The sequence below is a fragment of the Pseudaestuariivita atlantica genome (genome assembly GCF_001205715.1).
Taxonomy (GTDB): Bacteria; Pseudomonadota; Alphaproteobacteria; order Rhodobacterales; family Rhodobacteraceae; genus Pseudaestuariivita; species Pseudaestuariivita atlantica.
In genome coordinates this window covers 1-52,500 of sequence record NZ_AQQZ01000002.1, presented here as the reverse complement: position 1 = coordinate 52,500, position 52,500 = coordinate 1, and the positions used below count along the sequence as shown (strand labels likewise).

Sequence of the window (52,500 nt, the reverse complement as noted above, 5' to 3'; positions counted from 1 at the left end):
TCCCCGCGAACCGCCGCAGCGGCGTGATGCACAGCGTCGCGATGAACAGCTGCAGCCCCAACAGGCCCATCTGCTGTTCCATCGCCTTGACCGGGTCGATGCCCAGGCCCCCTGTCAGCCCGGCATAGAACAGCCAGACCGGCGGCACGACCGCCAATGCATAAACAAGCCAGGTCGGCACGCGGCGCGCACCCGAGTTCACCACAGCGATCAAGACAGGGCCTCCACTCTGACAGGGCACCGCGCAAAGGCGCGGATCGTGTTGTTCATCGCGATCTCGGGCGTGCCGTCCAGGTGCCAGCGCGCCACCCTCCGCACCATCGCGGTCAGCAGCGCAACCATCTCGGCCCGCGCAAGGTGCATGCCCATGCAGGCATGTACGCCGTGCCCGAACCCAAGATGCTTGCGCACGGGCCGCGTCACGTCGAACCGGTCCGGATCGGCAAAGACCGCCGCATCCCGGTTGCCCGACGCATATACAAGGAACACCCGGTCGCTTTCGGCCATCCGCGCGCCGGCCAGTTCGGTATCCTGCGCCACGTAGCGAGAGAACCCGCGGATCGGTGTCACAAGCCGCACGATCTCTTCCACCGCGTTCGGGATCAGGCCCGGATTGTCCCGCAGGGCCTGCCATTGGTCGGGATGCTCCGCGAAATACAGCGCCGCGAACCCCGACGCCGAAATCGTCGTATCGAGCGACGGGTTGATATAGTCGCGCAAAAGCTGCGCCGCTTCCGCCGGGGTGAACCCCTGCTCGGGCGCAAGCTCGAACACCCGGCTCGCCAGTCCGCCCGCCTTCAGCGCCTCGGGCCGCAGGTGCTCCTTCAGGAAAGCCTGCAACTGTTTCATTTCGGGCAGCGCTTCGCGCGAGCGTGCGTTGAACCCGTCGAACAGGTTGAACGTGGCCGATGCCCAACGCAGCAGGTCGGCCTTGTCCGCGCCGGTCAGCCCGATCAGGTCGGTCACGATGGTCAGCGGCAGCACCTCGGCAAAATCATGGACCGCGTCGAACCGGCCCTTCGCCACAAGATCCTCGGCCAGCGCCTCTGCCGTTTCGGTGATCGCGTCCTGCAACGGGGCAAGGTTGCGCGGCATGATGGGGCGCGACGTGATCGACCGTGTCCGGTGATGCCGCGCGCCGTCTGAGTGCAGCGTCGAGCCAATCAGCATCGCGTTGACCTCGTCCGACAGCGACAGGCCCTTTCCGCTTATGAACGTCCCGGCATCGCGCGCCGCTTCGCAGATGGGCGCATGATGCGTCACCGCCCACATCTTCTGCGGCGCCACCCAGACAACCGGACCCATCTCGCGCATCCGTGCGTAACGCGGGATGGGATCGCGCAGGAAGTCATCGCCATAGAAGTCCTCGTCCCACACCGGGATAACGGACTTCTCTGTCTCCATGACGTCGCTCACGCTCTCCATCCCGGCGCCTGCTCAACCAGCCGTCGCGCCGGTCAATAGGACTTCGAAAGGTCCATGCCCTCGTACAAGGAGGCAACCTCTTCCTCGTACCCGTTGAACATCAGCGTCGGCTTGCGCTTGGCGAAAAGGCCCGACCCGATCACGCGTTCCGTCGCCTGGCTCCACCGGGGATGGTCCACGTTGGGGTTCACGTTCGAATAGAAGCCGTATTCACGCCCGTTCGCCTTGTTCCACGAGGTCGGCGGCTCCTTGTCGACCAAAGAGATGCGCACGATCGACTTGATCGACTTGAACCCGTATTTCCACGGCACCACCAGACGCATCGGCGCTCCGTTCTGATTGGGGATCGGCTTGCCGTAGATGCCGGTCGCCATGATCGTCAGCGGATGCATCGCCTCGTCCAGCCGCAGCCCCTCGACATAGGGCCAGTCCAGCACCGGATAGGCGAGGCCGGGCATCTGGTCGGGCCGGTTCGCCGTCTGGAACGCCACATGGGTCGCTCCGTCCTGCACGCCCGCCATCTCCAGCAGGTCGGCCAGCTCGAACCCGTTCCACGGGATCACCATCGACCACGCCTCGACGCAGCGGAAGCGATAGATCCGCTCCTCCACCGTCATCTTCGCGAGGATGTCGTCGAACTTGTAGGTGCCGGGATTGTCGACCATGCCGTCGATCACGACTTCCCAGTCCTCGGTAATCAGGCTGTCGGCATAGCGCGCCGGGTCTTCCTTGCGCGTCCCGAACTCGTAGTAATTGTTGTATTGCGTGATTTCTTCCCAGGTGTTCGGCTCCAGCGCGTCCGCCTCGGCGCGCGCCGCGCCGGGCAACGCCGCCGCCAGACCCAACCCCGCGACACCCGCCATCAATTGCCGGCGGTTCAGATAGGCCGCCTCGGGCGTCACGTCATTCCATGTCAGGTCGTTGGTCCAGCGCTGTGCCATCTCGGTCTCCGTTTCAGGTCATCCCAGTCACGCAGGGATGTGCCGTTGGGTTTCACATGAAAAGGGGCCGCCGGTCACGACAAACCAGACCGGATCACGGACTTGTTTAATCCAGTTGAACGTCGTGCAACCGGTCCATGGCCACGCTGGTGCCGTTTTCCTGCACCACGCGCACGTGTTCGGGGCGCAGCCTGCGCGGTTCGGACACGCCGACCGAATGCGCGATCATCTCGACCTCCTTGACCAGTTGCCTTGCGAACTGCGCCACGCGGTCCTTCTTCACCTTGGGCACCAGCCCCTTCTGGAACCGCTCGTTATGGGTGGTGATCCCGGTCGGGCAGGTGTTGCGGTTGCACCTCAGGGCCTGGATGCAGCCCAGCGAGAACATGAAGCCCCGCGCCGAGACGCAGAAATCCGCGCCCGTCGCCAGGGCCCAGGCCACGTCGCCCGGCACCATCATCTTGGCGCTCGCAATGATGCGGATGCGGTCCTTCAACCCCGCCCGGTTGCGCAGGCCGACAACGATGGGCAGCGCCTCGCGGATGGTGAGGCCCACAAGGTCCATCAACGGCATCGGCGCCGCGCCCGTGCCGCCCTCGCCCCCGTCCACCGTGATGAAGTCGGGCGCGCGGTCCGGGCCCTGCGCCACGATCTCGTCGAACAAGGGTGCCACGCCCCGTGCCGACCCGACCACCAGCTTCACGCCCACGGGCTTGCCGGTGATGTCCCGCACGCGGTTGACGAAATCGAGAAGGCTCGCCGGGCTGTCGATCTCGGGATGCCGGTTGGGAGAGATGCTGTCCGTACCCTTCTCGATCCCGCGCACCTTGGCGATCTCGTCGGTGACCTTGGCCGCGGGCAGGATGCCGCCCTTGCCGGGTTTGGCCCCCTGCGCCAGCTTGATCTCGAACATGCGCACATTGTCATGGGCTGCCACGTCCCGCAGCTTGTCCTCGTCCAGCGCGCCATCCTCGGTCCGCACCCCGTATTTCGCCGTGCCGATCTGGAAGACGACGTCACACCCGCCTTCGAGGTGGTATTCCGACAAGCCCCCCTCGCCCGTGTTCATCCAGATTCCCGCCTGCGCCGCGCCGCGCGACAAGGCCTGCACCGCCGGTTTCGAAATCGAGCCATAGGACATGCCCGAGATGTTGAAGAAGGACGGCGCCGCATAGGGCACCCGCGCCCCCGCCCCGATCACCATCGGCTCGGTCGAGGCATCGGCGCTGTCGAGATGCGGAAAGGCGGCGTTGACGAACAGCGGCGTTCCGGGGACCGAAATGTTGCGCGTCGATCCAAACGGCAGCGTGTTGCCCTCCCCTTTCGAGGCGCGCTCCACCCAGTCGCGCTGCGCCCGGTTGAACGGCAGCTCCTCGCGATCCATGGCAAAGAAATACTGGCGAAAGAACTCCCCCAGTTTCGTGAAGAGGTGCCGGAACCGGCCCACCACCGGGTAGTTGCGCCGCACCGCGTCGGCCGTCTGCATCCGGTCGATGGCGAACAGGACGGCCAGCGCCAGCAGCGCAAGCCCCAGAACCCAGACGAACAGCACCGCCGCCGTGTCCAGCACATTCATCGCAAAATCCATCGCTTCCTCGCACTCCTCGCCAGCGCCGGCCGGGGCGGGCCGGAATATCAACAATCCGGGGCGCAACGCATGAACTGTTGCCAATGTTTCACCGGTTCTCTCCCTTGTTCACACGTATGCCGGGAAAGCGCCACGGTTTGGCCACATTCTGTTAGGCGCCACGGCCCTTCGCCCGTAGATTCCTCTTATTAACTAATTCAGCGACTCGCGTCCGGCTGGGGTGGCCGGCGTGGTTTCGAAAGGATCTTGGCATGCCTATTCAATTGGGAACGATCGGCAACGACACGATCATCGGCACGGACAACAGCGATCACTACAATCTGCTGGACGGGAACGACTTCTTCGTCGGACTCAACGGCGGTGACTATGCGCTGGGTCTCGACGGCAACGACACGCTGCTTGGCGGGGCGGGCGGGGATGAATTGCTGGGCGGCGACGGCAACGACAGCCTGCAGGGCGATTCCGGCAACGACTCCCTCTTCGGCGAGAATGACAGCGACTACATCCAGGGCGGCAGCGGCAACGACCTCGCCGTGGGCGGCAACCATGACGACACGGTTGAAGGCGGGTCCGGCAGCGACGAACTTTATGGCAATGACGCCGAAGACCTCGTCGACGGCGGCACGGGCAACGATTACATCAACGGCGGCGCCAACGACGACACCCTGATCGGCGGCGCGGGCTTCGATACGCTTGTGGGCGAAGACGGTGCCGACATCGTCCTGTTCGAGGATTTCGACATCAACCGCGACCTGATGGTCGATTTCGAGGACGGCATCGACCGCATCGATGTCAGCCTGCTCGGCATCTGGGGGTTCAACGACATCCTCCTGACCGGCCCCGACGGCGCGCTGACCGTCCACCTTCTGCAGAACGGGGCCATGGGTGGTGATAGCATCACGCTTCTGGGGATGACCCGCGCGCAACTGGACGTGTCAGACTTCATCTTCGCCCCTCCGCCCGACCCGACGGCGGCGACGCAGGGCGGCGATGCGATCCCCGGTACCGATGGCGATGACGTGATCGACGGCCTCGGCGGCTCGGACTCGATCAACGGCAAGGCCGGCGATGACGACATCCAGGGCGGCTCGGGACGCGACACCATCGACGGTGGCGCCGGGGCCGACACGATCATGGGCGGCTCGGGCCGCGATTTCATCTTCGGCGGCACCGGAAACGACCTGCTGTTCGGCAATGCCAGCAGCGACCAGATCACCGGCGGCATCGGCGACGACACGGTGGATGGCGGAACCGGCAACGACTCCGTTTACGGCCAGTCCGGCAACGACTTCATTATGGGCGGTATCGGCGACGACTTCCTGTTCGGGCAATCGGGCGCGGACGATGTCCGGGGCGGCACCGGCAACGACAGCGTGTCGGGCGGCACCGGCGACGACACCGTGCGCGGCGGCCTGGGCGACGACACCGTCGACGGCGGTACCGGCAATGACGAGGTGCGCGGCGGCTATGGCAACGACGTGCTTCTGGGATCGGGCGGCAGCGACGTCTTGATGGCCGACCTTGGCGATGACATGGCCGACGGCGGCGCCGACGACGACACCGTGATGGGCGGCGACGGCAACGACACCCTGTCAGGCGGCGACGGCAATGACCTTGTCCGCGGCGGCGACGACGATGACAGCCTTTCTGGCAATGCCGGCGACGACATGCTGAATGGCGGCATCGGAGCCGACACGATCATCGGCGGGGCCGGAAACGACCTTCTTGCGGGCGAGGCCGGAAGCGATCTGTTCGTCTTCGACGAAACCGCCGGCAATGACACCGTGACGGACTACGACATCTTCGTCGACACGATGGAAATCACCGGCACCACGTTCGTCTCCATCAGCATCTCGGCAGACATGGTTCGGATCTGGCACAGCGGCGGTATAATTGACCTTGATGATGTCGTGATCACCAGCATCGCGGATTACAACACGTTCCTCAACTCGCTCGACATCACCTTCGCCTGACCCGCGCAACCGGGAACCCGCCGCCCCGCAATCCGGGCTTTTGAAACGCGGCGGGTTCTGTCACATCTCGGGTCATGGCCGACATATCGCAGACCGCAGACACCCGAACCGCCCTCGTCACCGGTGCCGCGCGCGGCATCGGCCTCGCGACGGCCAAGCTGTTGCAGGCGCGCGGCTGGAACGTCGCGCTGCTCGACCGGGACAGGGACGAACTCGACACCGCCTGCGCCGACCTGCCCCCGGACCGGACACTCGCGCTTTGCCACGACATCTCCGACCCACAGGCCGCGCCCCTTTTCCTGCGCGCCATCGCGGACCGGTTCGGACGGCTCGACGCGCTGGTGAACAATGCCGGCGTCGCCGATTTCGGGCCCATAGAAGAGACCGACTTCACCCGCTGGCGGCGCGTGATGGACACCAACCTCGACGGCACGTTCCTGACGACACAGGCCGCGATCCCGGCCCTGCGCGCCACGCGCGGCGCCATCGTCAACATCGCCTCGATCAGCGGGCTGCGCGCATCCACCCTGCGGGTCGCCTACGGCACGTCCAAGGCCGCCGTCATCGCGCTGACCCAGCAGCAGGCGGTCGAACTGGGCGAATACGGGATCCGCGCCAACGCCGTCTGCCCCGGCCCGGTCCGCACCAAGCTCGCCATGGCCGTGCACACGCCCGACATCATCGCCGCCTACCACGACGCGATCCCGCTCAACCGCTACGGCAGCGAGGAGGAGATCGCCGCGCTGATCGCGTTCCTCTGCTCGGACGATGCGTCCTACATCACCGGCCAGTGCATCGCCGCCGATGGCGGGTTCGAGGCGACGGGCATCGGCCTTCCCGCCCTAAGGGACTGACATCGCCATCACGATCCGTCACGCAGTCGTGACTGGCCCGCGCGAACCACCGCGGCTTAGCGCGCGCCGGTGTGCCGTCCATGTTCCGAACCGCCGCATCGGCGGGAATCCCCGGCAAAACCAATCGCCTGCACGGCCCGTAGCAAGAGCGATGTCACCAAGCGGCATCGCGAAACCTCACCTGATCCAAGCGACCAGAAAGGACCACTCATGTTCCGCCGTACTTTCCTTGCACTGACCACCGCAACCGCCCTCGCCGCCCCGGCCTTCGCCGACGGCCACTCGAAAGACATCGTCGACACCGCCGTCGCTGCGGGCACGTTCACCACGCTCGTCGCCGCCGTCGATGCCGCCGGGCTGGTGGAGACGCTGAAGGGCGATGGCCCCTTCACCGTCTTCGCCCCCACCGATGACGCCTTCGCCGCCCTGCCCGCGGGCACGGTGGAAACGCTCCTGATGCCGGAGAACCGCGAACAGCTGGTGGCGATCCTCACCTACCACGTCGTGCCGGGCAAGGTGATGTCCACCGACCTGTCGGACGGCATGACCGCCGCCACCGTGCAGGGTGGCGAGATCACCGTCGACCTGTCGAACGGCGTCATGGTCAACGACGCCACCGTCGTCGCCGCGGATATCGAGGCCTCGAACGGCGTGATCCACGTCATCGACAAGGTGATCCTGCCCGCGTCGTAAGGCGGCAGGACGGCGGGAGGGCCGACGCACCGGCCCTCCCCCATGCCGTCACAGCCGCCGCGCGATCAGCAGGATCACCGGCACCGTGACGAGGTACATCAGGACACCGTACACTCCCGACGGCAGCGAGTAGGGGCCGATGACCGCGCCGCTCACCAACGCGCCCACGGCGATGCCCAGCGTCCCGTTCTGGATGCCGCACTCGATGGAAATGGCCTTGGCCTCTCCGCCCGTCAGACCGGCAGCGCGCGCCAGCAGGAACCCCAGCGGCAGCATCACGATCAACAGCCCGATCAGCACCGCGCCCAGATCCGGCATCGACCCGATAAACACCGACCAGTTGGCGGCAAGCGCCGCAATCACGATCAGCGCGAACAGCACCGTTGCCGCGCGGACCAGCCACGGCTCGGCCCGTCCCGCAGCGCCCGGCGCGAACAGCCGCAGCGCCATGCCCAGCAGAACCGGCACCGTGGTGATCGCGAACATCTGCAGGCCCAGCCCAAGCACCGTCACCTCGGTCAGCGCCGACCCCTCGAAATAGCCCAGCGCCCAGACCACGATCAGCGGCACCGTGATGACCGACAAGAGCGACACGATGGCCGTCAGCGACACCGACAGCGCCACCGTGCCCCCGGCCAGCCGTGTCAGGATGTTCGACGTCGTCCCGCCCGGACAGGCGGCAAGGATCATCACGCCCACGGCCAGCGCCGGATCGGTCGGAAAGATCGTCAGCAAGGCAAACGCCACCAGCGGCAGCACCACGACCTGCGCCAGCAGGCCCACGGCAAACGCCCTGGGCGCCTGCGCCACCCGCACGAAATCCGCGCCCGTCAGCCCCGTGCCCAGCGCGAACATGATGAAAGCGATGGCCAGCGGCAGGCCCACGCTCAACAGTAAGTCCATGATAGTCCCTCCCCTTGCGGCGACCTTGCGCCATCCACCCGGCCGGGACAAAGAAAAAACGCCCCGAGCCGTGGCTCGGGGCGTTCCGTTTCACATGTGTCGCGCCTTAGTGGACAACCGCATCTTCCGGCGGCATCCGGTTCGAGCTTGCGACCCGGTCACCGATGATCAGGCCATCGGCACCTGCCGACACCTCGATCTCTGCGCCATCCATGATGTCGCCGGCAAGGATCATCTCCGCCAGCGGGTCCTGCAGGGACCGCTGGATCACCCGCTTCAGCGGACGCGCGCCAAAGACCGGGTCATAGCCTTCATCGGCCAGCCACGTCTTGGCTGCCTCGTCCAGCTCCAGCGTGATCTTCCGCGACGCCAGCCGCTTCAGGAGACGCTTCAACTGAATCTCCACGATCCCGTCCATGTCCTCGCGCGACAGACGGTCAAAGATGATCGTCTCGTCCAGACGGTTCAGGAACTCGGGCCGGAAATGCGCCCGCACCGCGTCCATCACGTCCCGCCGTGCCTGCGAGGCATCTGCGCCATCGGGCAACTGGCTCAGCGCCTGCGCTCCAAGGTTCGACGTCAGCACGATCAGCGTCTGCTTGAAATCCACGGTGCGGCCCTGACCATCGGTCAGCACACCGTCATCCAGAACCTGCAACAGCACGTTGAACACGTCCGGGTGCGCCTTCTCGACCTCGTCGAACAGCACCACCTGGTACGGACGGCGCCGCACGGCCTCGGTCAGCACACCACCTTCGTCGTAGCCGACATACCCCGGAGGCGCCCCGATCAGGCGTGCCACGGAGTGCTTCTCCATGAACTCGCTCATGTCGATCCGCACCATCGCGCTGTCGTCGTCGAACAGGAAGTCCGCGACCGCCTTGGTCAACTCGGTCTTGCCGACGCCGGTCGGGCCAAGGAACAGGAACGACCCCAGCGGGCGGTTCTCGTCGTTCAGACCAGCCCGCGCCCGGCGCACCGCGTTCGACACGGCCCGCACGGCACTGTCCTGACCGATCACGCGGCCATGCAGTTCCTCTTCCATGCGGAGCAGTTTCTCGCGCTCGCCTTCCAGCATTTTCGAGGTCGGGATACCCGTCCACCGTTCGACCACCGCGGCGATCTGTTCCGGGCGCACGGCCTCTTCGACCATCTTCCCGTCATCGCCCTCGGCCTCGGCCAACTGCTTTTCCAGACCGGGGATCACGCCGTAAGACAGCTCACCGGCCTTCGCCAGGTTACCTTCCCGCTTGGCGATCTCCAGCTCGGCCCGCGCACGGTCCAGCTGTTCCTTCAACTCCTGGGACGAGGCCAGCCGATCCCGTTCTGCCTGCCATTGCGCCGTCATCTCGGACGACCGCTCCTGCAGGTCACCCAGCTCTTTCTCCAGCTTGGCCAGACGGTCCTTCGACGCGTCGTCGTCTTCCTTCTTCAGCGCCTCGGCCTCGATCTGCAACTGCAGGATCTGGCGATCAAGCGCGTCCAGTTCCTCGGGCTTGCTGTCCACTTCCATCCTCAGGCGCGAGGCGGCCTCGTCCATCAGGTCGATGGCCTTGTCCGGCAGGAAACGGTCGGTGATGTAGCGATGCGACAGGGTCGCCGCCGCGACCAGCGCGCTGTCGGAAATGCGCACACCGTGGTGAAGCTCGTACTTCTCCTTGATGCCGCGCAGGATGCTGACGGTGTCTTCGACCGTCGGCTCCTCGACCATGACCGGCTGGAACCGGCGGGCAAGGGCCGCGTCCTTCTCGACGTGCTTGCGATACTCGTCGAGCGTCGTCGCACCGACACAGTGCAACTCACCCCGCGCCAAGGCAGGCTTCAACAGGTTCGACGCGTCCATCGCGCCGTCCGTCTTGCCCGCGCCGACCAGCGTGTGCATCTCGTCGATGAACAGGATGATTTCACCCGCGGCCTCGGTCACCTCGGTCAGAACCGCCTTCAGCCGTTCCTCGAACTCACCGCGATATTTCGCACCGGCGATCAGCGCACCCATGTCGAGCGCCAGCAGGCGCTTGTTGCGCAAGGACTCCGGCACGTCGCCGTTCACGATGCGCAGGGCAAGGCCCTCGGCAATCGCGGTCTTACCCACGCCGGGCTCACCGATCAGGACCGGGTTGTTCTTGGTCCTGCGCGACAGCACCTGCATCGAGCGGCGGATCTCGTCATCCCGCCCGATGATCGGGTCGATCTTGCCCTGTTCGGCGGCCTCGGTCAGGTCACGCGCGTACTTCTTCAGCGCGTCATAGCCTTCCTCGGCACTCGCCGTGTCGGCGGTGCGGCCCTTGCGGATGTCGTTGATCGCGGCGTTCAGCTTTTGCGCCGTGACGGCTCCCGCCTCCAGCGATTGCTTGGCACCCGACTTGACCATCGCCAGCGCCATCAGGATGCGCTCCACGGGCACGAAACTGTCCCCAGCCTTCTTGGCCAGCGCCTCGGCCTCGGCCAGAACCTTGCCGGTCGCGCTGTCCATGTAGACCTGGCCATCGCCCGACACCTTGGGCAGCTTGCCCAGCGCCAGGTCGTTGGCTTCCACGACACGCGCCGCCGATCCGCCCGCGCGGGCGATCAGGTTGGCCGCCAGACCCTGCTCGTCATCCATCAATGCTTTCAGAAGATGCTCGGGCACCAACCGCTGGTGATCCTCGCGCATCGCAATGGTCTGTGCGGCCTGAATGAAACCGCGCGACCGTTCGGTGAACTTCTCCAAGTTCATCGCATCTCTCCTTTTCACAAGCGCCCCTGTGTGCAGGTGCCCGACATCGCGGCACACCCATTCCGGGCCTCGTCGTGAAATCTGGGGATGCGCGCGCCGCCAATCAACCCCGCCCGCGCCATATGAGCGCCTTCATCGGCTCTTAACCCGGCACGGGCCAAGGTGTGTGATAGGACTTAGTAGAGGGCGTAAAGATGCTGATCACCGACATTACCGTAATCGACAACTCCAACACGGCGGACGTCATGGGCCACGTGGCCATCACGACCGAACAGGGTGTCAGCTATTTCGAATGTCACGCAATGGGACAGGGCGATGCCGCGCCGCAGGCACGGCACGACATGCTGGTCAGCGCGGCGCTTGACCAGATGCAACGCCTGCCCACGAACCGCCGCGAAAAGCTAACGATCCAGCTCGGACCGTCGCTCGCCGCGTGACGGGCTGCCGGGTCAGTTCGACCCGGTCGTGACCATCCCGGTTTCCGCGTCGATCGAACCCGCTCCGGGGGCGGTGTTGGCCTCGTCAGGCTGCTTTCTGCTTTGGGTTTCGCGCGACGGGCCCTCGTTCCCCGTTACGGTGTCGAGGTCGGTCGCATCCGCGCTGCCGACGATCACGTCGCCTTCGTCGATCACCCGCGGCGCGGCGCCCTGCGCCGGTCCGGCAAGGCCGTCCGGAACGCTGCCCGCGCCCGTGGGCCGCTGCACCATGCCGGCTTCCTCTTCGTGACCGATCGCGCTCTGCACCGTCGAGCCTTCGGAAAACAGCAGCGTGGCACCAACTCCCACGACGGCGACAACCGCCGCCGCGATGGCAATCGGCACGAAACCCGACATCGGGCGGTTCGGGACGTTAGACGTGGTCTGGGTCATGAAACTCTCCATCCTTTAGCCACCTGAACGCCTGCGCGCCCGCTCCGTTCCGGCCCTTGACGCGCCGACCGCGGAAAGGCACCAGCATCTCCAGACCAAAGGAGAGCCCCATGTCGGATGACCGCCTCATCGTAGCCCTCGACGTTCCGAACGCGCTGGCCGGCCTTGAACTGGCGGGCCAGCTCGGCGACGCGGTGTCGTTCTACAAGATCGGCCTGGGCATGCTGACCGGTGGCGGGCTGGCGCTCGCGAACGAGCTCAAGGACGAGCACGGCAAACGCATCTTCCTCGACATGAAACTGTTCGACATCGGTGCCACGGTCGAGGCGGCGGTACGCGGACTGGCGCAATTCGACCTCGATTTCCTCACCGTGCATGGCGACCCGCACGTCGTCCGCGCCGCGCGCGAAGGCGCGGGCGGGTCGGGCATGAAGATCCTCGCCGTGACGATCCTCACCTCGCTCGATCGCGACGACCTCGACGCCTCGATGCTCGTCTCCGGCACGCCCGGCCAACTGGTGGTCGACCGCGCCGCCCGCGCGTTCGAGGCGGGCGCCGACGGCGTCATCTGCTCCCCGAACGAGGCCGCCGCCGTGCGCGCCCTCGGCGAAGCGGAGGGGCGCCTGATCGTGACGCCGGGTGTGCGCCCGGCCGGCAGCGACGCGGGCGACCAGAAACGCATCGCCACACCGGCGCAGGCCATCGCGGCAGGGGCCGACCACGTCGTCGTCGGCCGACCGGTCCACCACGCGCCCGACCCCCGCGCGGCAGCCGAAGCCATCGTCGCCGAATTGCGGTCCGCGCAAGCCGTCCGGCCCAATTCCTGATCCGCAATGCCCTGCAATCGTTAACTTTTTCGATCAGTATCTGGTGCATACCCGCGGCCAGACACCGATATATTGTAAAAAGTCACGAAAAGTTTGGTCATCTCGGGAACTTTTTTAACCCTCTCCCCGTTTATATCCACAATGGGCCTCCCCACATAAAGGGAAGCCCACCATGGGCGAGGAGCAGTACCATGACCAAACAAGCCACGCTGAGCGACGTGATCTACAACGCCGCCGAGCAAGCCTTCGAAGCCGTCGTGACGATCCAATCCGTGCGCGGCCCGTTGCGCTATGCGGCAAGCTATCACGCGCCGATGACCACCGAATTCGAACAAGCCGCGTCCGGCCTCATCGACCGCGCCGAACGCATGCACAAGCTGAACCGCGGGATGCGCGCCGTTTCCGCGCGCCGCCTCGCGCTGCCGCCGATGGCGCGCCCCCGCGCCGGACGGACGCGCGCGCCGCGCTGGCTCGACCGTTTCCTGTCTCACGCCCACGCGGCCTGAGGCATCCCCCATCCCGCGTGTCTGCCTAACACGCGGTGACGGCGGACAGGGCCGGGGCTGACATCAGCGACCCCACCCGGCTTTCCGCCAACCGCCAGAGATCGTTTCTGTCTGTCTTGCCGATCTCTGCCCCAACTCCCGGGACCGCCTCGTGCGCGTCCCGGGTTTTTACTTGGTGACCCCCGTCAAGGAACGCCGCCGGTCACGACGTCAAGGAAATGCGGGCCGGGCAGCACGCCCTTGGCATCCGCCGCCAACTCCCCTGCGACCACCATGTCCGTCAGAACTGCGTCAACCGTGACCTGCATCTCCTCGGTCTCTTGCCCAAGCAATGCCGCGACCTGCGCCGCCAGCCCCTCTAGGCCCAAGGCGCCGGGTGCCGCCCGGCGCACCAGTTCGCGGATCCACTGCCGCACAAGATGGCCCCGGACCGTCGCATCATCCCCCACGTCCACACCCAGCACGTCGCGCGCATAGAGCACAAGCGACGGCACCGCGTCCGAATGGCGGACGTAATCCTCGGGCATCATCAATCCCCAGGCCTGCCCCTCGTCACCCAGCCTGATCTCGTTCGCGCGGCCTGCGGGCAGCCGCGCTGCATACATGACGACCGCCACGCCCAGCCGCCCCGTCCGCGTCTCCTGCACAAGATCTTCGGGCCGCAGGCGCAGCCCGATCTCTTCCCGCGTCTCCCGGATGACCGTGTCCGCCGCGCTTTCCCCCGGATCACGGCCCCCTCCCGGCCAGTCGAGGGTGCCGGGCCACGTCACGTCCATCCGCGCGTCGCGGCGCATCACGACCAGCGCCTCGCCTACGAACAGCGCGACCTTCGCCCCGTCGAACTTCCCGGAAAACGCCATGGGCTTTGCCCCTCTGCCGCGCTATCTTGGCAGCACCCTAGCCGCCGCCTGCCACGATGCCCAGCCTCTGCCGCGCCTGCCTCGCAACCACGTCCGACACGCCCACGCGCTGCCCCTCATGCCGCAGCCCGCGGATGCTGTCGCACCCCGAACTCTTCGATTTGTCCATCGCCCACATGGATTGCGACGCCTTCTATGCCTCGGTCGAAAAGCGCGACAATCCCGAACTGGCCGACAAGCCGGTGATCATCGGCGGCGGGCGCCGCGGGGTGGTGTCGACCGCCTGCTACGTCGCGCGCATCCGGGGCGTGCGGTCTGCCATGCCCATGTTCCAGGCGCTGCAGAAATGCCCCGAGGCGGTGATCATCAAGCCCCGGATGGAGGAATACGCCAAGGCCTCCCGCGCGATCCGCGCCATGATGGAGGAACTGACCCCCGACATCGAACCGCTGTCGCTGGACGAGGCGTTTCTCGACCTCACCGGCACCGCCCGCCTGCACGGCGCGCCACCTGCCGTGATGCTCGCCCGGCTGGTCAAGCGGATGAGCGACGAGCTGGGCCTGACCGGGTCGATCGGGCTCAGCCACAACAAGTTTCTCGCCAAGGTCGCTTCCGACCTCGACAAGCCGCGCGGGTTTTCGGTGATCGGCAAGGCCGAAACGGATGCCTTCCTGCGCGACAGGCCGGTCAGCCTGATCTGGGGCGTCGGGCAGGTCACGCGCGACGCGCTGGGTCAGGCCGGCATCCGCACCTTCGCCGACCTTTTGCGCTGGAACCGGGCGGATTTGTCGGCGCGGTTCGGGTCGATGGGGGATCGGCTCTGGCACCTCGCGCGCGGACAGGACCGGCGGCGCGTCTCGGCCCATGCGCCGGTCAAGTCGATCTCGAACGAGACGACCTTTCACGAGGACACCTCCGACTGGCACGTGCTGGACGGTCATCTGTGGCGCATGTGCGAAAAGGTGGCCGACCGTGCCAAGGCCAAGGGGATCGCCGGGCGGGTGGTCGTGCTGAAACTGAAGCGGCGGGATTTCTCACTGATTTCCCGGCGCCAGTCCCTGCGTGACCCGACACAGCTGGCCGATACGCTCTACCGCACCGCGCGCGGCCTGTTCGACCAGGTGGGCGACGAAGGGCCTTACCGCCTGCTCGGAGCCGGGCTCAGCGACCTCGTGCCCGAGGCGCGCGCCGACCTGACGCCGGATCTGCTCGACCCCGAGGCCAACCAGCGCGCCCGCGCCGAACGCGCCACCGACGAGATCCGCGCGAAATTCGGCTCCGACGCGATCCTCAAGGGCCGCGCCATCCGCTAGGGGCGTCGGGTGAGGATCACCCGACCTACGATTTGCGTGCTGACGATGTAGGTCGGCTGATCCTCAGCCGACCCCCTTCATTCCGCCGCCACGGGGACCGCGCCGCGCCCGCCAATCTCGACGATCTCGGCGACGATGCCGCGCAACAGCTTGCGGAAGGCGTGGAAGTTGGCATTGGGCCGGATCAGGCTCTCATCCATGTAGATCGCCCGATCGATCTCGATCTGGACGGCATGCTGGCCCTTGCTGGGGCGCCCATAGGCCTGCGTGGAATAGGCGCCCGCGAAGGGCGCGTTGCGCACCACGTGCAGGCCCGCTGCGGCAAAGGCCGCCTCGATCCGGTCCACGATCTCGCCATCCGCGCTTGCACCGAACCGGTCGCCCAGCACGATCTCGGGCCGTTGCGCGCCGGTGGCCGCGATCCCGTCCAGCGCCTCGTGCGGCATGGAATGGCAATCGATCAGGATCGCCTCCCCGAAATAGCTCCGCGCCTCGTTCAACAGCGCCTGCAACTGGTCGTGATAGGGCCGCCAGTAGTCGACCACCCGTGCTTGCGCCTCGTCCAAGGGCAGCTTGCCGCGATAGATCGCGCGCCCGCCCGCCACGACCCGCGGCACCACGCCAAGGCCGCTGGCGACCCGCGGGTTGTGGGCCTGCCGGCGCACGCCCTCTACCAGCGCAGGGTCCATCTCGTCCGCCGACCGGTTGAGATCCACGAAGGCGCGCGGCGCTCCCGCCTTCAAGAGCGGCGCGCCAAACTGCGGCGCACATTCGAACAGGCGGTCGACAAAGGCATCTTCCGACGACCGAATCGTGCGTTCGTCCAGAACCGTGCGGCGCAGGAAGGACCACGGATAATCCCGGCCCGAATGCGGGCTGGCGAACACCACGCTCGACATCCGCGACTGCGGCATCATCAACTGGAACGGCACCTTGGACACGCGTGGCAACTCCATAGCAACGGGTCGAATATAATCAGGATTCCGGAAGCGCCAAAAGCCCTTGATCCGCCCTTCGACTCCTTTTATAGCCCCACGGACCGGCGCGGGTTCCCGCGCCCCATTTCTTTTGGGGCAAGGGCTGCATGGCGACGGACAGGGCGATTAGCTCAGCGGTAGAGCACTTCGTTGACATCGAAGGGGTCACTGGTTCGATCCCAGTATCGCCCACCATGGAACACCCGCGCGCAGCCGCGCGCGACCGTTGAAACCCAGGCGCGACTGGCGCGCCGCGATTGAAGGAGAGGACCATGAAGGTCAAGAACTCGCTCCGCTCGCTCAAAAGCCGCCATCGCGACTGCCGCGTTGTGCGCCGCAAGGGCCGCGTCTACGTGATCAACAAGACCCAGCGTCGGTTCAAGGCCCGCCAGGGCTGAGACACCCGAACGCTGATGCAAAAGGCCGCGCCGGACATCCCGGCGCGGCCTTTTTCGTATGTGCAGGGCCGCCGGCCCGCGGATCAGCGGGCCGGTGCCTCTCACGGGTCAGAGCGCCAGCAACGACACCGTCGCGGCATCCACGTACCCGGTGACCGGAAGGCCACGGCTGTTCTGGAACGCGGCAATGGCCCGGCGGGTGCGCTGGGTAATCTCGCCATCCACGGCACCGGGGTTGAACCCGTTGCGTGCCAGCTGCCGCTCGATCGCCAGACGGATCACGCGGTTCGGGGCAAAGATGCGCTCCTGCGCGGCGGCGGCGGAATTGTCGAAACTGCTGCCCTCGTTTTCCTGCTCCTGTTCCTGCTGGCTCTGCTCGTTCTGCTGGTTGGCCTGGCGGATCGCCGTGATCCGGCGGCGGGCTTCCCCGGCATAACGCCCGTCGGGGAAATCACGCACGAACTGGCGATAGCCGCGCAGGTTGTCGAGCTCGCGCGCGCGCTCCCACGCCTTCTGCTCGTTCTGGCGGGCCTCTTCGGCACGGCGCTCCTCGGCCTCGCGGGCGGCTTCCGCCTCGCGCTCTGCCGCGGCATCGGCCTCCTGCTTCTGCCGCTGCAGAACCACCAGTTGCGGACGCGTCAGGTAGCCCGTCTGGTCGAAATTGTTGGCTTCCTGCCACGCCTTGATCGCGGCCCGCGACCCGTTGCCGAAGATGCCGTCCACGCCGCGCGTGTTATAGCCAAGCTGCGTCAGGGCCGCCTGCACGGCCCGGCGCGTCGGCCGGTCCATGCCAAGATCGACCTCGGCCGCCTGCGCCGCGCGCAGCGGAGCCAGCCGCAACTCTTCCAGCGAGGATTGCGCTTCCTGCGCGAAGATCCCCTGCGGGAAGCGGCGCAGGTAAGCCTCGTAGGCCTCTTTCGTCCCGATGTCGCGGGTTGCGTTCCAATAGGCCAGCTGGCCCAGTTCGGGCGACACCTCGTCCCCCTTGCCCGCACCCATGAAGGACACCCGGTCGCTCACGAAGCCCGACACGTTCAGCCCCGACCGCGACGGCAGCGCTTGCCGCAACGAGTTTCCGGGCTCCAGCAGACCGTCGATCACGACCTTGCTCAGCGCATCGGCGCGGCCCCGCACCACCGTGACGCCCTGCTTGATCGGCGTCGCGCCGAACCCGTCCCGCATGCCGCGGCCCAGATCGGGCTTCGTGCGGTTACCCGCCACCATCAGGATCGCCGTGCCGGGGCGCTGCTCCAGCAGCGACTGCACCGCCGTCAGCGACAGCCCGTTAAGACCCGCGTTCAGCACGTCGGTCTCCCGCGCGTCGACGCCCAGCAGGAAGCTGTCATCGTCGCTCGACACGACATGGCCCATCACCACGACCATCACCCGGTCGGCGTCCCTTAGACGCTCGGCAAAGATGCGCGCCATCCCGACTTGCCGGTCGTTCGTCAGGTCCAGCCCCCGGATCACCTGGAACCCGGCATTGCGCAGCGCGCCGCCGATCCGGTCGGCCTCTTGCGTGCCCGAGACGTCTTCCATCACCTCATAATCGAAGTTCCCGATGATCAGCGCCAGGTTCTCGCCATCCCTCTCCTGCGCCTGAACCACCGGCGCCACCACGAGGCTCAACGCCGCCACGGCTGCATAAAGGATCTGTTTCATCTCGGGTCCTCCCACTTCAGAATCCGTTAATCGTAATTGCGAAGATCATCTATGACCTTGCCGTCCTTGGGAAGCGATCCGGGTGCGACCAGCTCGATCTGCCCCTTCAGCTTCATGATTTCGGTGACCGAGGGCGCATAATCCCCGGCCGTTCCCCCCGTTGTTTCCAGCGCGACGCGCATCACGTCCTGCTCGTTCTCGCGCTCGACGCTCACGCGCGCCTTCAGGATCTCCTCGTGCCGCGCCACCAGCGCAGCGACCTGTTCGGGACGCACGAACATCCCCTTGATCTTGGTCGTCTGGTCCGCACGGCCCATCCAGCCCTTGATCCGCATATTGGTCCTTCCGCAGGGGCTGTCACCGGGAAGAATTGCGCTCAGGTCCCCGGTAGCGAAACGGATCAGCGGGTAATCTGGGTTCAGCGCGGTGACGACGACCTCGCCCACCTCGCCCTCTGCCACCGGGTCGCCGGTGCCGGGCGTCACGATCTCCACGATCACGCCCTCGTCCACGATCAACCCCTCCATCGCCAGGCTTTCATAGGCGATGTTGCCCAGATCGGCGGTGGCATAACATTGCAGGCACGACACGCCGCGTTCGGCATAGGCCTCCCGCAGCGACGGAAACAGCGCCCCGCCGCCCACGGCAGCCTTGGTGATATTCAAAGAGACGCCCATCTCGTCCGCCTTCTCAAGGATCACCTTCAGGTAATCGGGCGTCCCGGCATAGGCGGTGCAGCCCAGATGCGCCGCCGCCTGCACCTGCAACTCGGTCTGGCCGGTGCCCGCAGGCAAGACCCGCGCCCCCACCGCCCGCGCCCCGTTTTCAAAGATGTGACCCGCCGGCGTCAGGTGATATCCGAAACAGTTCTGCACCACGTCCGACGCACCGATCCCCGCCGCATGCAGGAAACGTCCCATGCGCCACCAGTCATGGCTCGATCCGCCCGGTTCATAGATCGGGCCGGGAGATTGAAAGACGTGGCTGATGTCACCGACCTGGATCGTCCCGAAGGGCGGGTTGGCCTGCTGGGCTGCGGCAAGGTCGCTCTTGCGCAGCACAGGCAGGTCCCGCAACTGCGCGACGGCCTCCACCTGCACGCCAAGACGCCCAAGCGCGGCCACCTGCGCCGCCTCCCGCGCATCCGCGCTCCGGGTCTCCAGTTCGTCGAAATAGTCGGTCATCACGCCCTCACCTGTCCTCGGAATCCGATGTTATGCAATATCAACGCGTTTTGCGAAGGGTCCGGGTGGGCGGGCCTCGCGGAACGCGGGGTCGCCCGCGCGGGCTTCACAGGGTTACCACCACGGTGCCCAGCTTGTTGCCCGCCTCGACCCGCGCATGGGCGCGGGCCATGTCCTCCATCCGCCCGCCATCGACGACGGCATGGCTCAACCCGCCCTCGGCCAGCCAGCGGTTGACCTGCGCCTGCCCCTCGGCCCGCTCGGCGCGGGTCAGCTGGTAGACGATCAGCATGTGCAGCCGCACGTTCTTGAACATGAACCCGTACCAGTCGAGCGTCGGGGACATCACGCTGGCGCTGGCATAACCCGCGATCGTGCCGCCGGGGTTGATGACATCCAGCGACACCGCCTGGTTCGCCGCGAAATCCACCTCGACGATGCGGTCGACACCGCCCACCATCTCGCGCACCCGCGCGGCCACGTCCTCGGTCCGGTAATTGATCCACGGCGCACCCGCATGCGCGCCCTTCTCAGGGGACGACACGGTCGTCACCACCTCCGCCCCCATCAACCTCGCCATCTGGCAGGCATAGCGCCCGACCGATCCCGCGCCGCCGGTGACAAGCACGGTCTGACCGGCCTCGACCCCGCGCAGCGCGTACCATGCCGTCAGCGCCGGAATGCCAAGGCAGGCGCCTTCCGCGAAGGAGGTGCCATCGGGCAGCTCCGCCACCAGCGCCACCGGAAGGCACACGTATTCAGACGCGGTGCCATGGGCGCGCTGCCACTGGCCGTTGCTGATCCAGACGCGCCTGCCGATCCAGTCCTCGGCACCCGGACCCGCCGCATCGACGATGCCGGCCCCGTCCGAATGGGGGATCACGCGGGGATGGGCCATCACCGCTCCGGGCCGCGCCCCGCCCCGCAGCTTCACGTCCGACGGGTTGATGCCGGTGGCATGCACCCGCACGCGCACCTCGCCCGGTCCCGGCTCGGGCGTCTCCATCTCGCCCAGCTGCAACACCTCGTCCGCCGGACCGAACCGCTCGTACCAGACCGCTTTCATGTCGTTCCCCCCACCGGATAGCTTGCCAGCACCTCATAGACCGGCCCGCGCGGCGTCAAGCGCGACGACCACAGGTTCAGCGCCGTCGCGCGGTGCGTATCGGTGACCGGCGCCGCCTCTGCCAGCCGCGTCACGTCCGGCTTGCCGCGCGCCAGCGTCACGTGGGGGCGGAACCGCTTGGCATCCGCGACCAGCCCCGCCCGCCGCAGCGCGCGCGCCACGATCCCGTGCAACGCCGCAAGCCCCGGCTCCGGCGCGATGTCGAAGGCGACCGCGTTCACCGGATGCCCGAACCCCGCAAGGCCCGTCACCTGCATCGCCGCGCCGGGCAGCACCTGCCCGCGCAAGTCGTCGTCAAGCATGTCCAGCGGCTCGTCACCCGCATCCTCGACAAAGGCGAGCGTAAGGTGCAGGTCCTCGACCGGAACGATCCGACCACCCCGGATCAATCCCTGCGCCCGGACGCAGGTCGCGATCAGCCCCTCCGGCACCGGCAGGCCGACAAAGACGCGCAAGGTTCAGACCGCCACGCCGAACAATCGCCCGACTGCGGCGGTCACCGCCATGGCAAGCCCGCCCCAGACCACCACGCGCAACGCGGCAGGCCCCCAGCGCGCGCCGCCCGCCTGCGCGCCCAGAATGCCCAGCAGCGCCAGCGACAAGAGCGTGATGACCACGACCACCGGAATGATCGTGCCCGCGGGTGTCAGCATGGCCGCCGCCAGCGGGATCGCCGCAAATATACTGAAGGTCGCGGCCGAGGCCGCCGCCGCCAGCAGCGGCTGCGCCGCCTGCTCGTCCGTCAGGCCCAGCTCGTCGCGCACATGCGCGGCGAGCGCATCGCCCTCGCTCAACTCGCGCGCCACCTGCCGCGCCGTGGCCTCGCTGAGGCCACGCGCCATGTAGATCTCGGCCAGTTCGGCCTCCTCACCCTCGGGATTGACCTCCAGCGCCTGGCGCTCCCGCTCGATATCGGCGGCCTCAAGGTCCGACTGCGACGACACGCTCACGTATTCGCCCGCGGCCATCGACATCGCACCCGCCGCCAGCGCCGCCGCCCCGGCAAGGAAGATCACCGACGGCGTCGGATCCGCCGCAGCCACGCCAACGATCACCGAGGCAACCGATACGATCCCGTCATTGGCACCCAGCACCGACGCGCGCAGCCACCCCGTCCGGTTCAGCAGATGCGGGTCGTCATGGTGCGCCGACGGAACGCTCATGACAGCCAGCGCTTGCGCCGACGGTAGGACCGCACGTCGCGGAACGACTTGCGCCCCTCGTCGGACATACCAAGGTAGAATTCCTTCACGTCCGGGTTCTCCCGCAGATCCGCGGCCAACCCCTCCATCACGACGCGCCCGGATTCAAGGATGTACCCGGTATGCGCGAACCGCAACGCGACGTTTGTGTTCTGCTCGGCCAGAAGGAAGGTCAGCCCCTCCTTCTCGTTGAGATCCTTCACGATCCCGAAAATCTGTTCCACCAGCTGCGGCGCAAGCCCCATGCTGGGCTCGTCCAGCAGGATCGTCTCGGGCCGCGACATCAGCGCCCGACCGATCGCGCACATCTGCTGCTCCCCGCCCGACGTGTATCCCGCCTGGCTCGTCCGCCGCTCTTTCAGGCGCGGGAAATAGGAATAGACCAGTTCAAGGTCATCGGCGACGCCCTTGGCATCGCGCCGGGTATAGGCCCCGGTCAGCAGGTTCTCCTCGACCGTCAGGTGTTCGAAGCAATGGCGCCCCTCCATCACCTGGATCACGCCCATCTTCACCAGCTCCGCCGGATCGCGCGCCGCGGTCGATTCGCCCTTGTAGGAAATCGTGCCCTTGGTCACCTCGCCCCGCTCGCTCGCCAACAGGCCAGAAATGGCCTTGAGCGTGGTCGTCTTGCCCGCGCCGTTGCCGCCCAGCAATGCCGTGATGCCGCCCTTGGGCACCTGCAACGACACGCCCTTCAACACGAGGATCACGTGATTGTAGATCACCTCGATATTGTTAACCTCCAGAAGGGTCTCCTGCGTCTTCGCCCCGTCCAGCATCCCGCGTGTCCTCACGATCCGGGGGCGCACCCCCGCGCTTCATCTTCGTTCGAAAATGCCCCGGCCCGCCGCCATGGTCGCGGCGGGCCGGAACCAATCAGCTTACGAGCAGCCCGGCTCGATCCCGGCTTCCTCGGCATAAGCGGCCGAGTCGGCTTCGATCAGCGGCCCGATCACGTCCGCGTCGGTCGGCTTGTAGCCCGAGATCAGCGACCACTGCTTGGCGCCCGCATCCCACTGGGTCACACCCACAAGGCCGGGACCACCGTGGTTCTCGCACGAGACCGAGAAGGCCGGACCGAAGTTCGGCAGGCCAAGGGCCTCCATCTTCGCCTCGGTCATCTCCAGCGCTTCCATCCCGTCCCGCATCATCGCGGGCGTGATGTCGGCGGTGCCGTGGATTTCCTGCGCGGTCTTGGCCGCTTCGGCCGCCAGCATCGCCGCGTACATGCCACGGTTATAGAGGACGGTCCCGATCTGGTCGCCCGCGCCCGCTGCCTTGCCCGCATCGACGACGTATTTCTGGATGTCGTCGAACACCGGGAAGTCCGACCCCACGTTGTGGAACGTCAGCGCCTTGTAGCCGTTCGCCGCGTCACCCGCGGGCAGCACGTCGTTCTCCGAACCCGACCACCAGATGCCGATGAAGTTCTCCATCGGGTAGCGGATGTTCGCGGCTTCCTGCACGGCCACCTGGTTCATCACGCCCCAGCCCCACATCAGCACGTTGTCGGGACGCTCGCGGCGGATCTGCAGCCACTGCGCCTTCTGTTCCTGGCCGGGGTGATCGACCGGGATCAGGCTCAGCTCGAACCCGTGCTTGGCCGACAGCTCTTCCAGCGTCCGGATCGGCTCCTTGCCGTAGGCAGAGTTGTGATAGACCAGCGCGATCTTCTTGCCGCTGATGTCACCGCCATTGGTCTCCAGCAGGTAGTTGATCGCCCCCGACGCACCGTTCCAGTAGTTGCCCGGATAGTTGAACGTGTGGCTGAACACCTTGCCGTTCGCCGCCGAGGTCCGGCCATAACCCATCGTGTGCATGGGAATGCCATCGGCGGTGGTTTTCGGGATCAGCTGGTAGGTGATGCCCGTCGACAGCGGCTGGTACACCAGCGAGCCTTCGCCCTTGGTCGATTCGTAGCACTCCACACCCTTCTCGGTGTTGTAGCCGGTCTCGCATTCCAGCACGCGCGCCTCGACACCGCCGATACCGCCATCACGCTCGTTCAGCAGCGTGAAGTAATCGGCATAGCCATCCGCGAACGGGATGCCACCCGCCGCGTAGGGCCCCGTGCGATACGACAGCGACGGGAACACGAGGTCCGCCATCACCGGGCCCGCCACCATCGTGGCCAGCATTGTCGTTGCAAACAGTTTCTTCATTTTTCTTCCTCCCGTTTGGTTGCCGGTCAGGCCGGCGTTAGGCGGTTTTCAGCCCGCCATGACCCCTCCACTCAATGCGGAAACGGCCACAATCTCAACTTCTCCTTGGCCACGCGCCACAGCTGCGCCATCCCGTGCGGCTCCGCGATCAGGAAGACCACGATCAACAGCCCGATGATGACCAGCTGGAAATGCGCCACGATATCCGTAGGCCAGCCCAGCAGGTCCACACCCACCAGCTTCAGCGCCACCGGAAGTACCACGAGGAACGCCGCCCCCGCGAACGAGCCGAATATCGACCCCAGCCCGCCGATGATGATCATGAACAGCACGATGAACGACTTCTGGATGCCGAATACCTCGCCCACCTCGACCGCGCCAAGATAGACGGCAAAGAACAACGCCCCCGCGACGCCGACGTAGAATGACGACACCGCAAAGGCCGTCAGCTTCGCCCGCAGCGGGTTCACCCCGATGATCTCCGCGGCGATGTCCATGTCGCGGATCGACATCCATTCCCGCCCCTGCGCCCCGCGCGTCAGGTTGCGCGCGATGATCGCCAGCAGGACCGTAAAGACAAGGCAGAACAGGTAGGTCGCCCAGGCCTCGGTATTGGGCCCCGTCACCTCGATCCCGAACACCGTCCGCTCCGGCGCGTTGATCTGGCCCGACGCGGAATAGTTGTAGAACCACGGCACCCGGTTGAAGAGCCAGACAAGGAAGAACTGCGCCGCCAGCGTCGCCACCGCCAAGTAGAACCCCTTGATCCGCAAACTCGGCAGGCCGAACAGCACGCCCACCCCCGCCGTGATGAAGCCCGAGGCGATCACGATGAAAAAGATGTTCACATCCGGGAAGGCCGTCATCAGCTTGTAACAGGCATAGGCCCCCACCGCCATGAACCCGCCGGTGCCAAGGCTCACCTGTCCGCAATACCCGGTCAGGATGTTCAGCCCGATCGACGCGATGGCATAGATCAGGAACGGCAGCAGGATCGCATTGGCCCAGTAATCGTTGATGATGAACGGCACCACGAGGAAGGCAAAGGCCAGCACGGCGTAATACCGCCACCGGTCGAACGCGATGGGAAAGGTCTGGCTGTCCTCGACATAGGAGGTCTTGAAATCCCCCGCCTCACGATAGAACACGGCGCGCTCCCCCAATTTCTTCGGTTTTCAAGTACCTCGGGGTCCGGGGCAGCGCCCCGGTCCGACCTGCACATCCCTCGCCTACGCGCAGGGCGGACCACCCTCGCGAAGGTGCCAGGTGGGCGGGCCTCGCGGCACGCGGGGTCGCCCGCGCGGCCCCCGATCCGGGACGCCCCATTTTCGCCGCACCGCGCGTGTAAGGCACGGCCCACACGCAATTCAGCACGGTTTCAGACGCATGCGTACGACACTGACCCGCTTCGGCCACGGCCTCCGCCGGTTTCTCCGCGACCTCCTGTTCGAGGTCTTCGCGCTGCCGGTCATGTTCGCCGTCATGGGCTTTTTCATCGGCCTCTACAGCGTCCTGACCGACGGCATGCCCTGGTACATCGCGCCCGTAGGCGCCGTGCTCGGCTTCCTCGCCGGGTGCGCCAAGATGATCTGGCTGTGGATCAGCCAATAGGGACGACCCCGCGTCAAACCCGCTCAATGATCTTCTCCCCGAAAAGGCCCTGCGGGCGGAATACAAGGAACACCAGCGCCAGCACGTAAGCGAACCAGTTCTGCGTCGCGCCGCCAAGGAACGGCGCACCGATGGCGAACTCGAACAGCTGCTCGCCGACGCCGATGATCAACCCACCGATGATCGCTCCGGGGATCGACGTGAACCCCCCCAGCATCAGCACCGGCAGCGCCTTCAGGGCGATCAGCGACAGCGAGAACTGAACCCCCGATTTCGCCCCCCACATCATGCCCGCGACCAGCGCCACGAAACCCGCCAGCGACCACACCATCACCCAGATGAAGTTCAGCGACACGCCCACCGACAGCGCCGCCTGGTGATCGTCCGCCACGGCCCGCATCGCGCGGCCCTGCTTGGTGTACTGCGCGAAGAAGATCAGCGAGGCGACCAGCGCGATCGCGATCACCGTCGCCACGATGTCGAGATTGTCGATGAAGAACCCGTAGCCGAACGCGTTGAACGTCGTCTCGTCGATCCACAGGTTGATGCCCTGCGGCAGCCCCACGTCCAGCTTCTTGATCTCGGAATTCCACATCAGGTCCGACAGACCTTCGAGGAAATAGGCAAACCCGATCGTCGCCATGAACAGGATGATCGGCTCCTGGTTCACGAGGTGGCGCATGATGAACCGGTTCACGGCCCAGGCCAGCACCACCATCACCACAAGCGTCAGCAGGATCGCCAGCAACGCCGGCACGGTCCAGCCGAAGTAATGCACCTTGGTTCCGAAGATGGCGTTGATCAGGTGCGCGAACGGCACCTGCCCCTTCATGATCCCCACCAGCGTCGCCGCCGCGAACAGGGCCATCACGCCCTGCGCATAATTGAAGATACCGCTCGCCTTGTAGATCAGCACGAACCCCAGCGCGACAAGGGCATACAGCACCCCCGCCATCAGGCCGTTCAGCGTCACCTCGGCTGCAAACAACAGCTGTTCAGGCATTCACTCCTCCCCCGTCCCCGGTCACGACCCGAGGCTCCTCGCTTGCGGTCCCGGACCCGAGCCCGGACACCTGCGGTGCGCAGCTCCGATCCTCGGCGCCCAAATGCACCAGAAATGTTGCGAACGTGGCCTGCGTCATGGCCGACAGCCGGTATTCCCGCCCATCCCACGCGCAGCCGCGCCAGACGTCCCACGCGCCGCCCTGGTCCTCGACCCGCCGCTCAAGCCGTCCCTGCAACCGCGCCTCGGTCTTGGCACGCAGCGCACGGCCAAGATCGCCGTTGCCCGCGATCGCCACCCGGTTTCCCATCCGGCAGGCGACACCGCGCCCGGCCACGGGCCGCACCATCGGGTCCAGCGCCACAAGGCTCAATCCCGTCAGGCTGCCGAACCGAGCCTCCGTCCCGCCGCAAGGCTGGCGAGCCCCGTCGACCCGGCATTGCCACGGCGTCCGCTCCCGCGCGTCAAAGGCCGCGTCGACGACCCGCCCGGTCTCCACCGCGTCAACGCAGACGCCGATCATGTAGGCCCACAGATCCGCATTGGCGAAACCGGGCGTGGCCCAGGCAAGGCTTGCGGCAAGCATCCACGCCCTCATCCCGCCGCCCCCGCGCACATCTCCGCATGGTCCGGCATCCAGCCCGACACGGTGAACCGCAAGGCCCCGCCCGAGGCATCCACGACCGCGACTTTCCGCGCCGCGAGATCGGCCTCGCAACTCAGCAGGATCGCGAACGGCTTTGCCGGGCGCTTCAGATCGTCCGCGATCCACGACACTCCCGCCTTGGCCCAGATCGCCTCCAGCGCGGGCAGAACCGCCGCCGCTCGCGGCCAGGACCGTTCGTTCAGCGCACAACTCGGCTCGCTTTCATCGGTTTCGCGCATCCGCGCCACCGTCAGCCCCGCGCCCGCATCCCACAGCTGCGTCGCTGCCGCGCAGTCGCCGCAATCCGGCGTCCAGTCGCGCTTCAGCGTCCAGCCCTGCTCGTCCGCCGGCGCGCCATCCTTGACCGCCCAGCATCCAAGCAACGCGTCCCAGAACGCCCCGGCAGTGTCCTGCGCCTGCACAGCCGCGGGCAGGACCAGCGATATGAACAGCGCCCGGATCACTCGGCCTTCTCGGGCAGCGTCGCGAAGACGCGATAAACGGTGAACCGGTCGGCCTTCAGGTGCAGCGCCCGCGCATGCACGTTGAAGCCGCAGCTTTCGCAGAACCCGTCATACAGCAGTGTGACCGCCTGGTCGGTCTCCTTCCGCTCGGTGAGTTCGAACGGGCTGTCCTCGCGATCCAGCCAGTAATCCATGAACGCCTCGACCTCGGGCAACTCCTCGTCGAAGACATTGATGCCGCAATTCGCGCCCTGCAGCTTGACCAGCAACACCGACGGGTCCAGCCCCTGCCAGACTTCGCCATCCTCACCGAACAGGTGCGGCACCGCCGCCTGCACCGGCAACTGGCGCAAATCCTTGGTGCTGATGTCCTCGCGCAGCATCACCGGCGCCATGCAGCGCCCGGCAAAGAACAGCGACTTCGGCGTGGTTTCAAGATCGGCAACCTGCGCCGCCGCCGGTACCGCCATCAGCGCGGACAGAAGAAAGGCACTAACTCTCAAGATCGGTCTCCCGCACACGCATCGCCACCGCCTCGGCGGTGACATCCAGTTCAACGGCGACCTTCGGCTCGATCCAGTCGGTGGACAACCACCGCCCGGCCTCGATCTCCTCGTACCGCCCGATGGCGACCTGGTCGATCGCCCATATCTCGAATTCCAGAACATTGCCCCGCGCCGGTCGGCCAAGCACGGTGCAGGCTGCCAGATCCTGCGCCGGCGGCGTCTCGTAGATCAGGACGAACCCCTCGGGCAGCCCGTAGGCGGAATAGCCGGCCTCCGCCTCCATCGGCTCCAGCCCCTGCACGATGGGCGGAGTGAAATGCTCGAACGGGTCCAGGCAGCGCGCCGCGAACACCTCGAACTGGCCTGCCGCCAGCGGCTCCCCGGCCATCACCAGGCAGGCCGCGCCCAGCGCGCCGCGCCAGTTCAGGGGGGTAAACTGGCCAAAATGCCAACTTTTCTCAGTCATGCGCAACCCCGAGATAGGCGTCGATCACGTCCTGGTTGTTGCGCACCTCGTCCGGCGTCCCGTCACCGATCTTCTTGCCGTAATCCATCACCACGACACGGTCGCTCAGGTCCATCACCACACCCATGTCATGTTCGATCAGGGCGATCGTTGTGCCAAACTCGTCGTTTACGGACAGGATGAAGCGGGACATGTCCTCCTTCTCCTCGACGTTCATCCCCGCCATCGGCTCGTCCAGAAGCAACAGCGACGGCTGCGACACCAGCGCCCGCGCCAGTTCAACCCGCTTCTTCAACCCATAAGGCAGACGCGCAACCGGCGTCTTTCGGATCGACTGGATCTCGAGGAAATCAATGACCTGCTCGGCCAGCTCGCGGTTCTCGACCTCCTCGCGCTCGGCCTTCCCCTTCCAGATGGCTTGCGCGAACATGCCCGCCTTCATCTGCGTCAGCCGCCCCGTCATCACGTTGTCCAGAACGGTCATCCCCTCGAACAGCGCGATGTTCTGGAAGGTCCGCGCGATCCCCTGCTGCGCCACCTGGTAGGGCTTCATCGGCGGCCGCAGGCTGCCCCGGTACCACACCTCGCCCTCCTGCGGGTTGTAGAACCCCGAGATCACGTTCAGCATCGAGGACTTTCCCGCCCCGTTTGGCCCGATGATCGCCCGGATCTCGCCCTCGCGAATATCGAAAGAGATATCCTTGATCGCCACAACCCCCCCGAACCGCAGGGTGATGTTGCGCATCTCCATGACCACGCCACCAATCGTGCGCCCGTCTTCCGTCACGTAGCCTTCGGCATCCTTCACAGCCACATGTCCTTCTTCTCTTTCCAAATATGGCCGCCGGAGGCTCCCGCGCTCCCAACCGGGCACAGCCGCCAGCCTCTCTCGCGCCCGGCGGGAGGGTGGGTGGGGCGATCCGCGCATGCGGGAGCGTCACCCACCCTCATTCCGCCGCCATCGCCTTGGGCGCCACGTCCACGACATCGGCCTCGACGACCTTCAACGTGGCCGAGATCGAGCCCTTCCGCCCGTCCTCGTACGTCACTTCCGTCACGGTCGACACGCTCTCGGACCCGTCATACAGCGCCGCGATCAGGTCGGCGTATTTCTCCTCGATGATCCGGCGGCGCACCTTGCGGGTGCGGGTCAGCTCGCCGTCATCGGCATCCAGTTCCTTGTGCAGCACGACGAAGCGATGGACCTGGCAGCCCGACAGCATCTCGTCTTCCGCCACGCTGGCGTTGACCTCGGCCACGTGCTCGCGCAACGCCTGCAACACCTGCGGATGCCCCGCCAGTTCCTGGTAGGACGCGTAGGCGATGTTGTTGCGCTCGGCCCAGTTGCCCACGGCCGTCAGGTCGATGTTGATGAAGGCCGTGCATTCCTCCCGCCCGTTGCCGAACACCACGGCTTCGAGGATGTTGGGATAGAATTTCAGCTTGTTCTCTACGTATTTCGGCGCAAACAGCGATCCGTTCGCCATTTTGCCCACGTCCTTGGCGCGGTCGATGATCCGCAACTGGCCGGTGGCTTCCTCGATGAACCCGGCATCGCCGGTGGCGACCCAGCCCTCGGCATCCTTGGTCCCGGCGGTCGATTCCGCGTTCTTGTAGTATTCCACGAACACGCCCGGAGAGCGGTAGAACACCTCGCCGCTGTCGTCGATGCGGATCTCCACGCCCGGCGACGGCACGCCCACCGTGTCGGCGCTGACGGCATTGTCGGGCTGCTGGGTGATAAACACCGACGCCTCGGTCTGGCCATACAGCTGTTTCAGGTTGATCCCGAGCGAGCGGTAGAATTCGAAGATCTCCGGCCCGATCGCCTCGCCCGCGGTATAGCCCACGCGCACCTTGGAAAAGCCCAGCGTGTTCTTCAGCGGGCCATAGACGAACAGCTCGCCCAGCCGGTATTTCAGCCGGTCCCACGCGCCCACGCTCTCGCCATCGAGGATCTTGGGCCCGACCTTGCGGGCGTGATCCATGAAGGTGCGGAACATCCACTGCTTCAGCCGCCCCGCATCCTCCATCCGGATCATCACGTTGGTCAGCTGCGTCTCGAAGATGCGCGGCGGCGCAAAGTAATAGGTCGGCCCGATCTCGCGCAGGTCGGTCATCATCGTGTGCTGCGCTTCCGGGCAGCACACGCAGAAACCCGTCCAGTAGGCCTGCCCGATCGAGAAGATGAAATCGCCCACCCATGCCATCGGCAGGTAGGCCAGCACGCTGTCGGTCTGGCGCAGGTGATCGAACTCGGCCGAGTTCTTCGCGGTCTCGATGATGTTGCGGTTCGACAGGACGACGCCCTTGGGCTTGCCCGTCGTGCCCGACGTATACAGCATCACGCAGGTATCGTCGGGGCCCAGCGCCGCGATCCGGCGGTCAAGCTCGGCATCGTCACCCTGCGTCCGGCCCGCTTCCTTCACATCGGCAAAGGCGGTCAGGTGGGTGTGGTCGTATTTCCGCAAACCCCGCGGATCGAGATAGATCATCTCGCGGAACTCGGGCAGCCGGTCAGCAATCTCCAGCACCTTGTCGACCTGCTCCTGATCCCCGGCGATCACGATACTCGCGCCGCAATGGTCAAGGACATAGGCCATCTCCTCGGCCACCGCGTCCTGGTAGAGCGGCACCGGCACGGCGCCTGTCATCTGCACCGCGACCATCGCGCCGTACAGCGCCGGGCGGTTGCGCCCGATGATGGCGACGAACTGGCCGGGGCCCGCGCCCTTCAGGATCAGGCCCTTGGCAAGCGCACGGATATCCTCCTGGGCCTCGGCCCAGGTCCAGCTTTGCCAGATACCGAACTCTTTTTCCCGATACGCCGGAGCGTTGCCGAACGACGCCGCGTTCCGCGCAAGAAGCGCGGGGATCGACACCATCGACCCTCCGGCATCCGCATTGGATGCACGCAAGGCTATTTCCTCCCGTCAGGTCTCAAAAAGACCGTTTATTGCGCTCACCCTAGGACGGAAGAAACGATCTGCCAAGCGCCCCGCCGCACTTTTTTTGAACATCTGTTCATTTTTTGGCGAGGCGTCGTTCAGTAGAAGGCCGAACGCACCAGCGGCAGGATCGCGGCGGCGGCGATTCCCACGGCGGCACCGATGCCGAAGCGCAGGAACGGCGCACCCAGGCGCGGCCCGGCCAGCGACAGGCCGCCACAGATCAGCGCGTAGAAGACAAGTGCAGTTGTATCCATGACCCGAGATTGCCCGCCTTTGCGCCCCGTGTCACCGTTTTCTTGCCCGGCACGCGACCGCGCCCGCTTCAATTCGCGTGGGCTTTCCCATTGCAGAGCGGGGCAAATCCTGCTGCAACGCGCCTGACCGTCCGGGGAGAGCCACCATGTCAGAACTGATCCTTGTGCGTCACGGCCAGGCCAATTCCGGCGCGACCACCGAAGAGGATTACGACCGCCTCAGCCCGCTGGGCCACGACCAGGCGGCGTGGCTGGGCGCGTGGATGGACGAGGCGCACATGACCTTCGATCACCAGGTCCACGGCACCCTGCGCCGCCATGTGGAAACACATGCGGGCATGAACACCGGCACCGCGCAGGTCGATCCGCGCCTGAACGAGATGCAGTATTTCCCGATGGCGGACGCCATGAAACTGCACAGCGGGATGGAGGTGCCGACCGATCCCGAATCCTTTGCAGACCACGTGCCGCCCACCATGAGGGCGTGGCGCGACGGGCACCTGCGCGGCGTGCCCGACAGTTGGGACGGGTTTCATGGGCGGATCGCGGCGGCGCTCGACGATCACACCCGGATCGATCAGCGGGTGCTCTGCGTGACGTCGGGCGGGGTGATCGCCTCGACCCTGATGCGGGTGCTCGACCTCGACATCCCGGCGATGACGGCGATGCTGCTGCAGACGCGGAACGCCTCGTTCCACGTGCTGCGCCGGTTCCGGGGGCACTGGCACCTGCACCAGTTCAACGCCACGCCGCACCTTGCCGGACCGGACCGCGCCCACGCGCTGACCTTCGTCTAGCGGCACGGGGGCCTCCCGTGGCACTCTGCGCCGGGGAGGACACCAACCATGCGCCTGTATACAGCACCCGGCACCATCTCCATCGCCGTCGCCATCGCGCTGCACGAGGCGGGGATCGACGCGACCCATGACCGCGTGGATTTCGCCAGCGCGGCGCAGACCAGGGCGCCTTACCTGTCGATCAATCCCAAGGGGCGCGTGCCCGCGCTGGAACTGGATGACGGGACGATCCTGACGGAGACCGGCGCGATCCTCGACTATATCGGGGCGATCGCCCCCGATACCGGACTGGTCCCCGCCGATGCCCTGCGCGCGGCGCGGATGCGGGAGGTGATGTATTACCTCGCCTCAACCATGCACGTGAACCACGCCCACAAGATGCGCGGCGCGCGCTGGTCCGACGATCCGGCCGCGCTGGCAAGCATGAAGGCCAAGGTGCCGGACACCATGACCTCCTCGGCCCGGTATATCGAGGCCAGCTGCGCCCTCGATCCCTTCGTGCTGGGTGCGGATTTCAGCCTCGCCGATCCCTACCTGTTCGTGATCTGCACATGGCTGCCGGGGGATGGCGTCGGCATGGCGGCCCTTCCACGGCTCACGGGGTTCATGCAGGCCATGGATGCCCGCGCCTCGGTCGCGCACATGCGCGAGATCGGTCTTTTGCGCTGACGCCCCTTGGCCCGCCGCGCGGCTTGGGTCTATCGTGCGGGCGAACTGGCAAGGGGCAGGCGTGACACGGCCATGACCATCCATTGGTGCGGGAACGACGCGGCCTTGCGAAGCGGCCTCAGCGCGGTGCTGACCCGCGCCATCGCGCCCGTCGTGATCTGGGCGGATGAACCGGACGCCGTGGCACCGCTGGGCGGCAGCCCGGAACGGATCGAGCCTTGGAACGCCGACCGGCTTGGATCGGACGTGATGGCCGGCGACGTGATCGTGTCCGCCGGAGGCGCCGACCGCGACCTTGCGCTGGCCACGCTTGCCGCCAACAAGGGCGCGCACCTTGTCACGCCGGGCGACATGACCCCGGCGCTGTCCGCGCTCGAAGGGAAAGCGCTGCTGTCGAAATCGAGCATCGTGACCGAGGTCGGCGTGTCGCCCGGCATCGATCACCTGCTCGCCCGGCATCTTGTCCACGCCTACGCCACCAGCACGATCTTCGACCCGGCCCACACGATCAGCCTGATCTCCTGCGCCGGGCAGGTCCCGGCAGAACCCGGCCCGGCGCGTGCGGGGCGCGGTACGCAGGCACAGCAGGTCTGGCGCGCGCTGTCCGCGCCCGCCCGCGCGATCCGCGACTTCCGCGAGGCGCGGGTGAACCTTGCCTGGGACGCGGATGCGGTGGAGGAGGTGACCCTGCCCCTGCCCGCGCCCGAGGATTTCGAACTGGTGCCGCGCGGCGATGCGCTGCCCCTTCTGGACGCCTACGGGATCGACCCGGTCTGGCCGGTGGCGCGGCTGGAACGCGGCCTGCTCTGCCCTCCGGGCTGGCGCGCGGCATGGGGGCCGGTCCTGTCCCAGATCGAGGCGCTGAACGCCGCGACGCCCGCCGCGCCGATGCCGGGCTCGGCCGCGCTGACCGTCACCGGCGGCGCGCGCATCGTGATCTTCGTGGCGCTGATCGTGGAACGGAACGGCGCGCTTCTGTGGCACCATTCCGCCGTGCTCGAAGCGGTCGACGCGCCGCGCGGATCGGCCCATGACCGGTTGCTCGGCCGCCATGTCCGCCTCGCGATAGAGGCGCTGGTGTCGGACGAGGGCCTGCCCGCCGGGGTCGGCATGACGCGGTCCGATCCCGCCGCCATCGAAGCCTGGCTGCGCGACATCGGCAAGGAAGCGCGGCATTTCAGCATCGCGCACCGCTGACGGGTTACGCGGCGGGCGCCCCGCCCCGGTCGGGTGTGCCAAGCAGGATGCCAAGCGACAGGATCGTCAGCCCGACACCCGCCAGCACCGTCGCCGGTGGCAATCCCTGCCCCAGCCCGATCTCCCACAGAATCACCCAGCTGGGCGTGAGGTAGGTATAGGCCATGACCTTGGCCGACGGCAGGCGCAGCGTTGCGAAATAGACCAGCGTGAAGGTGAAGGACGTCGCAAGGAACGCGGTATAGAAGATCGTGATCCACGCGACGCGCGGCAGGGCCGCCCAGTCCGTCGCCATCAGCGCTGGGGCCCCGACGATGCCCTGCACCAGCGCACCGCCCAGCAGGATGCCCAGCGTGAACCCGAACGGCGACGCGCCCCGCGACCACAAGCGCGCCGCAGGCACGTAGAGCGCATGCGCGACGGTACCCGCGAAAAAGATCGCCTCGCCCCGCCCGACCTCGAACGCGCGCATCGCCTCGAAACTGCCGCGAAAGATCACCCACACCGCGCCCGCCCCGCCGATTGCCAGCGCAAGCGCCGACCACGCACCAAGACGCTGGCGCAGCAGGATCCACCCGAACCCCGCCGCCAGAAGCGGCGTCAGCGTGAAGACCACGGCGGTGTTCACCGGCGGCGCGGTCTTCAGCGCCTCGAACATCAGCACGAAGTAGACCGAGAACAGCCCGCCCAGCAGGACATACCGCCACGGCGCCTCGAAATCCGACCGGCGCATCGTTCCGCTGGCCCATCCCATGAAGGCCACGAACCCCGCCGCCAGCACGAACCGCACGAAATTCAGCGCAATCGGCGCGATCTCGTTCGCCGCCAGCCCGCCAAGGGAGAAAGACCCGGCCACCAGCATCGAAAAGGCGAGCATCGCGGCATGGCCGCGCAGCGCCTCGGTCACTCGACGTCCCAACGCTTGATCTGCGCCTTGAGGTGGCTCAACAGCGCCTGAACCTTGGCCGAGCGGTGAAGGTCCACATGCGTCACCAGCCAGACCGGGACGGTCCAGCTGTCATCCGGGTCGATCACGCGCACAAGGTCGTCGCGCTGCACCGCGCCGTAGACCGGCAGGAACCCGATCCCGGCCCCCGCGTAAACGGCATTTTCCAGCACCCGTGAATCGCCGCTGACGAACACCACGTTCTCTGCCGGGACATGGTCGCGCAGCCAGCGCGAAAACGGCGCCCGCGCGCCGGTTTCGTCGAAGGCGACGAAGCGGTGCTTGCGCAGGTCCTCCTTGCGCTCGGGGAACCCGTGCCGCCGCCCATAGGACTTGGCCGCGTACATCGCGAATTTCATCCGGAAGAACGGCTGGACGACGTTGTCCGGCTGGTCCGGCGGATTGCCCGCCCGGATCGCCACATGCGCCTCCCCGTATTCCAGCCGCAACAGGCGCGACCCGGTGAGATAGCGTATGCTGAGTTGCGGATGCTGCGCCTGGAACTCCGCCAGCACCGGCACCAGCTGCGGCCCCATGCTTTCGACCGAGGTCACGACAAGCTCGCCCGCCACCTCGGCCCCGCGCCCCTTGATCCGGTTGGTCAGCTGGCTGAACTGGTCGTCGGTCGTCTGCGCCACGCGCAACAGGTCCTCGCCCGCCTCCGTCGCGGTGTAGCCCCGCGCATGCCGCTGGAAAAGCTTGGCCCCCAGCCGCTGTTCCAGCGCGTCGATGTGGCGGATGACCGTCGCGTGGTGCACGCCCAGCGCATCGGCAGCCCCCGACACTGTTCCCATCCGCGCCACGTGGTACGCCGTACGTATTTCGTCCCAGGAATTCATGGCGCACCCTGTGCAAAATCGAACACTCGCTGTCCATCCTTTCCGATTGTGTGCGCAAACGCAATAACCAGATCGGTCACGTATTCTCACCATGTCAGGAGTGACCATGACCACCGTTCTGCATATCGACAGCTCTGCCCGCACCACCGGCTCTGCCACCCGCGCCATGACCGCCCGCACCATCGCCGAACTGGGTGCGGCGCGGGTGATCCGCCGCGACCTTGCCGCCGAACCCCTCCCCCACCTCTCCGAGGCCTGGGTCTCCGCGAATTTCACCCCCGCCGAAACCCGGACCGAGGCGCAGGCACAAACCCTCGCCCTGTCCGACACGCTGGTCGCCGAACTCGACGCCGCCGACGTCATCGTGATCGGCCTGCCGGTCTACAATTTCGGCGTGCCCGCCGCGCTCAAGGCATGGATCGACCTCGTCGCCCGCGCGGGCCGCACCTTCCGCTACACGCCCGACGGTCCGCAGGGCCTGCTGACCGGCAAACGCGCCATCGTGGCCTTCGCCTCCGGCGGCACCGGCATCGGGTCAGAGATCGACTTCGCCTCCCGCTACCTCACCCACATGCTCGGCTTCCTCGGGATCACCGACGTGACCTTCGTGCACCCGCAGGCCGCCGCCGCCTGACCGGAAAGGCGCGCGGGTTGACTCCCGCCCGCGCGCCGCCTATTCCGCCCCCAACTCCGGAGAGGCCCGCCCCTCCGGTCCCGTGCTCCATGCGGGATCGCCACCAGTCAGCGCGTCGCGCCCACTGGTGCGTTTGTCGTTTGGGGCATCGGTTCCTACCTTGGGACCATCCGCAACCGCACGAAGGGGCATTGCCCATGTTCGAAAACCTGTCCGACCGCCTGTCCGGCGTCTTCGACCGCCTCACCAAGCAGGGCGCGCTCAGTGAAGACGACGTGAAGACCGCCCTGCGCGAAGTGCGCGTCGCGCTGCTCGAAGCGGACGTCTCGTTGCCGGTGGCGCGCGACTTCGTGAAAGCGGTGCAGGAAAAGGCGACCGGCCAGGCGGTGACGAAATCGGTCACTCCGGGCCAGCAGGTCGTCAAAATCGTGCATGACGAACTCAAGCACGTGCTGGAAGGTGACGGCGAACCGGGCGCTCTGAAAATCGACAACCCGCCCGCGCCGATCCTGATGGTCGGCCTGCAGGGCTCGGGCAAGACGACCACCACCGGCAAGCTCGCCAAACGCCTGACCGAAAAAGAGGGCAAGCGCGTCCTCATGGCCTCGCTCGACATCTACCGCCCCGCCGCGATGGACCAGCTGGCGGTCCTCGGCATGCAGATCGGCGTCGACACCCTGCCCATCGTCAAGGGCGAAAGCGCGGTGCAGATCGCCAAACGCGCCAAGACGCAGGCCTCGCTCGGCGGCTACGACGTTGTCCTCCTCGACACGGCAGGCCGCCTGCAGATCGACCAGACGCTGATGCAGGAGGTCGAAGACGTCCGCGATGCCGTCCAGCCCCGCGAAACGCTGCTGGTCGTCGACGGCCTGACCGGCCAGGTCGCGGTCGAGGTGGCCGAAGAGTTTGACGGCAAGATCGGCATCTCCGGCGTCGTCCTCACCCGGATGGACGGCGACGGCCGCGGCGGCGCCGCCCTGTCGATGCGCGCCGTGACCGGCAAACCCATCAAGTTCGTCGGCGCCGGCGAAAAGATGGACGCGCTCGAAACCTTCGAACCCGACCGCATCGCGGGCCGCATCCTCGGCATGGGCGACATCGTCGCGCTGGTCGAAAAGGCGCAGGATACGATCGAGGCCGAGCAGGCCGAAAAGATGATGCGCCGCTTCCAGAAAGGTCAGTTCAACATGAACGACCTGAAGGGCCAGCTTGAACAGATGCTCAAGATGGGCGGCATGGAAGGCATGATGTCGATGATGCCCGGCATGGGCAAGATGGCGAAAGAGGTCGAAAAGGCCGGCTTCGACGATCGCGTGCTCAAGCAGCAGATCGCCATGATCCAGTCGATGACGAAAAAGGAACGCGCCGCCCCGCAGATCCTGCAGGCCAGCCGCAAGAAACGCATCGCCGCCGGATCCGGCATGGAAGTCAGCGACCTCAACAAGCTTCTCAAGATGCACCGCCAGATGGCCGACATGATGAAGAAGATGGGCAAGGGCGGCATGATGAAAAAGGCGATGGCCGCCATGATGGGCAAGGGCGGCGGCATGCCCGGCATGGACGGCATGGACCCCAAGGCGCTCGAAACCGCGGCCAAGCAAATGGGCAAGATGCCCGGCGGCCTGCCCGGCATGGGCGGCGGCATGTCGCTTCCTCCGGGCCTCTCGGGCTTCGGCAAGAAGAAGTGACGCGCATGTCTTCTTCTCTTTCCAAATATGTCCCCCGGAGGGCCGGCCCGCCCCACGCACCCGCCTGCGGGCACCGCGTTGCGTTGCCACTTGCGGGAAAACAAGCCGCGCGGCAGCGCGTCAATATGGACGATCCCACATGATACCGACGGAGTGGATTCTTGGCCTGGTCGGGGGCCTGATGATCGGCTGCGCGGCGGCCGTGTTCCTGCTGGTGAACGGGCGCATCATGGGCGCGTCGGGTATCCTTGGTGGTCTGCTCGATGGCACCGGGCGCGGCAATGCGGGTGAACGCATGGCGTTCATCGCGGGCCTTGTCGGCGTGCCGCTCGTCATCGCGCTCGTCTCGGGCGCGCCCGACACGAACCTCACCACCTCGCTGCCGATCCTCGTGATCGCCGGGCTCTTCGTCGGCGTGGGCACCCGGATGGCCAATGGCTGCACCTCCGGTCACGGCGTCTGCGGCATCTCCCGCTTCTCGGTACGGGGGATCGCGGCGACGCTCGTCTACCTGATCGCGGGCGGCATCGTGATGTATGTCGGCCGCCACATGCTGGGGGTGATCTGATGCGCCTGCTTGTCGCTCTCTTCGCCGGAGGCCTCTTCGGGGCGGGCCTGACCGTGTCGGGCATGACCGACACCGACAAGGTGCAGGGCTGGCTCGACCTGTTCGGCGCGTGGGATCCCACGCTCGCCTTCGTGCTGGGCGGGGCGATCCTGCCGATGCTCGGTGCCTGGGCCATCGCCCGCCGCCGCCAGACCGCAATGCTTGGCGCCCCCATCCCCGCGCCTGCCGACCCCGTGATCGACGCGCCGCTCGTCACTGGCTCGGCGCTGTTCGGGGCCGGCTGGGCGCTGGCGGGCCTCTGCCCCGGACCCGCGCTGGCGGTGCTGGGCTACGGCGGCTGGCCCGCGCTGGCCTTCTTCGCGGCGATGACCGCGGGCATGATCGCGCAGCCCTTCCTGCCCGTTCCGCGAGGCACCCGTGCAGCTTGAAACCGAACGCCTGATCCTGCGCCGCCCCGGCGCACGGGACACCGACCGCGCGGTCGCGTTCTTCACGAGCGACCGCGCGCGCCATGTCGGCGGCCCCTACACGCCGGGCGCGGCATGGCGGCACTTCGCCGCCGAGGTCGGGCACTGGGACCTTCTGGGCTTCGGCATGTGGGCCTTCTGCGCCAGGGGCGACGACACCGCGCTTGGCCTCGCCGGCCCGTGGTGCCCCGGCGACTGGCCCGAGACAGAGATCGGCTGGGTCACCTTCGAAGGCGGCGAAGGCAAGGGCTTCGCGTTCGAAGCCGCCGATGCCGCGCTCGACCACGCCTTCGGCACGCTCGGCTGGCCCACCGCCGTCAGCTATATCGACGCGGACAATGCCCGCTCCCGGACGCTCGCCGAGCGTCTCGGTGCGCGCATCGATCCCGACGCCCCGCAACCCAGACCCGACGCGCCCTGCCTCGTCTATCGACACCCGGCACGGGGGCGCGCATGAGATACGCCTGCGAAACACCCACGGGCGGCAAGGCCCCCGCGATGGCTGCAACCGTCAGGGCCACCATCCCGGCGCTCGACACCACCCGCCTGCACCTGCGCGCGCCGCGGGTCGAGGATTTCGCCTGCTATGCCAAGATCGTCTGCGGCGAACGCGGGCAATATGTCGGCGGCCCGATGTCGCGCGAGGACGCGTGGTTCGATTTCCTGTCGCTCGCCTCGGGCTGGATGCTGCATGGCCATGGCGGCTGGACCGTCACGTCGCGCGACACCGGCGCGCCCCTCGGCTTCGTGGTGCTGGGGATGGAGCCGGGCGACCTCGAACCCGAACTCGGTTTCCTGTTCTTGCCCGAAGGCGAAGGACAGGGCTTCGCGCACGAAGCGGCGGCAGCAGCGCGCGACTTTGCCCGCGCCACGCTCGAACTGCCCGCGCTCGTCAGCTACATCGACACCGGCAACACGCGCTCCGTCGCGCTGGCCAATCGCCTCGGCGCGACGGATGAAGGCCCGTTCGACGGCCAGCCCGATTTCCACACGCACCGCCACTGGGGACCGGCGGCATGAGCGGGACCTTCACCATCCCCGAGATCGAGACGGAGCGCCTGCGCCTGCGCGCGCCGGTGGCATCCGATATCGAACACTACATCGCCTTCCGCATGTCGGATCGCGCCGGCACGGTCGGCGGGCCGTATTCGCGTGAAACCGCGTGGTCGCAGTTCTGCGGACTGGTCGGCCACTGGATCGCGCGCGGCTATGGCCGCTGGATGGTCGCCGACAAGGACACCGACCAGCCTCTGGGCGTGGTCGGCCTGTTCTACCCCGAAGACTGGCCGCAACCGGAAGTCGCGTGGTCGGTCTTTGCCGAAGGCGAAGGCCGTGGCATCGCCTACGAGGCCGCCGTCGCCTCCCGCACCCATGCCTACGACGTGCTGGGCTGGACGGACGCGATGTCGCTCGTCGATCCCGCGAACACCCGCTCGGTCGCGCTGGCCCGACGCCTCGGCTGCACGCCAGACGGCACCTATGACCACCCGACCCTCGGCACGCTCCATATCTGGCGCCACCCCGCCCCGGAGGCTTTGACATGACCCAAGACACCACCCAGCGCGCGGCCGAGATCCTGGCCGAGCACCGCGCCTCCATCGACCGGCTCGATGCGATCCTCGTCTACACGCTGGGCGAGCGGTTCAAGCACACGCAGGCCGTCGGCAAGCTCAAGGCGCAACACGACCTTCCACCCAGCGACCCGGCCCGCGAGGCCAAGCAGGTCGCACGGCTCGAAGAATTGGCGCAGGACGCGGATGTCGATCCGGTCTTCGCCAGGAAACTGCTCAACTTCATCATCGCTGAAGTCATTCAGCACCACAAACAACACCAATCGTAACGGGGCTTGCCCCGGCACAAACGCCATTCAAAGGAGACACCAACAATGGCCATGAAAATTCGCCTCGCACGCGGCGGTTCCAAGAAACGCCCCTTCTACCGCATCGTCGCGGCTGACTCGCGCATGCCGCGCGACGGCCGCTTCATCGAGAAGCTGGGCACCTACAACCCGCTCCTGCCGAAAGACAGCGAAGACCGCGTGAAGATGAACATCGAACGCATCAAGTACTGGCTGGACCAGGGCGCGCAGCCGACCGACCGCATCCAGCGCTTCCTCGAAGCTGCGGGCGAGATGGAAAAGAAAGAGCGCAACAACCCGCAGAAGGCCGAGCCCGGCCAGAAAGCCAAGGACCGCGCAGAAGAGAAAGCCGCCAAGGCAGCGGAAGCCGCCGAAGCCGCAGCCGCACCGGCTGAAGAGCCTGCCGAGGAACCGGCGGCAGAAGAAGCCGCGGAAGAAACCACCGAGTAATCGGGAAAGGCGGGGCGCGCGGACACTCCCGCGCCTCGCCCCTCGTGCCGCGGGCCTGATCCGCGGCCTCTGTCCCGGCGCGCGTGCATGTTCCGCCTCTTCCGCCTTGTCCTGTTCGTGACGCTGGCCTTCGTGGCCGGGATCGTCTGGGAACGGGCACAGGAAAGCGAACGCTGCGCCGCGCGGGCGGGCATCATGGAGGACGGGCTGTGCCTGCAACCGAGATGACCGATCACGTCTGCGTCGCCGCCATCGCGGGAGCCTTCGGCGTGCGCGGCGAAGTGCGCCTGAAAAGCTTTACCGCGGTGCCCGAGGATGTCGCATCCTACGGGCCCCTGCACACCGAAGACGGCAGCCGGACCTTCACGGTCACGCTTGACCGCCCGATCAAGGGCGGCTTTGCCGTGCGTCTCAACACCATTGCGACGAAGGAAGAGGCCGACGCCCTGAAAGGCGTGCGCCTTTATGCGCCGCGTTCGGCTCTGCCGTCCCTGCCGGATGACGAATTCTATCACGCCGACCTGATCGGGCTGAATGTCTACGACACCGGCGGCGTGCGGCTGGGCCGGGTGAAATCGGTCCAGAACAACGGCGCCGACGACCTGCTGGAAATCCACGGTCCCGGCCTGAAGGCGACGGTGCTGTTGCCGTTCACCCGCGCGGCGGTGCCCACGGTCGACCTGACCGCGGGCCGGATCGTGGCGGACCCGCCCTTGGGGATCTTCCCCGATGACGGATAAGCCGCGCAGCCATGGCCGCAAGTCGATCCGCGTCACCGCGCAGCCGCGCGAACTGATCACGCCCACCCCGACCCTCAAGGACGTCTGGACCGCGCGGGTCATCACGCTGTTCCCCGAGCTGTTCCCCGGCGTCCTTGGCGCGTCGCTGACCGGCAAGGCGCTGAAGGACGGGGCGTGGTGCCTCGAACCCTTCGACCTGCGCCAGCACGGGATCGGGCGCCACCGCAACGTGGACGACACGCCCGCCGGTGGCGGCGCGGGCATGGTCCTGCGCGCCGATGTCGTCGATGCCGCGCTTGCGGCGGCGCGCGGGCCGGGCCCGGTGATCTACCTCTCGCCCCGTGGCGCGCCTTTCACGCAGGCGCGGGCGCAAGCGCTCGCCGCCGGCCCCGGCGTCACGCTTCTGTGTGGGCGCTTCGAAGGGGTCGACCAGCGCGTTCTCGACCATCACGGGATCGAGGAGGTGTCGATCGGCGATTACGTCCTCACCGGGGGCGAGATCGCGGCGATGGCGCTGATCGACGCCACCGTGCGCCTGCTGCCGGGCGTGCTGGGCAACGCCGCCTCGACCGAGGAAGAGAGCTTCTCGGCGGGCCTTCTCGAACACCCGCAATACACCCGCCCGGCGGAATGGCAGGGCCGCCAGATCCCCGAGGTCCTGACCTCCGGCAACCACGCGGCGGTCGAGACATGGCGCCGGGAACAGGCCGAAGAGCTGACCCGTACCCGTCGCCCGGACCTGTGGGCGCGCTATCTCGCCGACCATGACAACGACTGACCTGATCCACGGCGCGCTGGTCGCCGATGCCGCCGCGCGCGGGCTGCACTGGCTCTACGACCCCGCCCGCATCGCCGAGATCGCGGCAAGGCGTGGATCGGCGGCTTTCGTCCCACTCGACCGGGCCAATTTCGCCGATGCCGCAGGCGTATTCGTTCATGCCGAGGGCACGGATGGCCGGCAGACGCAGTATGGCGAGGCGCTTGTCCTTGCGACGCGGGTCATCACGGAATGCGGCGGGTTCAACGCCGGCGCCTACCAGGATGCGTATCAGGCCCACTTCGGGGCGGGTGGCACGTATTCGGGATATATCGACCGACCGACGCGCGGCACGCTCGACCACCTTGCCGCCGCGATCACTGATCCGTCCGGCCTGGAAGACGAACAACTGCCCGCCATCGCGACCCTTCCCGCCGTGGTCCATGCACACGGGCAGCAGGCGGACCTGGAGACACCGGTGAAGGCCGCCATCGCCGTGACCAACGTGCATGACGAGGCACGCTATTATGGTTCGATCGCCGCGCGGCTGATGAAGCTGGTCGGCGACGGCGCGGAGCTGAAGACGGCACTGCGCGCTTCGGCCGACGGCCACGCCGACCTGACGGCGGCACTTGATGCGAAAACAGACGATTCCGTCGCCTATGGCGAGGTCACCGGACGCGCCTGCCACCTGCGGCAGGGCGTGCCGCTGGCCTTCCACATCCTCGCCCGCGCGGACAGCTATTCCGACGCCGTCGAGCGCAACATCCGGGCGGGCGGCGACAGCGCCGGGCGGGCCATTCTGGTGGGCGCCGTGGCGGGTGCGGCCTTTGGCATCGGCGGATCACGGGGCATCCCACTGCGCTGGATCACGCAGACCTCCTCGCTTGGGGAAATCACCGCGCTTCTCGGCACCTGATCGCGCGATCGAACGGGCCGGCGATGGCCGCCAAACCCCTTGATTACAGGGCGGGGCCTGCGTATAGGGGCGCGTGGCATACCGCCCGGGGCGACTCGGGCGGTCTGTCGTTGCAAGAAAGAACAGCTGCCGGGCACGGCCCGGTAGACATCTCCGCGGGAAAACCGCGACGAACATGAAGGAGTGGTCCGATGGACCTGATCGCAGAACTCGAGGCCGAACAAGTCGCCTCGCTCGGGAAAGACATTCCCGATTTCAAGGCCGGTGACACCATCCGCGTCGGCTACAAGGTGACCGAAGGCACCCGCTCGCGCGTGCAGAACTACGAAGGCGTGTGCATCAGCCGCAAGAACGGCGACGGCATCGCCGGTTCGTTCACCGTCCGCAAGATTTCGTTTGGCGAAGGCGTGGAGCGTGTGTTCCCGCTGCATTCGACCAACATCGACTCGATCACCGTGGTGCGCCGCGGCCGTGTCCGCCGCGCAAAGCTGTACTACCTGCGCTCGCGTCGCGGCAAATCGGCCCGTATCGCGGAACAGACCAACTACAAGCCCAAGTCCACGGGCGCCGAAGCGTAAGGAGACGGTCAGATGAAATCCGATACCCATCCCGATTATCACGTCATCGACGTCAAGATGACCGATGGCACGATCATCAAGATGCGCTCGACCTGGGGCAGCGAAGGCGACACGCTGGCGCTTGACGTCGATCCGACCGTGCACCCCGCATGGACCGGCGGCGGCACCCGCCTGATGGATGCCGGCGGCCGCGTGTCGAAGTTCAAGAAGAAATACGAAGGGCTGGGCTTCTAAGCCTCCTTCCGATCACGTTAGCCCCGGCCGGGATCGGCCGGGGCGCCTCCCGGCCCGTCCGCCCGCGCCGAATGGCGCAAACGACACCCCCCCGAACAGCCGCACCTGCAGCGCCCGCCGAGACGTATTCATTCACCGTGAATGCGCGCGTTAGGGCTTTCTTTACCCATTTCATGGCAACCAGCCATGTGCGGGTGGCAAGGGACCAGGGAAATGCGGAACGGCGAATTGCGTTTGGGGCGCGAGGCACTGATGCTTGGTGCGCTCGTCGCACCTGCCCCTTTCGCGGTCGACATGTTCCTTCCCGCGCTTCCCCAGATCTCGCTGTCGCTTGGCTCGGGCGTCACGTCGACGCAAATGACCCTCACCGCCTATTTCCTTGCCTTCGCGCTGGCGCACCTCGTCTACGGGCCGTGGTCTGACGCACGCGGGCGCTTGCCGGTCCTGCGGGTCGGTGTGCTCGTCTTCCTCGTCGGCTCCGTCATCTGCACGCTGGCCCCCGCGATCGAGGTGCTGATCTTCGGCCGGGTGCTTCAGGCGACTGGGGCCGCCGCGCTGACGGTGCTGCCGCGCGCGATGATCCGCGACAGCCATATCGGGCTGGACGCGACCCGCCTGACGGCGCTTCTGATGCTGATCCTGTCCGTCTCCCCGCTCCTCGCCCCGCTTGCGGGTAGCCTCTTGATGATGGTGAGCGACTGGCGCGGCATCTTCGCCGCGCTCGCCGCCGGGGCGATCGTGTCTTACCTGCTGCTGCGCCTTGGCATGCGCGAGACACTCCCCCCGATCGAGCGGTATCCCGTATCGCGCAAGGCGCTGCGCAAGGGGGCGCGGCGGCTGTTTGCGGACCCGACCTTCCTGGGCATGACCTGCCTCGCCAGTTTCGGGCTCGCCAACTTCTTCGTTTTCGTGGCCATGGCGCCTTTCGTCTTCAAGTCGGCATTCGGGCTTGGCCATCTCGGCATCAGCGCCGCGCTGGCAGTGAACGGGATCGGCTTTTTCATCACCGCACAGGCCGCGGCTCCGCTGGCGTTACGGTTCGGAGCGGACCGGGTGATGCTGTGGGGCGCGCTTGGCTATGGCGGCGTCGTGGCGGTGACGGCGCTGTTCCTGCAAGCGGCGGAACCGGGGCTGATCCCGGTGGTCGGGCTGATCGCGCTCGCCAATGCCAGCCTTGGCGTGACCGTGCCCACGGCCCTGTGCCGCGCGCTCGATCCGCATGGCCCGATTGCCGGGCTTGCGGCCTCGGTCAGCGGTGCGGTGCAGATGTCGGTGACCGGGCTTCTGATCCTCGGGGCGAGCGTTGTGTTGCCGCAAACGCTCGACGGTCTGCTGGCGGCGCTCGCCATCTGCGCGACGCTGGTGGGTGTCACGGCGCTCTGCACGCTGCGCACTGGCGCGCATCGGCAGGGCTGGACGGACGGATACGATACCTGACCGCCTCTTTGCCCCTTTCGCCAAACGGCTCTACCACATATAGTAGCGCCAAGCGCGGCCAACGCGCATGAGGTGAAGGGCACGCGGGACATGGCGCATATCATCGTCGTCGGCAACGAAAAGGGCGGGGCGGGCAAATCGACCGTTTCCATGCATGTCGCCACGGCGCTTGCCCGCATGGGGCACGTGGTCGGCGCACTGGACCTCGACCTGCGGCAAAAGACCTTCGGGCGCTACGTCGCCAACCGAACAGCCTTTTGCGACGACCAGGACCTGTCGCTGCCCTCGCCGGTCTACCGCGACCTGCCCGAGATCGACCCCGCCAGCCTCAAACCCGGCGAGAACATCTATGACCACCGGCTGTCCGCCGCCGTGGCCAGCCTCGAAGGCGACAGCGACTTCATCGTCATCGACTGCCCCGGCTCGCATACCCGCCTCAGCCAGGTCGCGCATTCGCTCGCCGACACCCTGATCACGCCGCTGAACGACAGCTTCGTCGATTTCGACCTGCTGGCGAAAACGGATGCCTCGGGCGACAAGATCGAAGGCCCCTCGGTCTATTCCGAGATGGTCTGGAACGCGCGGCAGTTGCGCGCGCAGGCGGGCCTGCAGCCCATCGACTGGATCGTGGTGCGCAACCGCCTTGGCGCGCAGAACATGGTCAACAAGCAGAAGATGGAACGCGCGATCGAGATGCTGAGCAAGCGCATCGGCTTCCGCACGGCACCCGGTTTCCACGAACGCGTCATCTTCCGCGAGCTGTTCCCGCGTGGCCTGACGCTGCTCGACCTCAAGGATATCGGGGTGAAGCAGCTCAACATCTCGAACGTGGCCGCTCGTCAGGAGTTGCGCGACCTGATCAAGGCGCTCGACCTGCCCGGCGTCACGGTCGATTTCTAGGCGCGCACGCGTTTTCCCCGCCGCAGCACCACGAAATTCGACACGGCCAGCGCCGTGATCACGACGGCGCCGCCCGCCAGCGCCCAGTGGCCCGGCGCTTCACCCAGCACCAGCCAGACCAGAACAGGCGCCAGCACCGATTCCAGAAGGATCAGCAACGCGACCTCGGCCGAGGTGATATAGCGCGGCCCCAGGGCAAGCCCCGCCCCGCTGACCGCGATGAACGTCCCGTGCAGGAACACCCAGTGCCACTGGTCATCCGGCACCGCCCACGGATCGGCGAAGAACGCCAGCGTCCCCGCCACGCCCAGCGCCGCCACCGCCGCCCCCGGCACCATCGACACCGCCCGCGCCTGTCGGGCCGCCGTCAGCCCGGCCGCGAACAGCACCGCGACGCTCACCGCCAACAGGTCGCCCGTCCAGTGTGCGCCCGCCGTCTCGCCCGACCCGTAGGCGATAAGCGCCAGCCCCGGAATGACGGCGGCCATCGTCCACAGCATACGAGGCGAGATCGCCTCTCCCAGCCAGACCCGGCTGAACAGCGCCGCGAAGACCGGCATCGCCGCGATGATGAACACGACGTTCGCCACCGACGTGTTCTTGACCGCCAGCACGAACATCACGCCACTAGCCCCCGCCGTCAGCATGTAGATCCACGCCGGACGCCCCGCGCGCCAGACCCGCGCGAACCCGCCCCGATCCACCAGCAGCACCACGCAGGTCAGGCCCAGCCCCGACGTCAGCCCGCGCCACAACGACACCGTCAGCGCAGGGGCTTCGATCAAACGGATGAACAACGCGTCAGGCACGACGCAAAGCACGCCGATCAGGGTAATCAGAAGTCCACGAAACTGCGCCGTCATACCGCCACGCGTATCCGCCCCGGTGCGACTTGACCATACATGCAATCAGGTCACCCGCCCCGCGCCACCGGTCCCACTGCCCGATCGCCCGGACCAATCCCGCCAATGCCGCACGCGCCAACCACGTCCCGCATCACCCACACCCGTCGCATCGGGTAACACTTCCACGCCATTTGCCAAATGGCGACCCCGGCAGGATTCGAACCTGCAACCTGCCCCTTGAGGCAAGGAATCGTTCATAGCGCTATTCCTTCTGTGATTTCGTGCTCTTGGGTGTTTGTACAGTGTCCGCCTGTACATGATTTGTACGAAAACGGGCCCTGACATCGGCCTCATCCGTCTCAGCGTGGGCATAGATGCGCATGGGCAAATTGGGGTCAGACCAGCGTCCCGCCTTAGCCGCTGTGACAGGGTCAACGCCTTGGCGCACGACCAGTTCGGTGAAGAACCCGTGCCGGCCTGCTGGATGGGCTGAGAGGTATGTAACCGCAGATAATGCCAAGTGGATTGCGTTGGCGCTAGCTCGATTCATCGGAGGAGCAGTATTTGACCTCAAGTGGCTGTACCATTCCGTCGCTAAAGGAAAATGGAATAGGGATCGATGTCTGCGGCGGGTAATTGTGCCCTTAAATTCGGCGGCAGTTTCAACTTTTACTGGTTTCCTTTTTGCGTCTAGCATCATCCCATTTCTTAAGGACGAAAGTTTTGAGAATGTATTCGCCTTGCTGGACTTTGGTTTCATTTTTGGATACTTCTCGGACAACATTTTGGCTTCGATGCAAAACTTGGCGCAGCGAGTATTTGGCGCGTTGAACGATGAGTAATCATGCTGACGAATGCAAAACTCCCCAAAAAATATGACTTCGTTACGCACAAGAAGACCAGTGAACGATATGGAGTAAAGGCGGCTGGCCTGACGTTCACGCCTGCAGCTTGCTCCCACGAACTTCTTGATCTCTCTTGAAATGTAATAGGGGCCATACAGAACTGGATCCTGTGACTGACCCATTGGTCAAAAGAGAGTTGCTTGAAAGTCCGCTCTCGCGATTGATCCTATTGAGTACAACGGTAACGGCGAAGGTCGCCTTTACGCCCATATATGTATCACATCTTGACACATGTATCTCCTCATGATACGTGTTCTTGATGATCCAAAGCACCAAGGGCAAACGCGCCGCCAACGCTGTCAAAGGCAAGTACGGCAAAGGCTTCCCGGGTGACTTGGTGAAGCGCACGCGGGCGATGCTTTCGGCGCTGGATGCTGCAGTTGTTGTCGAGGACTTACGGTTCCCGCCCGGAAACCACCTGGAAGAACTGAAAGGGGATCGGGCTGGGCAACACTCCGTACGGATCAACGGGCAATGGCGCATCTGCTTTGTCTGGACGCCGAACGGCCCCGCAGATGTCGAGATTATGGACTACCATTGAGAGGATACGCTGATGAGCTTGCTTGAAGACCCGATGCACCCCGGTGAAGTCCTGAAGGAGCTTTACCTTGATCCCCTGGAGATGGGGGCCATCGCGTTTGCGCGGCGTCTTGGCGTGCCTCGAACGCGGATCGAGCGGTTGATCAAGGGCACGACTGGGATCACGCCTGACACGGCGCTGCGCCTTGCACGCGTGTTCAACACGACCCCGGTCTACTGGGTGAACTTGCAGACGAACTATGACATGGCGCTGGCCGCTAGAGAAATCGATGTCTCTGGCATTGAGCCTTTCGCGGCAGCCTAGCAGACATCATGAAAACGGTTGTTTTCCAAACAACATAAGCGATTTCTTTAGTCAGATTTATAGGTAGACGGGCCATGATAGAGCACGGCGAGAACTCAGAACCGAAGAGCCGCGTCGAGCTTGAAGACTACTTTGAAGCGATAAAGGAGACGGATGAACGTCCCCAAAACCCTTGCTTGGCTTGGGAAACAATAGTTTCAGATGTGACCCAAACAGCTAAGACTTGTTGTCTTCCTCGGTTCCAAGTCGATTTTGACCAGAAGGTCTGGGAAGCTGAGCGCTGCGCTTTTCATCTCCCAATAAACGGGGGCGGCAATCTCGAAGGCTCATTCGTTCTATCAGAAGAGCAGCAGTTGGCAGTTGAGGCTCTGATTGTTTCTGAGCGGATAAAGGTTTTGGAAGGGCTGATTTGTACGAAGTTAGATTACCACCTGTTGCCACTGCCTGTGACCGGGGCGTTCGAAGGGAGCCCGGCAAGCTTGATCGACGCTGAGACTTACCTGTTTGGTGCGAGAACTGGAAAATTGTCCGATCCAGATGCCTGCAACGACCATCAGGTGCATAGCAATGGCAATGGGACTTATTCCAACCGGCGTTGCCGACTGCCGAAGCTTAGAGTGGTTCGGGGTTCGGAGATTTGGGTTTCGGATTTCTGTTCACTTCATACCAATCTAGACGAGTATGCCGAAGCAGGCACCGCGGCAACGCCTCCCAACTTCAGTGCCGTGCTTGGAGACGTCCTGATTTCGGAGCAAAGAAAGGTTGATTCAGTCCTGTCGAAGTCTGACATCAGTCGCTTTGGTGATGCTTACGGAGGGCCGAGCGATCCGATCTCAAATGTGGACGCAAACAGGCTAGACATCCATAACGAAGTTAGAAGACACCTTCGCTACAAAAACGCCCGCGTTGACGGACCGGTATTTATAAAAAACTGTAAAATCGAAAGACTCGACCTCGAGATGGAGGTTGGAGCTAAGCTAACGATAGCAGACTCTGAGATTGGCCATCTGAAATGGACTTCCAATGAAGATGCAGAGCTTAAGGTATGGTTGGGCAATTCGAGCGTGGATTCACTGTCTTGTTCACAAGCATCCATTTCCGACTTTGGGGCCAAAGACACCCGGGTAGGTATAGTCTCTCTCGCCCCAAACCAAACCGTAACCGGTAAGATTGTTCTAACAAACTCCGAATGCCACTTTGAGGGTGGAGACTTTAGCAAAGCATCAGTAGCAGTCGCCAAACGTTTGTCGTTTTCAAACTCAAAGGTCAAAGGTTGTAGAGTTTCCCCATGGACTACAGATGAATGGCAGACTCTGCTTAGGTCGTATGGAGGAACGAACTCTCTGTTTGCTGTTCTGCTACTCCTCGTTTTTGCCGTCCCGTTGATGACCGATTACGCGGTCTGGAGCGCAGTTCATAAGGCCCAGGGACTACTTGAGGCACTCCCAATGGAGACCATGACTCGCGCAAATATCTCTCGGTGTTTGGCGGATGACTGCGAACAAATGAACCTTCTACTACTAATTTTTGGGTATCAGAATGGACTGCCGTACTTGCTCTTAACGGCGTCCCTTTTGTTATTGAACGTCTTGAGGTTGCTTATGACGCGCGAAGTCGCAGCAATAAGGGAAAACTCCGAGATATCAGGTCGGTACCCGGAGAGAGGAAACATCTTGCCACCATGGAACTTCAAGAATGCGCCCGGCGGTTCAAAGCTAGCAGCTTGGAGATACAGTTATCGTCATCTGACGATTTTGCACCATGTGATTTCCGCTTTGATAGTCGTTTCGTTGGGTTCGTTCATTTACTCTTCGATCTCATTGATTGGGCAAACAGTATGGGTGCCTGCAAATTAGCACCCGACACTCAATTGATAGTGAAGCGGCCAGTTCATCGCGCAGAACCGCGCGCGGCCGTTTGATGTTCATTTCCATTGGCCTCACGACCAACTAATGCCTCAACCCCCTCTCCGCATGGGCCTCCTGGCTGTCTAGCTGTCCCTCAATCTCTCGGCGGCGGCTTTCGCTAAGGTCAAGCTCTGCTGCAAGTTCTCGTCCAGCGTCTTGTAGCTCGCCTCGTCGTTCAGCAATCCGCTCAAGGCCTTCATGGATGCGGCCTGCGAACGAATGAGCAATGAACCGCCCCGGG

The 52,500-nt window shown here is 65.8% G+C and carries 61 protein-coding genes and 1 tRNA gene (1 of these 62 only partly in view); 33 read left to right on the top strand and 29 right to left on the bottom strand.

What is annotated here, in order from left to right; all coding sequences use genetic code 11:
• The 4 genes from msrQ to ATO11_RS03675 form a co-directional block, all read right to left on the bottom strand.
• Positions 1 to 214, bottom strand: partial view of a protein-methionine-sulfoxide reductase heme-binding subunit MsrQ gene (gene msrQ / locus ATO11_RS03690; protein ID WP_050529501.1) — the start only. Its footprint begins 377 nt before the window's first position; only the first 214 of its 591 coding nucleotides appear in the window; the start codon lies at positions 212 to 214; its stop codon lies beyond the left edge, outside the window.
• Positions 211 to 1,416, bottom strand: a complete 1,206-nt coding sequence (locus ATO11_RS03685; protein ID WP_165586927.1) for a cytochrome P450 — start codon at positions 1,414 to 1,416, stop codon at positions 211 to 213. The genes msrQ and ATO11_RS03685 overlap by 4 nt, the downstream gene beginning before the upstream one ends.
• Before the next feature lie 41 nt (positions 1,417 to 1,457).
• Complete coding sequence (gene msrP / locus ATO11_RS03680; protein WP_050529500.1) at positions 1,458 to 2,366, bottom strand: protein-methionine-sulfoxide reductase catalytic subunit MsrP; 909 nt, start codon at positions 2,364 to 2,366, stop codon at positions 1,458 to 1,460.
• Between the two features lie 106 nt (positions 2,367 to 2,472).
• Positions 2,473 to 3,954 (bottom strand): FMN-binding glutamate synthase family protein, encoded by a 1,482-nt coding sequence (locus ATO11_RS03675; protein ID WP_050530020.1) that lies wholly within the window; start codon positions 3,952 to 3,954, stop codon positions 2,473 to 2,475.
• 251 nt (positions 3,955 to 4,205) lie between these two features.
• Between ATO11_RS03675 and ATO11_RS03670 the strand changes: the two genes are divergently transcribed.
• From ATO11_RS03670 to ATO11_RS03660, 3 genes are all read left to right on the top strand, one after another.
• Positions 4,206 to 5,927, top strand: a complete 1,722-nt coding sequence (locus ATO11_RS03670; RefSeq protein WP_082176136.1) for a calcium-binding protein — start codon at positions 4,206 to 4,208, stop codon at positions 5,925 to 5,927.
• 74 nt (positions 5,928 to 6,001) lie between these two features.
• A complete protein-coding gene (locus tag ATO11_RS03665; protein ID WP_050529498.1) occupies positions 6,002 to 6,781 on the top strand; it encodes an SDR family NAD(P)-dependent oxidoreductase in 780 nt (259 codons plus the stop codon).
• Between the two features lie 210 nt (positions 6,782 to 6,991).
• Positions 6,992 to 7,474, top strand: a complete 483-nt coding sequence (locus ATO11_RS03660; RefSeq protein WP_050529497.1) for a fasciclin domain-containing protein — start codon at positions 6,992 to 6,994, stop codon at positions 7,472 to 7,474.
• Positions 7,475 to 7,522: 48 nt separating this feature from the next.
• Here the strand turns inward: ATO11_RS03660 and ATO11_RS03655 are convergent, their stop codons facing one another.
• Positions 7,523 to 8,377, bottom strand: a complete 855-nt coding sequence (locus ATO11_RS03655; protein WP_050529496.1) for a bile acid:sodium symporter family protein — start codon at positions 8,375 to 8,377, stop codon at positions 7,523 to 7,525.
• A 106-nt stretch (positions 8,378 to 8,483) separates the two neighbouring features.
• Entirely contained in the window at positions 8,484 to 11,093 is a 2,610-nt protein-coding gene (clpB, locus tag ATO11_RS03650; RefSeq protein WP_050529495.1) for an ATP-dependent chaperone ClpB, read from the bottom strand.
• 194 nt (positions 11,094 to 11,287) lie between these two features.
• Between clpB and ATO11_RS03645 the strand changes: the two genes are divergently transcribed.
• Positions 11,288 to 11,530, top strand: coding sequence for a hypothetical protein (locus ATO11_RS03645; RefSeq protein ID WP_050529494.1), 243 nt, complete (start codon positions 11,288 to 11,290; stop codon positions 11,528 to 11,530).
• Positions 11,531 to 11,542: 12 nt separating this feature from the next.
• On the opposite strand, the gene ATO11_RS03640 is transcribed toward ATO11_RS03645, so the two are convergent.
• Positions 11,543 to 11,962 (bottom strand): hypothetical protein, encoded by a 420-nt coding sequence (locus tag ATO11_RS03640; RefSeq protein WP_134643057.1) that lies wholly within the window; start codon positions 11,960 to 11,962, stop codon positions 11,543 to 11,545.
• Between the two features lie 110 nt (positions 11,963 to 12,072).
• Here ATO11_RS03640 and pyrF point away from each other — a divergent pair, with 110 nt between their 5' ends.
• The gene (gene pyrF, locus ATO11_RS03635) at positions 12,073 to 12,789 is read left to right on the top strand and encodes an orotidine-5'-phosphate decarboxylase (protein WP_050529492.1); all 717 of its coding nucleotides are present in this window, start codon (positions 12,073 to 12,075) and stop codon (positions 12,787 to 12,789) included.
• A gap of 191 nt (positions 12,790 to 12,980) precedes the next feature.
• Entirely contained in the window at positions 12,981 to 13,295 is a 315-nt protein-coding gene (locus tag ATO11_RS03630) for a hypothetical protein (RefSeq protein WP_050529491.1), read from the top strand.
• Between the two features lie 185 nt (positions 13,296 to 13,480).
• Here the strand turns inward: ATO11_RS03630 and ATO11_RS21645 are convergent, their stop codons facing one another.
• The gene (locus tag ATO11_RS21645; RefSeq protein WP_110553559.1) at positions 13,481 to 14,155 is read right to left on the bottom strand and encodes an NUDIX domain-containing protein; all 675 of its coding nucleotides are present in this window, start codon (positions 14,153 to 14,155) and stop codon (positions 13,481 to 13,483) included.
• A gap of 56 nt (positions 14,156 to 14,211) precedes the next feature.
• On the opposite strand from ATO11_RS21645, the gene ATO11_RS03620 reads away from it, so the two are divergent.
• Positions 14,212 to 15,468, top strand: a complete 1,257-nt coding sequence (locus tag ATO11_RS03620; protein ID WP_082176135.1) for a DNA polymerase IV — start codon at positions 14,212 to 14,214, stop codon at positions 15,466 to 15,468.
• A gap of 77 nt (positions 15,469 to 15,545) precedes the next feature.
• Here the strand turns inward: ATO11_RS03620 and ATO11_RS03615 are convergent, their stop codons facing one another.
• On the bottom strand, positions 15,546 to 16,409 hold the full coding sequence (locus ATO11_RS03615) for an N-formylglutamate amidohydrolase (RefSeq protein WP_082176182.1): 864 nt from the start codon (positions 16,407 to 16,409) through the stop codon (positions 15,546 to 15,548).
• Between the two features lie 156 nt (positions 16,410 to 16,565).
• On the opposite strand from ATO11_RS03615, the gene ATO11_RS03610 reads away from it, so the two are divergent.
• Positions 16,566 to 16,640: transfer RNA gene (locus ATO11_RS03610), tRNA-Val, on the top strand.
• A gap of 77 nt (positions 16,641 to 16,717) precedes the next feature.
• Positions 16,718 to 16,843, top strand: a complete 126-nt coding sequence (ykgO, locus tag ATO11_RS03605) for a type B 50S ribosomal protein L36 (RefSeq protein WP_050529488.1) — start codon at positions 16,718 to 16,720, stop codon at positions 16,841 to 16,843.
• Between the two features lie 108 nt (positions 16,844 to 16,951).
• On the opposite strand, the gene ATO11_RS03600 is transcribed toward ykgO, so the two are convergent.
• The 8 genes from ATO11_RS03600 to ATO11_RS03565 all read right to left on the bottom strand — a co-directional run bounded on the left by ATO11_RS03600 (position 16,952) and on the right by ATO11_RS03565 (position 25,327).
• The gene (locus tag ATO11_RS03600; RefSeq protein ID WP_050529487.1) at positions 16,952 to 18,505 is read right to left on the bottom strand and encodes a peptidoglycan-binding domain-containing protein; all 1,554 of its coding nucleotides are present in this window, start codon (positions 18,503 to 18,505) and stop codon (positions 16,952 to 16,954) included.
• A 26-nt stretch (positions 18,506 to 18,531) separates the two neighbouring features.
• Complete coding sequence (locus ATO11_RS03595) at positions 18,532 to 19,689, bottom strand: phenylacetate--CoA ligase family protein (RefSeq protein ID WP_050529486.1); 1,158 nt, start codon at positions 19,687 to 19,689, stop codon at positions 18,532 to 18,534.
• 106 nt (positions 19,690 to 19,795) lie between these two features.
• Complete coding sequence (locus ATO11_RS03590) at positions 19,796 to 20,755, bottom strand: NADPH:quinone reductase (protein ID WP_050529485.1); 960 nt, start codon at positions 20,753 to 20,755, stop codon at positions 19,796 to 19,798.
• Entirely contained in the window at positions 20,752 to 21,270 is a 519-nt protein-coding gene (gene thpR / locus ATO11_RS03585) for an RNA 2',3'-cyclic phosphodiesterase (protein ID WP_050529484.1), read from the bottom strand. The genes ATO11_RS03590 and thpR overlap by 4 nt, the downstream gene beginning before the upstream one ends.
• 3 nt (positions 21,271 to 21,273) lie before the next feature.
• Positions 21,274 to 21,978, bottom strand: a complete 705-nt coding sequence (locus ATO11_RS03580; protein WP_050529483.1) for a VIT1/CCC1 transporter family protein — start codon at positions 21,976 to 21,978, stop codon at positions 21,274 to 21,276.
• Positions 21,975 to 22,796 carry an ABC transporter ATP-binding protein gene (locus ATO11_RS03575; protein ID WP_050529482.1) on the bottom strand — a complete coding sequence of 274 codons (822 nt, stop codon included), beginning with the start codon at positions 22,794 to 22,796 and terminating at the stop codon, positions 21,975 to 21,977. Before ATO11_RS03575 ends, ATO11_RS03580 begins: the two co-directional genes overlap by 4 nt.
• A gap of 102 nt (positions 22,797 to 22,898) precedes the next feature.
• Positions 22,899 to 24,179: an ABC transporter substrate-binding protein gene (locus ATO11_RS03570; RefSeq protein ID WP_050529481.1), complete on the bottom strand. Its 1,281-nt coding sequence runs from the start codon at positions 24,177 to 24,179 to the stop codon at positions 22,899 to 22,901.
• 71 nt (positions 24,180 to 24,250) lie between these two features.
• The gene (locus ATO11_RS03565; protein ID WP_050529480.1) at positions 24,251 to 25,327 is read right to left on the bottom strand and encodes a branched-chain amino acid ABC transporter permease; all 1,077 of its coding nucleotides are present in this window, start codon (positions 25,325 to 25,327) and stop codon (positions 24,251 to 24,253) included.
• 238 nt (positions 25,328 to 25,565) lie between these two features.
• Between ATO11_RS03565 and ATO11_RS03560 the strand changes: the two genes are divergently transcribed.
• The gene (locus ATO11_RS03560; protein ID WP_050529479.1) at positions 25,566 to 25,790 is read left to right on the top strand and encodes a hypothetical protein; all 225 of its coding nucleotides are present in this window, start codon (positions 25,566 to 25,568) and stop codon (positions 25,788 to 25,790) included.
• 13 nt (positions 25,791 to 25,803) lie between these two features.
• Here the strand turns inward: ATO11_RS03560 and ATO11_RS03555 are convergent, their stop codons facing one another.
• From ATO11_RS03555 to ATO11_RS22045, 8 genes are all read right to left on the bottom strand, one after another.
• Complete coding sequence (locus ATO11_RS03555) at positions 25,804 to 26,793, bottom strand: branched-chain amino acid ABC transporter permease (protein WP_050529478.1); 990 nt, start codon at positions 26,791 to 26,793, stop codon at positions 25,804 to 25,806.
• Positions 26,786 to 27,379 carry a hypothetical protein gene (locus tag ATO11_RS03550; RefSeq protein ID WP_050529477.1) on the bottom strand — a complete coding sequence of 198 codons (594 nt, stop codon included), beginning with the start codon at positions 27,377 to 27,379 and terminating at the stop codon, positions 26,786 to 26,788. Before ATO11_RS03550 ends, ATO11_RS03555 begins: the two co-directional genes overlap by 8 nt.
• A gap of 8 nt (positions 27,380 to 27,387) precedes the next feature.
• Positions 27,388 to 27,903 (bottom strand): hypothetical protein, encoded by a 516-nt coding sequence (locus tag ATO11_RS03545; protein WP_050529476.1) that lies wholly within the window; start codon positions 27,901 to 27,903, stop codon positions 27,388 to 27,390.
• Positions 27,900 to 28,406, bottom strand: a complete 507-nt coding sequence (locus ATO11_RS03540; RefSeq protein WP_134643056.1) for a hypothetical protein — start codon at positions 28,404 to 28,406, stop codon at positions 27,900 to 27,902. The genes ATO11_RS03545 and ATO11_RS03540 overlap by 4 nt, the downstream gene beginning before the upstream one ends.
• Positions 28,396 to 28,875, bottom strand: a complete 480-nt coding sequence (locus ATO11_RS03535) for a hypothetical protein (protein WP_050529474.1) — start codon at positions 28,873 to 28,875, stop codon at positions 28,396 to 28,398. The genes ATO11_RS03540 and ATO11_RS03535 overlap by 11 nt, the downstream gene beginning before the upstream one ends.
• A complete protein-coding gene (locus ATO11_RS03530; protein ID WP_242601369.1) occupies positions 28,868 to 29,626 on the bottom strand; it encodes an ABC transporter ATP-binding protein in 759 nt (252 codons plus the stop codon). The genes ATO11_RS03535 and ATO11_RS03530 overlap by 8 nt, the downstream gene beginning before the upstream one ends.
• Positions 29,627 to 29,822: 196 nt before the next feature.
• A complete protein-coding gene (locus ATO11_RS03525; RefSeq protein ID WP_050529472.1) occupies positions 29,823 to 31,760 on the bottom strand; it encodes an AMP-binding protein in 1,938 nt (645 codons plus the stop codon).
• A 161-nt stretch (positions 31,761 to 31,921) separates the two neighbouring features.
• Positions 31,922 to 32,080 carry a hypothetical protein gene (locus ATO11_RS22045; RefSeq protein WP_165586926.1) on the bottom strand — a complete coding sequence of 53 codons (159 nt, stop codon included), beginning with the start codon at positions 32,078 to 32,080 and terminating at the stop codon, positions 31,922 to 31,924.
• Positions 32,081 to 32,226: 146 nt separating this feature from the next.
• On the opposite strand from ATO11_RS22045, the gene ATO11_RS03515 reads away from it, so the two are divergent.
• The 3 genes from ATO11_RS03515 to ATO11_RS03505 all read left to right on the top strand — a co-directional run bounded on the left by ATO11_RS03515 (position 32,227) and on the right by ATO11_RS03505 (position 34,743).
• Entirely contained in the window at positions 32,227 to 32,877 is a 651-nt protein-coding gene (locus tag ATO11_RS03515) for a histidine phosphatase family protein (RefSeq protein ID WP_050529470.1), read from the top strand.
• Between the two features lie 48 nt (positions 32,878 to 32,925).
• Positions 32,926 to 33,546, top strand: coding sequence for a glutathione S-transferase family protein (locus ATO11_RS03510; RefSeq protein WP_050529469.1), 621 nt, complete (start codon positions 32,926 to 32,928; stop codon positions 33,544 to 33,546).
• Positions 33,547 to 33,618: 72 nt separating this feature from the next.
• On the top strand, positions 33,619 to 34,743 hold the full coding sequence (locus tag ATO11_RS03505; protein WP_050529468.1) for a saccharopine dehydrogenase family protein: 1,125 nt from the start codon (positions 33,619 to 33,621) through the stop codon (positions 34,741 to 34,743).
• 4 nt (positions 34,744 to 34,747) lie between these two features.
• Here ATO11_RS03505 and ATO11_RS03500 read toward each other — a convergent pair whose 3' ends face one another.
• On the bottom strand, positions 34,748 to 35,650 hold the full coding sequence (locus ATO11_RS03500) for a DMT family transporter (protein WP_110553557.1): 903 nt from the start codon (positions 35,648 to 35,650) through the stop codon (positions 34,748 to 34,750).
• Entirely contained in the window at positions 35,647 to 36,528 is an 882-nt protein-coding gene (locus ATO11_RS03495; RefSeq protein WP_050529467.1) for a LysR family transcriptional regulator, read from the bottom strand. Before ATO11_RS03495 ends, ATO11_RS03500 begins: the two co-directional genes overlap by 4 nt.
• Before the next feature lie 106 nt (positions 36,529 to 36,634).
• On the opposite strand from ATO11_RS03495, the gene ATO11_RS03490 reads away from it, so the two are divergent.
• From ATO11_RS03490 to ATO11_RS03415, 17 genes are all read left to right on the top strand, one after another.
• The gene (locus ATO11_RS03490) at positions 36,635 to 37,162 is read left to right on the top strand and encodes an FMN-dependent NADH-azoreductase (protein WP_050529466.1); all 528 of its coding nucleotides are present in this window, start codon (positions 36,635 to 36,637) and stop codon (positions 37,160 to 37,162) included.
• 197 nt (positions 37,163 to 37,359) lie between these two features.
• On the top strand, positions 37,360 to 38,850 hold the full coding sequence (gene ffh, locus ATO11_RS03485; protein ID WP_050529465.1) for a signal recognition particle protein: 1,491 nt from the start codon (positions 37,360 to 37,362) through the stop codon (positions 38,848 to 38,850).
• Between the two features lie 142 nt (positions 38,851 to 38,992).
• Entirely contained in the window at positions 38,993 to 39,418 is a 426-nt protein-coding gene (locus tag ATO11_RS03480; RefSeq protein WP_110553586.1) for a YeeE/YedE family protein, read from the top strand.
• Positions 39,415 to 39,846, top strand: a complete 432-nt coding sequence (locus ATO11_RS03475) for a DUF6691 family protein (protein ID WP_050529463.1) — start codon at positions 39,415 to 39,417, stop codon at positions 39,844 to 39,846. The genes ATO11_RS03480 and ATO11_RS03475 overlap by 4 nt, the downstream gene beginning before the upstream one ends.
• Positions 39,836 to 40,342 (top strand): GNAT family N-acetyltransferase, encoded by a 507-nt coding sequence (locus tag ATO11_RS03470; protein WP_050529462.1) that lies wholly within the window; start codon positions 39,836 to 39,838, stop codon positions 40,340 to 40,342. Before ATO11_RS03475 ends, ATO11_RS03470 begins: the two co-directional genes overlap by 11 nt.
• Complete coding sequence (locus tag ATO11_RS03465) at positions 40,339 to 40,905, top strand: GNAT family N-acetyltransferase (protein ID WP_050529461.1); 567 nt, start codon at positions 40,339 to 40,341, stop codon at positions 40,903 to 40,905. The genes ATO11_RS03470 and ATO11_RS03465 overlap by 4 nt, the downstream gene beginning before the upstream one ends.
• Positions 40,902 to 41,429 carry a GNAT family N-acetyltransferase gene (locus tag ATO11_RS03460; RefSeq protein ID WP_050529460.1) on the top strand — a complete coding sequence of 176 codons (528 nt, stop codon included), beginning with the start codon at positions 40,902 to 40,904 and terminating at the stop codon, positions 41,427 to 41,429. Before ATO11_RS03465 ends, ATO11_RS03460 begins: the two co-directional genes overlap by 4 nt.
• Positions 41,426 to 41,725 carry a chorismate mutase gene (locus ATO11_RS03455; protein WP_050529459.1) on the top strand — a complete coding sequence of 100 codons (300 nt, stop codon included), beginning with the start codon at positions 41,426 to 41,428 and terminating at the stop codon, positions 41,723 to 41,725. The genes ATO11_RS03460 and ATO11_RS03455 overlap by 4 nt, the downstream gene beginning before the upstream one ends.
• A 45-nt stretch (positions 41,726 to 41,770) precedes the next feature.
• Positions 41,771 to 42,193, top strand: a complete 423-nt coding sequence (rpsP, locus tag ATO11_RS03450) for a 30S ribosomal protein S16 (protein WP_050529458.1) — start codon at positions 41,771 to 41,773, stop codon at positions 42,191 to 42,193.
• 87 nt (positions 42,194 to 42,280) lie between these two features.
• Positions 42,281 to 42,421 (top strand): hypothetical protein, encoded by a 141-nt coding sequence (locus tag ATO11_RS22040; RefSeq protein ID WP_165586925.1) that lies wholly within the window; start codon positions 42,281 to 42,283, stop codon positions 42,419 to 42,421.
• Positions 42,418 to 42,933, top strand: coding sequence for a ribosome maturation factor RimM (gene rimM, locus ATO11_RS03445; protein WP_050529457.1), 516 nt, complete (start codon positions 42,418 to 42,420; stop codon positions 42,931 to 42,933). Before ATO11_RS22040 ends, rimM begins: the two co-directional genes overlap by 4 nt.
• Positions 42,923 to 43,711, top strand: a complete 789-nt coding sequence (trmD, locus tag ATO11_RS03440) for a tRNA (guanosine(37)-N1)-methyltransferase TrmD (RefSeq protein WP_050529456.1) — start codon at positions 42,923 to 42,925, stop codon at positions 43,709 to 43,711. Before rimM ends, trmD begins: the two co-directional genes overlap by 11 nt.
• On the top strand, positions 43,698 to 44,609 hold the full coding sequence (locus tag ATO11_RS03435; protein WP_050529455.1) for an ADP-ribosylglycohydrolase family protein: 912 nt from the start codon (positions 43,698 to 43,700) through the stop codon (positions 44,607 to 44,609). Before trmD ends, ATO11_RS03435 begins: the two co-directional genes overlap by 14 nt.
• 191 nt (positions 44,610 to 44,800) lie before the next feature.
• Complete coding sequence (gene rplS / locus ATO11_RS03430; RefSeq protein WP_050529454.1) at positions 44,801 to 45,187, top strand: 50S ribosomal protein L19; 387 nt, start codon at positions 44,801 to 44,803, stop codon at positions 45,185 to 45,187.
• Positions 45,188 to 45,199: 12 nt separating this feature from the next.
• Entirely contained in the window at positions 45,200 to 45,421 is a 222-nt protein-coding gene (rpmE, locus tag ATO11_RS03425; protein WP_050529453.1) for a 50S ribosomal protein L31, read from the top strand.
• Between the two features lie 213 nt (positions 45,422 to 45,634).
• Entirely contained in the window at positions 45,635 to 46,858 is a 1,224-nt protein-coding gene (locus ATO11_RS03420) for a multidrug effflux MFS transporter (RefSeq protein ID WP_050529452.1), read from the top strand.
• A gap of 90 nt (positions 46,859 to 46,948) precedes the next feature.
• The gene (locus tag ATO11_RS03415) at positions 46,949 to 47,758 is read left to right on the top strand and encodes a division plane positioning ATPase MipZ (protein WP_050530018.1); all 810 of its coding nucleotides are present in this window, start codon (positions 46,949 to 46,951) and stop codon (positions 47,756 to 47,758) included.
• On the opposite strand, the gene ATO11_RS03410 is transcribed toward ATO11_RS03415, so the two are convergent.
• Together ATO11_RS03410 and ATO11_RS22365 are read right to left on the bottom strand one after the other, a co-directional pair.
• Positions 47,755 to 48,621: a DMT family transporter gene (locus ATO11_RS03410; protein ID WP_050529451.1), complete on the bottom strand. Its 867-nt coding sequence runs from the start codon at positions 48,619 to 48,621 to the stop codon at positions 47,755 to 47,757. The two genes, ATO11_RS03415 and ATO11_RS03410, sit on opposite strands and share 4 nt — an antisense overlap.
• A gap of 244 nt (positions 48,622 to 48,865) precedes the next feature.
• On the bottom strand, positions 48,866 to 49,630 hold the full coding sequence (locus ATO11_RS22365; RefSeq protein WP_242601344.1) for a hypothetical protein: 765 nt from the start codon (positions 49,628 to 49,630) through the stop codon (positions 48,866 to 48,868).
• Between the two features lie 137 nt (positions 49,631 to 49,767).
• Here ATO11_RS22365 and ATO11_RS03400 point away from each other — a divergent pair, with 137 nt between their 5' ends.
• From ATO11_RS03400 to ATO11_RS21770, 3 genes are all read left to right on the top strand, one after another.
• On the top strand, positions 49,768 to 50,049 hold the full coding sequence (locus ATO11_RS03400) for a type II toxin-antitoxin system RelE/ParE family toxin (RefSeq protein ID WP_050529449.1): 282 nt from the start codon (positions 49,768 to 49,770) through the stop codon (positions 50,047 to 50,049).
• 12 nt (positions 50,050 to 50,061) lie between these two features.
• Positions 50,062 to 50,352, top strand: a complete 291-nt coding sequence (locus ATO11_RS03395) for a HigA family addiction module antitoxin (RefSeq protein ID WP_050529448.1) — start codon at positions 50,062 to 50,064, stop codon at positions 50,350 to 50,352.
• A 74-nt stretch (positions 50,353 to 50,426) separates the two neighbouring features.
• Positions 50,427 to 52,208 carry a hypothetical protein gene (locus tag ATO11_RS21770; RefSeq protein ID WP_134643055.1) on the top strand — a complete coding sequence of 594 codons (1,782 nt, stop codon included), beginning with the start codon at positions 50,427 to 50,429 and terminating at the stop codon, positions 52,206 to 52,208.
• Positions 52,209 to 52,500 lie beyond the last annotated feature (292 nt).

Excerpts from the sequence above, each read along its gene's own strand:
- msrP (WP_050529500.1), bottom strand. The coding sequence starts at position 2,366 with ATGGCACAGCGCTGGACCAACGACCTGACATGGAATGACGTGACGCCC.
- ATO11_RS03675 (WP_050530020.1), bottom strand. The coding sequence starts at position 3,954 with ATGGATTTTGCGATGAATGTGCTGGACACGGCGGCGGTGCTGTTCGTC.
- ATO11_RS03670 (WP_082176136.1), top strand. The coding sequence starts at position 4,206 with ATGCCTATTCAATTGGGAACGATCGGCAACGACACGATCATCGGCACG.
- ATO11_RS03665 (WP_050529498.1), top strand. The coding sequence starts at position 6,002 with ATGGCCGACATATCGCAGACCGCAGACACCCGAACCGCCCTCGTCACC.
- ATO11_RS03660 (WP_050529497.1), top strand. The coding sequence starts at position 6,992 with ATGTTCCGCCGTACTTTCCTTGCACTGACCACCGCAACCGCCCTCGCC.
- ATO11_RS03655 (WP_050529496.1), bottom strand. The coding sequence starts at position 8,377 with ATGGACTTACTGTTGAGCGTGGGCCTGCCGCTGGCCATCGCTTTCATC.
- clpB (WP_050529495.1), bottom strand. The coding sequence starts at position 11,093 with ATGAACTTGGAGAAGTTCACCGAACGGTCGCGCGGTTTCATTCAGGCC.
- ATO11_RS03645 (WP_050529494.1), top strand. The coding sequence starts at position 11,288 with ATGCTGATCACCGACATTACCGTAATCGACAACTCCAACACGGCGGAC.
- ATO11_RS03640 (WP_134643057.1), bottom strand. The coding sequence starts at position 11,962 with ATGACCCAGACCACGTCTAACGTCCCGAACCGCCCGATGTCGGGTTTC.
- pyrF (WP_050529492.1), top strand. The coding sequence starts at position 12,073 with ATGTCGGATGACCGCCTCATCGTAGCCCTCGACGTTCCGAACGCGCTG.
- ATO11_RS03630 (WP_050529491.1), top strand. The coding sequence starts at position 12,981 with ATGACCAAACAAGCCACGCTGAGCGACGTGATCTACAACGCCGCCGAG.
- ATO11_RS21645 (WP_110553559.1), bottom strand. The coding sequence starts at position 14,155 with ATGGCGTTTTCCGGGAAGTTCGACGGGGCGAAGGTCGCGCTGTTCGTA.
- ATO11_RS03620 (WP_082176135.1), top strand. The coding sequence starts at position 14,212 with ATGCCCAGCCTCTGCCGCGCCTGCCTCGCAACCACGTCCGACACGCCC.
- ykgO (WP_050529488.1), top strand. The coding sequence starts at position 16,718 with ATGAAGGTCAAGAACTCGCTCCGCTCGCTCAAAAGCCGCCATCGCGAC.
- ATO11_RS03600 (WP_050529487.1), bottom strand. The coding sequence starts at position 18,505 with ATGAAACAGATCCTTTATGCAGCCGTGGCGGCGTTGAGCCTCGTGGTG.
- ATO11_RS03595 (WP_050529486.1), bottom strand. The coding sequence starts at position 19,689 with ATGACCGACTATTTCGACGAACTGGAGACCCGGAGCGCGGATGCGCGG.
- ATO11_RS03590 (WP_050529485.1), bottom strand. The coding sequence starts at position 20,755 with ATGAAAGCGGTCTGGTACGAGCGGTTCGGTCCGGCGGACGAGGTGTTG.
- ATO11_RS03580 (WP_050529483.1), bottom strand. The coding sequence starts at position 21,978 with ATGAGCGTTCCGTCGGCGCACCATGACGACCCGCATCTGCTGAACCGG.
- ATO11_RS03575 (WP_050529482.1), bottom strand. The coding sequence starts at position 22,796 with ATGCTGGACGGGGCGAAGACGCAGGAGACCCTTCTGGAGGTTAACAAT.
- ATO11_RS03570 (WP_050529481.1), bottom strand. The coding sequence starts at position 24,179 with ATGAAGAAACTGTTTGCAACGACAATGCTGGCCACGATGGTGGCGGGC.
- ATO11_RS03560 (WP_050529479.1), top strand. The coding sequence starts at position 25,566 with ATGCGTACGACACTGACCCGCTTCGGCCACGGCCTCCGCCGGTTTCTC.
- ATO11_RS03555 (WP_050529478.1), bottom strand. The coding sequence starts at position 26,793 with ATGCCTGAACAGCTGTTGTTTGCAGCCGAGGTGACGCTGAACGGCCTG.
- ATO11_RS03550 (WP_050529477.1), bottom strand. The coding sequence starts at position 27,379 with ATGCTTGCCGCAAGCCTTGCCTGGGCCACGCCCGGTTTCGCCAATGCG.
- ATO11_RS03535 (WP_050529474.1), bottom strand. The coding sequence starts at position 28,875 with ATGACTGAGAAAAGTTGGCATTTTGGCCAGTTTACCCCCCTGAACTGG.
- ATO11_RS03530 (WP_242601369.1), bottom strand. The coding sequence starts at position 29,626 with ATGGAGATGCGCAACATCACCCTGCGGTTCGGGGGGGTTGTGGCGATC.
- ATO11_RS03525 (WP_050529472.1), bottom strand. The coding sequence starts at position 31,760 with ATGGTGTCGATCCCCGCGCTTCTTGCGCGGAACGCGGCGTCGTTCGGC.
- ATO11_RS22045 (WP_165586926.1), bottom strand. The coding sequence starts at position 32,080 with ATGGATACAACTGCACTTGTCTTCTACGCGCTGATCTGTGGCGGCCTG.
- ATO11_RS03515 (WP_050529470.1), top strand. The coding sequence starts at position 32,227 with ATGTCAGAACTGATCCTTGTGCGTCACGGCCAGGCCAATTCCGGCGCG.
- ATO11_RS03510 (WP_050529469.1), top strand. The coding sequence starts at position 32,926 with ATGCGCCTGTATACAGCACCCGGCACCATCTCCATCGCCGTCGCCATC.
- ATO11_RS03505 (WP_050529468.1), top strand. The coding sequence starts at position 33,619 with ATGACCATCCATTGGTGCGGGAACGACGCGGCCTTGCGAAGCGGCCTC.
- ATO11_RS03495 (WP_050529467.1), bottom strand. The coding sequence starts at position 36,528 with ATGAATTCCTGGGACGAAATACGTACGGCGTACCACGTGGCGCGGATG.
- ATO11_RS03490 (WP_050529466.1), top strand. The coding sequence starts at position 36,635 with ATGACCACCGTTCTGCATATCGACAGCTCTGCCCGCACCACCGGCTCT.
- ffh (WP_050529465.1), top strand. The coding sequence starts at position 37,360 with ATGTTCGAAAACCTGTCCGACCGCCTGTCCGGCGTCTTCGACCGCCTC.
- ATO11_RS03465 (WP_050529461.1), top strand. The coding sequence starts at position 40,339 with ATGAGATACGCCTGCGAAACACCCACGGGCGGCAAGGCCCCCGCGATG.
- ATO11_RS03460 (WP_050529460.1), top strand. The coding sequence starts at position 40,902 with ATGAGCGGGACCTTCACCATCCCCGAGATCGAGACGGAGCGCCTGCGC.
- ATO11_RS03455 (WP_050529459.1), top strand. The coding sequence starts at position 41,426 with ATGACCCAAGACACCACCCAGCGCGCGGCCGAGATCCTGGCCGAGCAC.
- rpsP (WP_050529458.1), top strand. The coding sequence starts at position 41,771 with ATGGCCATGAAAATTCGCCTCGCACGCGGCGGTTCCAAGAAACGCCCC.
- ATO11_RS22040 (WP_165586925.1), top strand. The coding sequence starts at position 42,281 with ATGTTCCGCCTCTTCCGCCTTGTCCTGTTCGTGACGCTGGCCTTCGTG.
- rimM (WP_050529457.1), top strand. The coding sequence starts at position 42,418 with ATGACCGATCACGTCTGCGTCGCCGCCATCGCGGGAGCCTTCGGCGTG.
- trmD (WP_050529456.1), top strand. The coding sequence starts at position 42,923 with ATGACGGATAAGCCGCGCAGCCATGGCCGCAAGTCGATCCGCGTCACC.
- ATO11_RS03435 (WP_050529455.1), top strand. The coding sequence starts at position 43,698 with ATGACAACGACTGACCTGATCCACGGCGCGCTGGTCGCCGATGCCGCC.
- rplS (WP_050529454.1), top strand. The coding sequence starts at position 44,801 with ATGGACCTGATCGCAGAACTCGAGGCCGAACAAGTCGCCTCGCTCGGG.
- rpmE (WP_050529453.1), top strand. The coding sequence starts at position 45,200 with ATGAAATCCGATACCCATCCCGATTATCACGTCATCGACGTCAAGATG.
- ATO11_RS03420 (WP_050529452.1), top strand. The coding sequence starts at position 45,635 with ATGCGGAACGGCGAATTGCGTTTGGGGCGCGAGGCACTGATGCTTGGT.
- ATO11_RS03415 (WP_050530018.1), top strand. The coding sequence starts at position 46,949 with ATGGCGCATATCATCGTCGTCGGCAACGAAAAGGGCGGGGCGGGCAAA.
- ATO11_RS03410 (WP_050529451.1), bottom strand. The coding sequence starts at position 48,621 with ATGACGGCGCAGTTTCGTGGACTTCTGATTACCCTGATCGGCGTGCTT.
- ATO11_RS22365 (WP_242601344.1), bottom strand. The coding sequence starts at position 49,630 with ATGGGTCAGTCACAGGATCCAGTTCTGTATGGCCCCTATTACATTTCA.
- ATO11_RS03400 (WP_050529449.1), top strand. The coding sequence starts at position 49,768 with ATGATCCAAAGCACCAAGGGCAAACGCGCCGCCAACGCTGTCAAAGGC.
- ATO11_RS03395 (WP_050529448.1), top strand. The coding sequence starts at position 50,062 with ATGAGCTTGCTTGAAGACCCGATGCACCCCGGTGAAGTCCTGAAGGAG.
- ATO11_RS21770 (WP_134643055.1), top strand. The coding sequence starts at position 50,427 with ATGATAGAGCACGGCGAGAACTCAGAACCGAAGAGCCGCGTCGAGCTT.